Here is a 55,952-nt window from a genome sequence, read left to right on the forward strand (position 1 = left end):
TGAAGCCTCTCAGGCTCGCACACGGAGGAACGGAGTGACGACCCCGGCGCACTTTTGTGCCGCGCCGTCGCAGGCGCTACGATGGGCATAGCGACGAGCGTCATGCCCGCAGTGGTGCGCGCCGTGAGACAGAACAAGCTCGCGTGGTGACTTGGGAATTGCCCGTATTGGACGAACCGTAGGTGAGGACCTCGCGCGACGTTTCGCGCGCCCAGCCGGAGGGCCAGCGCAGCGCATAGGCGCGGTCCTAGCGCCGTCATGCGCGAAGCGGTGCGGCCCGTGAGGCAAAGAAAACCCGCGTGAGGCAGATAAACAAGCGAAGCGGTACGCCCCGTGAGACAAAAAAATCCCCGCGAACCAAAACTAATGCCGCAGGCCCGGCGCCTCCTGCCCGGTGCTTTGCACATAGTCCTTATACCCGCCGCCAAAAGCGCGGATACCATCGGGACCGATTTCGAGAACGCGGTTGGAAAGCTCGGAAAGGAAATGCCGGTCGTGGCTGACAAACAGCATCGTGCCTTCGTAATTGGCCAAGGCCTCGATCAGCATTTCCTTGGTCGCGATGTCGAGATGGTTGGTGGGCTCGTCCAGCACGAGGAAATTGGGGGGATCGAACAGCATCATGGCCATGACCAGCCGCGCCTTTTCCCCGCCCGAAAGCACCCGGCACTTCTTTTCGATCTCATCGCCGGGAAACCCGAAACACCCGGCAAGCGCTCGCAGCGAGGCTTGTCCTGCCTGCGGGAATTCAGATTGCAGCATGTCAAAGACCGACAAATCCCCGTCCAGCCGGTCCATGGCATGCTGGGCGAAATAGGCCATCTTGACGCTGGGGCCGCGCGCAACGCTGCCCGTATCGGGCTCGGCGGCCCCCGTCACCAGCTTGAGGAGCGTTGATTTGCCAGCCCCGTTCACCCCCATGATCGCCCAGCGCTCTTTGCGGCGCACATGGAAATCGAGCCCGTCATAAATGACCTTCTCGCCATACGCCTTTGAAATATCCTTGAGCACCGCCACATCCTCGCCCGAACGCGGCGCAGGCCGGAACTCGAACACGACCCGCTGGGCGCGCTTGGGCGGCTCAACCCGGTCGATCTTATCGAGCTTTTTCACCCGGCTCTGCACTTGCGCCGCATGAGACGCACGCGCCTTGAACCGCTCGATGAACTGGATTTCCTTGGCCAGCATGGCCTGCTGGCGCTCGAACTGGGCCTGCTGGTTCTTGTCGGCAATAGCGCGTTGTGCCTGATAGAACTCGTAATCGCCGCTATAGGAGGTGAGACTGCCCGCATCGATCTCGATGATCTTGTTGACCACGCGATTCATGAAGGCCCGGTCGTGCGAAGTCATCAGCAATGCGCCGGAGAAATTTTTCAGAAAATCTTCGAGCCAGATCAGGCTTTCAAGATCGAGGTGGTTCGAAGGCTCGTCAAGCAGCAGAACGTCCGGGCGGGCGAGCAGGATTTTTGCCAGCGCCACGCGCATCTTCCAGCCGCCCGACAACGCGCCCACATCGCCATCCATCATGGCTTGGCTAAATCCCAGCCCGTCCAGCACTTCGCGCGACCGGCCATCCAGCGCATAGCCATCGAGTTCCTCGAACTGCTCAGTCACCTCGCCATAACGCGCGATGATCGCGTCCATCTCGTCAGCCTTGTCGGGATCGCCCATATCGGCTTCGAGTTGCCGCATCTCGGCGATAAGCGCGGCAACCGGTCCGGCTCCGTCCATCACCTCGGCAACCACCGACCGCCCGGCCATTTCGCCCACATCCTGGGAGAAATAGCCGATCGTCGTGCCCCTATCGACACTGACCTGGCCCTCGTCGGGCGCTTCCTCACCGGTAATCATGCGGAAAAGCGTCGTCTTGCCTGCGCCATTGGGTCCGACAAGGCCGATCTTTTCGCCCTTCTGGAGCGCCGCCGAGGCCTCGATGAAGACGATCTGCCTGCCGTTCTGTTTGCCGATATTTTCCAGCCGGATCATGAAAGCGCTGCCCTGCACAATTTAAAAGCCGCCCCACTGCGGAGCGGCCGGAACGTAATGTCAGCCGTAAATCATTTCAGCGCGGCAAGTGCAACAGGGCAAACGCGCAAAAAAAGAGGCGCCCCATTTGGAGCGCCTCGATTGACCACCTTAAAGCGGTGCCGACATCATCGGATCTGCCGGCGGAACACCGCCATCTTCCGGGGGAGGCATGTCGCAAGCTGCAAGCGCCATGAGGACCGGAAAAGCAAAAAGCACAAGAATCTTCTTCATCGAAATGATCTCCTTTATTTCTTGTCACAAACAAACTGCCAGACCGTCAAAGCCGGGCGATCACTGGAGCTGTGCATCTATATAAGTCTGAACCTGCCCTCCGAGTTCCGGATCTGTCTGGGCGGCGGTGAAAATCATATTGTATTCTTCCACTGTCAGGCCGTCAGTGGCTTCCACAACTTCTGTCATTTCCATCTGGGCCTGCATTTGCAGTTCCATCAGCTCTTCATCGTTTTGAGCTGCCTGCATCTGCTGGTCATATTCCATGCCGATCTCATTGACCTGCACATAGGCAACGGCAAAAGCCTGCAATTGCGAATCGGAAAAATCCATCATAGGCGCGGTCATCATCGGATCTGCCGGCGCAGGCGGCGGTGCGGTATTTTCCTGAGCGAGAGCAACAAGGCTGCCGCTTGCCAAAAGCGCTGTACCAGCAAGGAGCGAAAGTGCTGTGCGTCGAAGTGTCATTTGGGTTCCTTTTCCAAGAACGGGTTGGGAACGCCTCGCGGAGACGAACATTTTCTGGAGCTTTTTAACTGTGCCCAGCGGCTCAGCTGACGCCGCCCTGCACAAATTTGTTAATCCAGAGCCTTGAATTTTGTTCCATCGCCCAGTGCGTTTCCGCAAAGAACTTTAAAAATTCAAAGTCGATCCAATCTCATTTCAGAATATGTCGAGATTTTGACATAAACAAAACATCCTGGATCACGCCAGAATGTGGTTTTTATTAGAACTTTTGACCTTAGATTATTGCGGAAGTGCGAAAACAATATTTTTCATCACAGGATTGTGAATAATTGTCTCACAAACAATACATATAGATGATTTTTCTAATCATATACTTACCAGGTGCAATGGGCTTTTTTTCGCCGCCAGCGTTCTGGGAACCCGGTTGACACTTACATTCGCCCCCGGTCACAACCTTTGTGACCGAATTTTCAAGCGATTGCGCCGAAATGCCCTTGCCCGATTCACCGAAAGCCACGCTCATTCAGCCGATTTTTGCAGGGATCCTTGCCGCAATTGTTGGCTTTGCCTCCTCATTTGCCATCGTGCTGCAAGGCTTTGCCGCAGTGGGGGCAACGCCGGAACAGGCAGCATCGGGACTTTTCGCCCTTACGTTTGCTATGGGAGCGCTTGGCATCGCCTTGAGCCTTTTGACACGAATGCCGATTGCCATAGCGTGGTCGACCCCCGGTGCTGCGCTCCTGATTTCAACTGGTGCGATCGAGGGCGGTTTTCCCGTTGCTGTTGGAGCCTTTATGATTGCCGGCATACTGGTCGTCGTCGCCGGATTGTGGCGGCCTTTCGGGCGAGCCGTTGCCGCTATTCCCATGCCACTTGCAGGCGCAATGCTGGCCGGTGTGCTGTTCAACCTTTGCCTGGCGCCTGTGCGTGCAATGGGAGAATTGCCGTTATTGGCCCTGCCAATCGTATTATCATGGGCGCTTGCCTTAAGGTTTGCCAGAGTTTGGGCCGTCCCGATCGCGGTCATGGTCACGGCAATTTGCGTTTTCATCGCGACACCCCTTCCTCAGGGCGCCTTGGGCAATATCTGGCCGCAACCGATATGGGTTATCCCCGCATTCAGTTTCGATGCAATGATCGGAATAGCTGTCCCGCTCTTTATCGTAACTATGGCATCGCAAAACATACCTGGCCTCGCCGTTCTGCGCACGAACGGCTACAATCCAGATCTGCGACCGATTTTCGTGTCGACTGGCGCACTGAGCGGCGCAATTGCCTTTCTCGGTGGCCAGATGATCAACCTTGCGGCGATCACCGCTGCACTCTGCGCCGGGCCCGAGGCACACCCAGATACGAAGAAGCGCTATATCGCAGCGGTAGCAGGCGGGCTCTTTTATATTGCCCTCGCCCTGTGCGCTGGTCTTGCCGCGGCATTTGTCGCTGCCGCGCCGCCAATTCTCATCGAAGCTGTTGCCGGACTGGCATTGATGAGCAGCCTCGCAGGCGCATTGATGGGCGCGATGGCAGATGAGGATAACCGAATACCGGCAATCGTGACCTTTGTGACCGCGGCATCCGGCGTCACGGTGCTTGGCATTGGCGCAGCCTTTTGGGGACTGATTGCAGGAGGGGTTCTGATGCTTATCATGCAAAAGCGGCGCCCCGATACCGGGACGCCGCTTGCCAAATCATAATACCGGCAATGTGCCTAATTGAAGCGATACCGCAACGTGGCTCGCACTTCATGGATCAGCGCATGATCGATGGAATAGTTATGCGGTGCGCTCGTGTTCTCAATTTTGTTAATATAAAGACCACGATAGCCGAGATCGGCAACAACCGAGCCGAAGTCATATCCGACACCGGCCATACCTGCTGCAGCGAAACTGGTGTTGGAGCCTCTAGGTCCCGTTACGCCGCCGGGCTCGCTAGTGTCCATATCGTTGAAGGCAACACCCGCGCCAACACCGAGATACCCGAACATGCCACCAGCAGCAGAAAGGCCAAGGTCACCGAGTCCGAAATCGTAATAGGCATTGGCCAACGCAATGGTAGAGCGCAGGTTAAGGGAGTAGTCGCCGGCAGCCCACGTTGCTCCGGCGTTAGGTACATTGATCGCCATGCCTCGGTTTTGCAGGTAGTCAACGGTTACGTCAAAACGAAAGCCATCACCGGTTTCATAACCCGCGCCAACACCGGCGCTGTAGCCATAGCCAAATTCATTGACGGGAAATGGGGCTGGATCAAAATCAGGATGGTTAACCTCTTTGGCCCAACCCAGATTGCCGCCGACCGAGCCGCGCAGATAGAACGACCCCTTCAGCCCATAATCGACGTCCGGCACGTAGGGCGGAACATAGTCCTTATAGACCGGATAATTATATTGGATTGGATCCGCGGCTAGAGCCGAACCGGCAAACACCGCCGCTAGGCCAAAGACGGAACATGCGACCAGTTTGCGCATAAAAAACACCCCTGCACAGATCGAAGTAATTCAACTGCGCAGAAACATAGTTCAATTTTCTTAAAGCGCGATTAACCGTAGTTTTTAAGCATGAGGAAGAGAAAGTTGTCAGAAAAATGGGGTGGATGCTTATGCAGCACCGCCCCATATCTTAATCAAATATGAAAAAAGACAACAATCGGCGTCAGGCTACCTTGCCGATGGCCGTTGCGATTTCCTGCACCACCTGGTTGACCAGAACGGCATCATCGCCTTCGCCCATCACCCGAATGACCGGCTCGGTGCCGGATTCGCGAATGACCAGACGCCCGGCTTTGCCCAGCCGCAATTCGGAATCGGCGATCAGTTGCTTGATCACCTTGTCCTCGAGCGGCTTGCCGCGTTGATAGCGAACATTGTGCAGCAGTTGCGGAACCGGCTCGAACTTGTGGCACACTTCGGAAACCGGACGTCCCTCCTGCTTGACCACGGAAAGCAATTGCAGGGCGGCAACCAGACCATCGCCGGTCGTTGTATAATCGGAAAGGATGATATGGCCGGATTGCTCGCCGCCGACATTGAACCCTTTGCTGCGCATGGCTTCGAGTACGTAGCGATCGCCAACACCGGTCCGTTCCAATTTCAGCCCGAGCGTTTCAATATAGCGCTGCAACCCAAGGTTGGACATGATGGTTGCAACAATGCCATTGCCGCGCAGCGTGCCCCGGCTGTGCCAGGCATTGGCGATAACCGCCATCAGTTGGTCCCCGTCGACCTTCTCGCCTTTCTCGTCGACGATAAGAACGCGATCGGCATCGCCATCGAGGGCAATGCCGATATCGGCGCGCGTTTCCTTGACCTTATCGATCAGTGCCTGCGGTGCTGTCGAGCCGCAATCGAGATTGATGTTGAAACCGTCGGGCGCAACAGCAATCGGGATGACCTCGGCGCCCAACTCCCACAGCACTTCCGGTGCTGTCTTGTAGGCTGCCCCATTTGCACAATCGACGACCACACGCAGCCCGGTAAAGTCTATATCGCGCGACAGGGTGCGTTTTACATATTCGACATAGCGTGTCCGCGCTTCGTCGATGCGCTTGGCACGACCGATTTTCTCGCCCTGCGAAAGCCGCGAGGTCAGATCGGAATCGATGAGCTTTTCAATTTCCTGCTCGAAACTGTCCGACAGCTTATAGCCATCGGGCCGGAACAGCTTGATGCCATTGTCGTCGAACGGATTATGCGAAGCCGAGATCATCACCCCGATATCGGCGCGCAAGGAGCGCGTCAGCATCGCGACAGCCGGTGTTGGCATCGGTCCAAGCAACAACACTTCCATGCCCACCGCCGTAAAGCCTGCAGTCAAGGCATTCTCGATCATGTACCCTGAGCGACGCGTATCCTTGCCGATCACCACACGATGGGTATAGTCCCCGCGCCGGAATGCAAGGCCCGTGGCCATGCCGACTTTGAGCGCAAGATCCGGCGTGAGTTTCTTACCATTGGCGAGCCCCCGGATACCGTCGGTCCCAAAATACTTTCGTGCCATGCTTGTGTCGTGCCCTAGGTTAATTCTCGTGCGCACCGTGCGCCCCATTATAGGCATAAGCACGGCACAAAAAAAGTTTGTTGCCTTGAAGCGGTAAACTTCGGCAGCAAATCTTTTAAGCTAAATCCGCTCAAGTGTCAGAAAACGGTAGGTATTCACTCTGGCAAAGGCCTCAGGCGAGCGGTAGTCGGCCTTCAATCGCGCCACGATATTTTCGCGTTCATCTTTTGGCACGAAAAGTTTGTAGGCCTGTTTGGCGAACCAATAGAGAACCGGCCGCTTTGTTTGCAACAGGCCACGCACCTGCTCAATGGCCGGCGCTGCAAAGCCACGATAAAACTTCTGATCTATCGCCATCGATTGCGCAGCCGCTTCTGTAACATCGTGGTCTTCAACGATCCGGAAGCCGTAATCCGCGATCATTTCAGAAAATACGGAGAACCGATGCCCACCACCGGGCTGACGATCTCCCTGATAGCCATCGGTCCGAAAGCAGTCGGCAATTACAATCCTGCCGCCCAAGCCCAGAATTGAATCGAGCTTTTTCAAAGCCACGTCGAGTTCCACATATTGAAAGCTCTCCGAAAACATGCAGACGTCATAGGGCCCGGTGCCCTCGAACGCTTCGAACTTGCATTCAAAGACTTGCCCGTTGTTGCCAAGTTTTTCCCGAGCGATTTCCGCCTGCAATACGCTGGGCGTCAACATATCGGCTTGATAGCCCTTGGACAAAAGAAGGCGCGCCATCTCGCCCGTACCCCCGCCAATATCGATTATCCGGCAAGGTGGTTGGGGCAGCAACGCCAGTAGCTTGTCGACATAGCGCTCCTGCGCCATGCGCAATTGCGGAATATTGGGATTCTCGCCCGGCTCCCATAATCCGTAGTGTAGCCAAGGACTATCGGCAAAAGTCTTGGCTACATAGACATAGACATCAAGACTTTCGGTTTTTGTATCGATCTTTTTCGCCAAGCGTAGACTCCCGTTTGCAGGACCTGCCTAAGCAAGCAAACGTGCCAAAGCAAGGCAAACCGGAAAAACCTTCGTCAATGCAGTTCCTGGGCGCGATCAGGCACTGACCGCCAGACGCTCAAAAACGTCCAGTTCATTTCGTGTCCCAGAACCGGTTTCCTCGAACCGGAACACATTTACAATTCGATCCAACTCGCTGGCCTGCTCCTCTGTTTGCTCGACAGCCGCGTTGGTCTCTTCAACCAGGGCAGCATTGTGCTGGGTCATTTCATCGAGTTGCCGGACCGCTGCGTTGATCTCTTCGATCGCTGCGGACTGTTCTTGGCTGGCCTTTGCAATTGCCTCGACCAGAACTGAACTTTGCTGAGCACCTTGTAAAAGTTCCATCAACTTTCCGGCTGCCTGCTCGACGAGCTTTGCGCCACCACTGACCTCGCTCGCGCTTGCTTCAATAAGCGCTTTGACCTCAGCGGAAGCTTCGGCTGCCGATTGCGCCAACCGCCGGACTTCGATCGCGACGACGGCAAATCCCTTACCCGCCTCGCCTGCCCGCGCGGCCTCCACAGAGGCATTGAGTGCCAAAAGATTGGTCTGAAATGCTATGTCGTCAATCATGCCGATGATTGATGAGATCTTGGCCGAGGATGTCGAGATCCGCTCCATGGCCACCGTCGCATCGTCCATTACCGCGCCACCTTCTTTAGCGCCTAGCGCAAGCCGATGCACATTGGTGGCCGCCTCGTTCGCGTCCTTGGCACTGGCAACGACCGCGCCAGCCAATTGCTCCATCGTGGCCGAGGTTTCTTCTATCGTTCCGGCCTGCCGGGTCGTGCGCCCGGACAGATCGTTAGCGCCAGAAAGCAGTTCCCCAGTTGCGGCCTTCACCGATCGCGACGTTGATCGCAGACGCATAACGATTGCGATGAGTTGGTCGAGCGATTTGTTATAGGCCAACCTAAGAGCCTCATACCGGCCGGCAAATTTTTGCTCGATGTGGCCGGTGAGATCTCCGCTGGCCATGCGCTCAAGACTTTCGACCATGAGATCGATGATCGCTTCAGCGCGTTTGCGTTCGGTAACATCTGTTGCAAACTTGATAACCTTGATCGGCACGCCCTGGGGATCGAATACCGGATTGTAGCTGGCCTGAATCCAGATATCCTTGCCATCTCGTCCAACGCGTTTGAACTCGCCTGCAACGAAGTCCCCGCGCTGCAAAGTTTCCCAGAACGTCTTATACTCGACGCTCTTGGCATATTCGGGCGCGCAGAACATCGCATGGTGCTGCCCTACGATCTCATCGTGGCGATAGCCAAGCGCAGAAAGAAAATTTTCGTTCGCTGTCAGAATCGTGCCGTCAAGATTGAATTCGATGACGGCCTGAGAGCGGCTGATGGCGTCGACCTGCGCCCCGTGACTGATCGCTCTCAACTTCTGTTGGGTTATATCGGCCGCAAACTTGATGACACTTATGGGCTTTCCACCGCCGTCCAACAATGGGTTGTAACTGGCCTGAATCCAGATCTCGCGTCCGCCCTTGGCAACGCGCTTGAATTCTCCAGCCACAAACTCGCCTTGTCCCAGCCTATGCCAGAAGTCGCGATAGGCCTCACTTCGGGCATGATCCGGCTCAACGAACATCGAATGATGCTGCCCCACGATCTCTTCGAGTTCATACCCGGTCGCGGCGAGGAAATTGGCATTCGCCGTGCGAATTGTACCATCGAGATTAAATTCAATAACCGCCTGCGAGCGGTTGATAGCGTCAATTTTGGACGCCGCAAGCGCCCCCGCTGAATTCGCAAAAAAAGTATCAAGCATTCTTCGGCCCCGCTCCGAATGTATGCAAATTACAAAATAGGAGTGAAGAATAATAACCCTTGGTTAAACTGTACTACACAACCAGATTAAGCGATTCTGCGTACCGGAACCCTCAACAAACCCCTGACAAGAACAATAAAAAAGGGCTGCAAACCGCAGCCCTTTTTAAGTGTGCAAAAGCAGTGCGCTCAGGTGCCCGGCTGTGGCTCCATGCCTGCATCGGGCTCTCCCGCATCATCGCTTTTTTTCTTCAACTTGCCGGCCTTGGGAACGCCGGTACTTTTTGGCGTGTTGTCAACGTCGGCATCCCGAACAGGCTGCTTACCGTCCATGAGCGCACGCAACTCATCACCTGTCAGCGTTTCATATTCGAGCAAAGCCTGAGCAATCGCCTCGAACTTGTCGACATTCTCCGTGATCAAGGTTCGGGCGGCCAATTCACCGTCCTCGATCAGTTTGCGTACTTCCTCGTCGATCAACTTGGCTGTCTCATCCGACATATGCTGGGACTGAGTGACCGAGTGTCCAAGGAACACTTCCTGATCGTTGGACTTGTAGCGTACACGACCGAGCTTTTCGCTCATGCCCCATTCCATGACCATAGAGCGGGCCAGATTGGTTGCCATCTGGATATCGCCCGAAGCGCCTGATGTTACTTTGTCCGGACCGAATTTATAGATTTCGGCCTCGCGTCCGCCGAACAGCATTGCCAATTGGGCAACCGCTTTTTCACGCGAGAAGCTGTAGCTGTCCTTTTCCGGCAGCGAGATCACCATGCCCAACGCACGGCCGCGCGGGATGATCGTAGCCTTATGGATGGGATCAAGGCCTTTGCTCAACAGCGAGATCAAAGCGTGGCCAGCTTCATGATAGGCCGTCAGCTTCTTTTCGTCATCGGTCATTGCCATGGTGCGCCGCTCCGCGCCCATGAGAATCTTGTCCTTGGCATCTTCAAATTCAGCATGGGTAACAAAGCGCTTGTTACGCCGCGCAGCCAGAAGCGCTGCTTCGTTGACAAGGTTCATCAGATCGGCACCCGAGAAACCGGGAGTACCTCGGGCAAGAACCTTCAAATCCACATCGGGAGCGAGAGGGACCTTGCGTACATGGACCTTGAGAATACGCTCGCGGCCCGAAACGTCGGGGTTGGGCACCACGACCTGACGGTCGAAACGGCCCGGACGCAAAAGCGCGGGATCGAGAACGTCGGGACGGTTGGTCGCTGCAATCAGGATGATGCCTTCATTGGCCTCAAAGCCGTCCATCTCGACAAGGAGCTGGTTGAGAGTCTGCTCACGCTCGTCATTGCCGCCACCAAGGCCGGCGCCACGCTGACGGCCTACAGCATCGATTTCGTCGATGAAAATGATGCAGGGAGCGTTCTTTTTCGCTTGCTCGAACATGTCGCGGACACGGGATGCACCGACACCGACAAACATTTCAACGAAGTCCGAACCCGAAATGGTGAAGAACGGCACATTGGCCTCGCCCGCAACCGAACGCGCAAGCAATGTCTTACCCGTACCCGGAGGTCCAACCAGAAGCACACCGCGCGGAATGCGGCCGCCAAGACGCTGAAATTTGCCTGGATCGCGCAGAAACTCGACGATTTCCTCGAGATCCTGCTTGGCTTCCTCAACACCGGCCACGTCTTCAAAAGTCACCTTGCCGGAGGTTTCCGTCAGCATCTTTGCCCGGCTCTTGCCAAAGCCCATGGCACCGCCACGGCCACCGCCCTGCATCTGGCGGATAAAGAAGAACCAGACGGCGATGATCACAATGAAGGGCAGCCAGCTTGAAAGCAGGATGGACCAGAAGGGGCTGGACTCAGGAGCGCGAGCGGCAATTTCGACACCGCGCGATTCCAGCCGTGGTACCACGTCGGTGCCACTCGGAATGATGGTTTCAAACCGTGTTCCGTCAGTGAGCGTGCCACTAACCACATTATCGGTAATGGTAACACTCGTAACTCTGCCATTGTCGACGTCCGACATGAGCTGGCTATAGGTCTTGGTGGTCGTGGCAACGGTCCGGGTCGATGTTTGAAAGACCTGGAACAGCCCCATCAACAAGAACAATATGACCAGCCAAATGGCGAAGTTGCGAAAGTTTCCGTTCATTAATCCTGTCCTGAATCGGCCCGGGAGCATCCCCCTCATGCCGTAATAAGTGCCCCGAATGTAAGGCGGTCATTCTGGCGATACAAGGGCACTGCCCCGCGCGAATGGCCGCATAGAGGACTTTTAATGCTTCAGGTTAACGCAAGATGGGCAAGTGCGATCCCACCACGGAGCGTTTTTGTGCCTAAAGCTTGAATTTCACCCGCGTCCGAAACCACTTGCGGCGCAGCGCGAAGCGCGGCGACCGGAACGTCTGGCTCGTAACCGAGTATAGTCCTAAAAGCGCGCCGTGTCATATCACACGCTGGTGCAACGCTCAGCCCAGGTCTATCGGCGCAAATTCGGAATCGCTGATCCCAGACAATGGCTTGACCGGGTCGAAGCTCAGTCGAAGCCGGCTCCATGCGCCCAACTTCCCGATAAACAAGAATCCGATTGCAATCCGCCTCAATAACCGCCCCCCCAAGCGTTACACGAGCAAACCTCGGCTGCGCGAGAAGGCCCGCCAGATCCTCTATCGCACCTAACGACCGCATCATACGTCCCGATCCATGTTGGATCGCCCGCGAAAGCACACGCATTGCAACTTCAGGGTGAGCGTCATCAAATACGCTTCGGGAAACCGAGAAAACGCCAAATGCATCGCAACGTATATGGGACGCCCATAAAGCGCTGGTCTCCCGTTCCGCGAGATCATCGATCCTTGCCATTCTGGCGGCAAGAGTGGCCAGCCGCTCCTGCGTCAATCCAAGCCCCGCCATGCCCGGCATGGCCTGGCGCCAGCGTACACGCTCGTATTCGCTGTCCGCATTGGAAGGATCGGTAGCCGCATCCCAGCCAGCGGCTTCAACTGCCTTGCGCAGATGAGCAGCCTCAAGGTCCAGCAGCGGCCTGAACACCCTAACGCCCTCCGGCTCGGCAAATCTGCGCATTCCGGCAAGGCCGCCCACCCCACTGCCATGCGCCATGCGCATCAGGATGGTTTCAGCCTGATCGTCGCGGTGATGAGCAGTCAGCAGAATGTTGACATCATCATGCGCCATCGCCGCCCCCATCAGCCGGTAGCGCACTTGCCGCGCCGCTGCCTGTATTCCGGCTTCAGGCTTGGGATCGTCCCAGCGCAGAATGCGCGCTTCCAGCCCAAGGCTGGCCGCATACCCTTCAACCATTTCCGCTTCGGCCGCAGATTCGGGGCGCAGACGATGATCGACTGTATAAACGATAAGCTGAGGGCCAGTCGGATCGCTCTTTGTCCATCGCGCCGCAAGCAGCATCAGCGCAAGTGAATCGGGCCCGCCAGATACTGCGAGCCCGAGCTTTTTTTCTCCAGCAACCGGCGTGAACAAGCCAGCAGGATTTACAATCATGTCTTGGGTCAGCACCCGGCCCGGACCTGCTCTGCAACCACCCGGTCACGGAAGGCCTCCGTGGAATCGGGATAGCGTCGCAGAACTTCACCATAGGTGCGGCAGGCCGTATCGAACTCGCCTGCACCATGGAGCGCAACGCCCAGTTTGAGCAGAATATCGGGCGCGCGCGTGGAGGTCGGGTAGCGCTCGAAACCCGTCAGCAAAACGTCCGCCGCTTCGTCGTAGGCACCGCGCTCGATCAGGGAATCGCCGAGCCAGTAGGTAGCATCGGGTGCTTGCCCATGATCGGGATAACTGGCAACGAACTGGCGGAACTGATCCTCGGCAAAAGCACGCTCCCCGCGCACGATCGCCTCGTATCCGGCCTGATATTGGGCGTTTGCATCGCCTTGACTTGGCATTTCACCATTAGGATCGAAGCTGAAGTCTAGCGGTGTCGATGGTGCAGTGGAACCGAGGGGGCCTTCCGGCGGCCCGAGGACCACGCCATCAGGGCCATAAACCTGACTTGCGTAAAGATCATCGTCTGTGCCGATATAGGTATCTTCACCCAGAATATCTTCATCGCCAACCAGCACAGGCTCACCGGAAGAAATCGGACCGGTCATAATCTGTTCGGAAGACTGTGTTTCAGGCGGTAACACTTCGGTCGGCATCGCGCCGCCGTTTGAGGTTACCGCCTCAGTTTCCCCCAGGCCTCCGCCCTCCAGCTGCTGAAAGCGGTACTCATTGTCTTCCTGAATGCGCTCCAGCAGCGTTTGCAACTGGGTAAGCTGAAATTGCATGCCTTCCATCTGGCCGGTATAGATCCGCACCTGCTCTTCAAGCTGGTCGATGCGCACCTGAAGCGCTGCGATATCGCTGCTTTGCCCTTGCCCGGGCAAGGCGAGCGCAACGGACAGAACACCCGCTGCCGCCAAGACAGCGGCTGGTCGCCGCCAATTGGCCAAAACCGAAACTGCACTATTTGACACTGTAGAAATCTCCTTTTTGCAGTCGCGATAGCCGCGCCGCAAGATCACATGCCTCTATAACGCGATTTTGGCAAAAAAGAAGCGCCGGGACCAGATACGCGGTCCCGGCGCTATGCCTCCAGTAACAGGAAAGGTCTGTGACCGGTTAGTTTGTCAGCACTGTGACGCCACGGCGGTTTTGTGACCAGCACGAGATATCGTTACAAACGGCCACCGGACGCTCCTTGCCATAGGATACCGAAGATATGCGATTTGCCGGAATGCCACGCGAAACGAGATAGTTTACAACCGCTGTTCCGCGGCGCGCACCGAGGGCGATATTGTATTCGCGGGTGCCGCGTTCGTCCGCATGACCTTCGATCACGATGCGATATTGCGGATAACGCTGCAGCCATTGTGCCTGCTTGTCGAGCGTCGCCTGTGCTTCCGATGTCAGAACCGAGGAATCGGTTTCAAAGAAAACACGGTCACCGACCGAAACGAGGAACTCTTGCTGGCTGCCGGGCGCTCCGCCGCCAATACCGCCCTGTCCGGGCTCAAGGTTGCCAACACCGGTGGATGGAGTGCGCGCGCACGCGGCCACCACGACCAGCAGCGCCACCAACAGAAAGCCTTTGCCAAGGCGAAGAAGGGGCATAGTCGAACCCATAGCGAAATCAGCTCCAAAAAAGGAAAATTGTAGTGAACCCTTTTACACCGCGTTATCTTAACCGCTGGTGTGTTATTAGGGTTAATCTGCGCTTAATCGGGCACAAATGGGGCACCAACCGGCCTGTTTGGCATGCCCCGATACGGGACATGTCAAGTGTTGCTCGTTTGCATCTAAGGTTGTTCGGCGATACGGCTCAGATCGAGCCTCTCACAGCCATTGAACGCGGCAAAGCTCTGCAGTTCGTCTCTCAGCGCCGGCAAAAACTTCTCAATGTCTTTCACGCCAGCCTCAAAATGCAGGCTCAAAACCTCGAATCGCCCCTCCGCCCGGTGCGCCTTGCAATCCGCCCGACCGACAAAATCGCCGCCATAAAGGATCGGCAGGCAAAAGTAGCCAAAAACCCGCTTGGGTGCAGGAACGTAACATTCGAGGCGATACTCGAAGTCGAACAATGCGCTCAACCGGTCTCGGTGGATCACGGCATTGTCAAAAGGCGACAGAATCTGCGCGCGGCGCGGAACGCGCGACACGCTTTCAAGCGCCTCGACATCGACATACGCAGTCACCCCATCAAGGCAGTCGAGCGGCTCGATTACCCCGGCTGCAACATGCGCATCGACAATCTGGCGCATTGCCTCCCGGATGGGCTTACCCGTTTTCAAGTGCAAAAGCTGCTTGAGAGTAAAAACCCCATGCGCCCTGCGCGTGGTATCGAACAGAAACTGTGCGTACTCATTCAATGTGGGTTCACTCAGATCGACCCCCTCGGGCAAGCAACGCTCGGCAAGATCATAAACCTTCTCCATGCCATTGCGTTCGGAGATCATCAAATCGCCTTGCATGAACAACTTGTCGAGCGCACGCCGCCCCGGTCCCCAGTTCCACCAGCTTCCGTTTTGGCTCTTGGTGCCCGTCTCGATATCGCGTATCCGCAAGGGCCCCTCCGCTCGGACACGCGCCATAATCTCATCCATCAAGCGCGTATCGGTATCGGCCAGATAACGATGTTCACCCCTGCGGATCGCGTTCATGCGGGGCAGCGCGAAGCGATAGTCGCGCATCGGCAGATAGGATGCCGCGTGAAACCAATATTCGAAAATCTGTCTTTTGCGCGTCAGCGCGTTCAGATGCGCCGTCTCATAGCCCGGCACGCGGTTCCACAGAACATGGTGATGGGCGCGCGCAACCACCGCAAGGGTGTCGATCTGCACATAGCCCAAATGTTCAATGGCATTACGCGTTCCGGTCAGCCCGGTTCCGAAGAGCTTTTTCGACGCCAGTCCCTGCCGTCCCAGTACCAGCCGCCGCAATTGTGCAATTGTCGCCTGCATAGTCCCCCAATATCGTTCGTGCTGCACCCACCAAATGTTCTATATATGTTCTCATCGCAGCGCAAGAAAATCGGGGCCACTTTTGAGCAGCCCCGACGCATATTTTTGCCAATCAAGCTATGCAGGTTACGACAGAAGCGGGGACCATGTCGGATCAGACGCAAAGCCTTCAGTTGGGATACGACGCTCGTTGCGGCCCCAGACGTCAATAGCGTAAAGACGTGGGCCGTCATTGCCGCCTGGATCGCGGAAGAACATCAGAACGCTTCCGTTTGGCGCCCATGTGGGACCTTCTGCGTGATAGCTGGTGGCAAGGATGCGCTCGCCACTGCCATCGGGCCGCATGACACCAATGGAGAACTGCCCACCAGACATGCGTGTAAATGCAATGAGATCGCCCTTGGGCGACCAGACCGGGGTTGAGTACGATCCATCACCATAGGAAATGCGTTCGGCGCCTCCACCATTGGCACCCATCACATAAATTTGGGGGCGACCGCCGCGATCCGATTCAAAAACCACCCGTGAACCATCCGGTGAATAGGACGGGGAGGTGTCAATCGCTGAACCATTGGTCAAGGCAACCGGCTGGGACCCGCCAATATCGAGCGCGTAAAGATTTGTCGCGGCCCCCTGCGTCACCGAGAAGGCGAGCCGGCGGCTGTCGGGAGAAAAGCGCGGTGCAAAGCTCATCTGCCCGAACCGGCCGATCGCTTGGGTCTGGCCCGTTGCCAGATTGAGCAGATAAATGCCCGACGAGTTGGGACCATCAAAGGTCATATACGCAACCAGTTGTCCGTTCGGCGAAATGCGCGGGGTAATCGCGGCAAGCCGGCCGTCGGTCAGGTAGCGATTGTTGTGCCCGTCCTGATCCATGATCGCCAGGCGCTTTACACGGTTGGCCTTTGGCCCGCTTTCGGCAACATAAACAACGCGGGTATCGAAATATCCCGTTTCCCCTGTCAGGCCGGTATAGATGGCGTCGGAGGCCATATGGGCAATCCGGCGCCAATTGCTGGCATCTGCGCCATAGGACTTGCCCGAAACCTGCTGGCCCGCAGTTGTATCCCACACACGCAGGCTGGATTGGATCTGGCCACCGCGATTGACCTCGCCCATAACGACCGCATCGGCGCCGGTGCCGCGCCAGCCCGCAAATTCAGGGGTAGCATTGGCATTGCCCACACGCTGGGGATAGCCAGCGGGATCGACAAGCCGGAAAAGCCCGGAGCTGACGAGGTTATTGCGCACCACTTGAGCGACCTCCGCCCCAAAGCTGGGATCCTGCGACGCGAAGTCGGGGACGGCAATGGGCAGCGGCGTGAAATTGCCGCCTGAAACGGTGATCTGTACAAGGGCCGATGCCGGACCGGTTGCGGCCAGCATGGCTGCGCCGGACAGGCCCAGTTGCAAAGCGGCTCTGCGGGTCAACATGGTCATCTCTTTGGTGTCTCCGTTAATCGCGTGGCTTTCTTACTCAGATTGGTCACGCCGATAATTGTTTGGGTCTCTTACCCGCCAATCGTGACCGAAAATCGATTGGAGGAATGATTTTTACAAGTCTCTTGGATCGAATGTTACATCGACTTGCTGCCAGGAGTCGTATTTGTCTGCCGGCAACATTGTATAAGGACCGCATTGCTGCACAGCACGCTGGGCGGCCATTGCGGTCGTTCTGACAAGATCGTCAGTAATCGCAGACCGGATCTCCGGCTGCCCGACTACCGAACCATTTGGGCTGAGTGAAACGAGCAACCTTACCGTAAGCCCATCGCTGCTCATCGCCGCAATCGGCGGATTCCAGCACCGGCGCATGGCGGCAGCCAAGGCATCCTGCTCCGATTGGGACAACCGGGCAGCTTGTCCCGTCGGACGGCCGAGAGCCTGCTGACCGCCCTGGCCGGTTGTTGCGCCGCGCGAGGTTTCATTGTTGATGATGTCCTCGATGCGGTCAGCCCGCTCCTGCGTCTCGTTGGTGCTGGCAACTTGCTGGCGTTGCTGCTCTTGCCGCTGTTGCTCCTGCCTCTGCTGTTCTTGCCGCTGCTGTTCCTGGCGTTGCTGTTCAGCCCGTCGCGCCGCTTCCTGCTGACGCTGATAGTCGGAGCGCAACTGGGCAAGATTGGTCGGCGTCTGCGGCGGCACAGGGGGCGGCGGAGCTGTTTCCTGCGGCTCGGCGGGGGCTTGTGGTTCTACAACCATTTCAGGTTCGCTCTCAATCGGCTCAGGTGCGGGTGCCGGCTCGGGCTCGGGCGCTGGCACAGGCTCAGGGCGGGAAACCGGCGGCGGTGGCGGGGTGGGTTCTGGCTGAGGCTCGGGTTCCGGCTGCGGCTCAGGTTCCGGCGCCGGTTCGGGCGCTGGCGCGGTCTGGACCGTTGGAGCTGGGGAAGGATCTGGCGTAACTTCCGGCGTCGGCTGATCCTGCTCTGTATTGCCCGTCCGCTGCGCCAGTTCTGCCGGCGCGTCCGATTCAACCGCAGACGGTGTTTCAGTGTCCAGGACATTGCTATCGAGAGTGCCGACCCGAATGGCCGAAAATTCTTCCATCGGGACGATATCGACCGCTATCGATTCCATCATGGTCGTATCGAGTTGACGCGCGCCGGTCAGATTGATCAAGCCCAACCCGATCAGGGTCACATGGGCAAGCACCGATACGGTGGTCCCGACGCGCATGATTTATTGCCCCACGCCCTGTGCAGGGGCTTGTTCGGTGATCAGACCGATGCGGGAATATCCTGCGCCCGAAAGCGCGCCCATGACCTGCATGACCATGCCATAATTTGCCGTTGCATCTCCGCGCACATAAACCCTGCTTTCCGTGTCGCCATTGGCCTCGCTGGCGACAGCGGCGACCAGACCATCGACGCCAACCTGATCATCGCCGACATAGATGATACCGTCCGGCGTGACCGAAACCGTGATCGGGGTACGTGGCGTTTCCATTTCGCGCGCTTGGGTCTGCGGCAGATCAATCGCAACGCCCACTGTCATCATGGGTGCGGCGACCATGAAAACGATAAGCAGCACCAACACCACGTCCACAAAGGGCGTGACGTTGATTTCGCTCATCAGCCCGCCGCGACTGCCGCGTCTGCGTCGTCCTCCGCCGCCGCGACCGCCACCTGCAACACCCATACCCATTATTTTTTGCTCCGCGCTTCGAGCTGACGGCCAAGGATGGCGGCAAATTCGTCGGCAAAGCCTTCCAGCCGTCCGATCAGCTTGTTGGCGTCGCCCGACAGCTTGTTATAGGCAATAACGGCGGGAATAGCGGCAACGAGGCCGATAGCGGTTGCAAAAAGCGCTTCGGCAATCGGCCCGGCGACAACGCCAAGGCTCGCGCTTTGCGATGCAGCGATGGAGGAAAATGCGTTCATGATCCCCCATACCGTACCGAAAAGGCCAATAAATGGCGCCGCGCTACCAACCGTTGCCAAAAACGACAACCGCTTTTCCAGCACTTCGCTCTCGCGCGCGATGGCGACATCAAGCACCTTGTCGAGCCGCGCCTGCACGCCGACATAGGAAGAGGCATTCTGCTCATGGCTGCGCTTCCACTCCTTCATCGCGGCAACGAACACCGACGACAGGCCACTTGTGGGGCGCTGCGAAAGGGTTTGATAAAGCTCCTCGAGCGACTGGCCGGACCAGAACGTCTTTTCAAACTGGTTCATGTCACGCCGTGTGCGCGTAAACATCATCGACTTGTCGATGATGATTGCCCAACACCAGATCGAGGCTGCAAGCAGCCCCAGCATGACGAGTTTGACAACGATGTCGGCCATAAGAAACAGGCCGAGCGGGGAGAAATCGGTATGGGCCGCCGCGTTCCCCACTGCATCCATAGCTTCCATTGAGTCAGGTTCCTGTCTTTAAGGAAATCCGCGCAGGCATCCGTGCACATTGCGCAAGATCGCTCCGATGAGAGTCAATTTTGTCAAAATTAGAGCGTAACCGGAATATTCCGCGCTCCAGCTCCATTCGGCGCATCGAAAGACACACTCGAATTGCTGCTCGCCTTGTTTATGGTCAAGAAACGGTTAAAAAACGCTCAATTTGCGAGCAGCTTTGCCCGCATTTCCTTGGGCAGCCGCGCCGGACGACCAGCTTGATTGAGCAGAACAGCAACGACCCGCGCCGCGCAAATCCGTTCGCTTTCCCGGTCTATGGACTGGCTGAGGATGAATCTGGCACCCGAGACTTCACTTAATTGTGTACGCACAACCAACAGATCATCGATATGCGCGGCCCGATCGTAAGAGATTTGCATCTCACGCACAGCAAAGGCCAGCCCATCCTTTGCCAGTTCATTGTGATGAATGTCGTAGGCGCGCAGGAACTCGGTCCGCGCCCGCTCGAAAAATTTCAGATAGGCAGCGTGATAGACATTGGTTGAAAAATCGGTGTCCTCAAAATAGACCCGAACCGGGAACTCATGGCTGCCATCGGCATTGAGTTGGCCACCAAAGGGGATCATGGCTCCCCCTCACCTTCTTCAAACAGGCTCGTCTGCATCCCTATAAAGCCCTGCGGCACGGCATAGCCCATGTGCTGAAACGAAAGTGCCGTCATCATGCGGCCGCGCGGCGTACGCTGTATAAAGCCCTGTTGGATGAGGTAAGGCTCGACGATTTCCTCTATCGCATCGCGCGGTTCGGAAAGCGCCGCGGCCAGCGTTTCGATCCCCACCGGGCCGCCGCCATAGAACTCGGCAATTGTTTTGAGATAGCGGCGGTCGAGTTGATCGAGCCCTGCCGCATCGACATCAAGACGCAGCAGCGCCTTGTCGGCAACTTTGCGGTCGATCCGCTCAGCGCCTTCCACCAAAGCGAAATCGGTCACTCTGCGCAATAGCCGACCAGCAATACGCGGCGTTCCGCGTGAGCGCCGCGCCACCTCCATCGCACCGTCCGGGGTCATTTCCATACCCACCAAGCGTGAGCCGCGCTCGACAATCTTCACAAGTTCTTCTGGCGTGTAAAAATTGAGCCGAACCGGAATACCGAACCTGTCGCGTAGCGGTGTGGTCAAAAGCCCTGCACGCGTTGTCGCCCCAACAAGGGTAAACTTTGCCAGATCGATGCGAACCGAACGGGCCGCCGGCCCTTCCCCGATGATAAGGTCAAGCTGAAAATCCTCCATGGCTGGATAAAGGATTTCCTCGACGGCGGGATTGAGCCGGTGAATTTCATCGATAAAGAGCACGTCGCGCTCTTCAAGATTGGTCAAGAGCGCCGCAAGATCGCCCGCCTTGGCGATAACCGGACCGCTGGTCGCACGAAAGCCAACACCCAGCTCGCGCGAAAGAATTTGTGCCAGCGTCGTCTTGCCCAGCCCCGGCGGGCCGACAAACAACACGTGATCGAGCGCAGCCTTGCGTTGCTTGGCGGCCTCGATAAAGACCTGAAGATTGGCGCGTGCCGCCTCCTGCCCGATAAACTCGTTAAATCCGAGGGGCCGCAAAGAAACATCAAGGCTGTCGTCGCGTCCAATGGCGGCGTCGGTAAGATCGGTCATGGTCTATCCGCTAGTCGGCATTGGGTTGCAATGCAATTCCATATCAACTGCTCAACTCCCGCAGACCCAGCCGGATCAGTTTTTCGGTGGGCGTATCTTCGCCTTCCTTGGCGACAACCCGCGCGACCGCGCCCGATGCGTTCGATTGGGCATATCCCAGATTGACCAGCGCGGAGACGGCATCGGCCACATTGCCCGAAGCCAAACCCTCGCCCAACGCCGTCTGCAGCCCCACAACGCCCGGATCGACCGCACCAAGCGCTGGTACCTTACCCTTGAGTTCGCTCACAATCCGCTGGGCCAGCTTCGGCCCCACCCCCGGCGCGCGGCCGATCATGGCCTTATCCTGCAGAGCAATCGCCGAGGAAACGTCCGATGCCGAAAGCGTGGACAATATTCCCAATGCCACCCGGGCACCGACGCCCTGAACGCTCATCAACAATTTGAACCAGCTTTTTTCCGCCTCGCTGGCAAAACCGTACAGCCGGATCATGTCCTCGCGCACGATCATCTCGATAAAGAGCGTCGTGACCTCGCCATTTTGCGGCAAAGACTGCAGCGTGCGGCTCGAACAATGCGCCTCGTAGCACACCCCGTTGACATCGATCAGTACGAAATCGTCGCCAATCGAGTCGACTACGCCCTTGAGCTTGCCGATCATGCGCTGGCCGCCAGCTTGTTATGTTGCCGATGATGCGCATGGCATATCGCAATCGCCAGTGCATCCGCGGCGTCTGTGGATTTGAAGTTGGCCGCTGGCAGAAGCGTCTTGACCATCAATTCAATCTGCCCCTTGTCCGCATGGCCCGTTCCCACAACCGATTTCTTGACGAGATTGGCCGAATATTCGCCCACCGGCAGCCCCATCGACGCCGGGGTCATCACCGCAATACCGCGCGCCTGGCCCAGCAAAAGCGTCGAGCGCGCACCGGCATTGACGAAGGTTTCCTCGACTGCCGCTTCATGGGGATGGTGCTCAGCAATCAACCGCATCAGACCTTCATGCAAATGCACCAACCGGATCGCCAGTTCCTGATCGACAGCCGGGGTCAGAACGCCACAGGCCACAAAGCGCAGGCGATTGCCTTCGCTTTCGATAATCCCCCAGCCGGTTCGGCGCAGCCCCGGATCGATCCCAATGATTCGCGTCATTTCCAACATGTCCGTAGTGTAGGCCAGCTACTCGACCCTACCAAGCGCAAAGTGAACAAACAGGAAACATATTGACAGTTTATCGGGCAGTGCCTGCGACAAATTTGCCTGTGTTGTTCACACCGCCTGTGGAGTTTGGCATTTTCAGTTTTCAGGCAAGGACTCGTTTATGAGATCGCGCATAGTGTCGCTGCAGGACGCGGAATACAGGAAACTAGCGACATGCGGCGACGGCCACAAATGCCCCGGCTGGCCTGGGAAAAAATCCTATGGCGCACAATCCTCGTTACTCTGTTCAGCGTGCTGGTTTCCCTCGTTATCAGTGAAATCCTGCTCTCCACCTTTTCCGGCGGAATGAATGGCACCGGCGCGGCAACCGCCATATTGATACCGATCGTTTTGGGGGCGCCGATGATCTTTTATCTTTCGCTCAAGAATTTCGAGCTCGAGCAGGCCTATAAGCGGCTGGAGGCTTCGGCCGCGCGGGACAGCCTCACCCAATGCCTCAATCATGGGGCATTCGTTGCCAGAACCAGCGAGATTCTTAAGCGGACATCACGGCAGAGGGGGGCCCTTCTGGTCATCGATGCCGATCATTTCAAATCCATAAACGACCGCTTCGGTCACGAGACCGGCGATATGGCTCTCAAGCAGATCGCGACCATTATCCGCGCCAGCGTTCGCAGGGGTGATCTTGTCGGTCGTATGGGCGGAGAAGAGTTCGGCGTGTTCCTGCCCGACGCCTCAGCCACGCTTGCTCATGCAATTGCCGAAGCGATCAGGGTCAATATCGAGCACTTTCATTTCACGCCCAACGGCACGCACTGCCCTCTCACCGTCAGCATCGGCGGGATCACTTTCGACATGCCGATGAGTTTTGGCGATCTGTTCCGACTTGCAGATGAACGGCTTTACAAAGTTAAAAATACCGGCCGGAACAGCATAGAGATGGCGCCGATCGATGACACCGTCTCCGACCAACGGAACCTTGCTCACGCGGTATAAGAAAGGCGCCTGCCGTTCCGGCTGACGCCTCCCAAAAGCACACCCAAGCAGCGATCAGGCCGAAAGCTTGGCCATATCCTCATCGCTCATTTCAAAATTGGCATAGACGTTCTGTACGTCGTCATCGTCTTCGAGATTTTCGATCAGTTTCATCACACTTGCGCCCTTATCGGCATCGACCGGCGCGGTCGTCTGCGGCTTGAAAACCGGCTTTACGCTTTCCGCTTCGCCAAGCGCAGCTTCAAGTGCCGAACTGACCTCGCCGATATCTTCAAAAGCGCAATAGATGGTGTGACCGTCTTCCGAGCTTTCCACATCGTCCGCGCCCGCTTCGATCGCCGCTTCCATAACCTTGTCGGCATCGCCGACTGACGCGGGATAAATGATCTCGCCTACGCGATCGAACATGAAGGCGACCGAATTGGTTTCCCCCAATGCGCCGCCAGCCTTTGAGAAGGTCGCGCGTACGCTTGAAGCGGTACGATTGCGATTGTCCGTTAGCGCCTCAACGATAACGGCAACGCCCCCCGGACCATAACCTTCGTAGCGAACTTCCTCGTAATTTTCAGAATCGCCGCCAGAGGCCTTCTTGATCGCGCGCTCGATATTGTCCTTGGGCATGGACTGTGCCTTGGCGTTATTGACCGCCAGGCGCAGGCGCGGGTTCATGGCAGGATCAGGCAGACCCGACTTCGCGGCCACCGTAATTTCGCGCGCCAGCTTGGAAAAGATTTTCGAGCGCACCGCGTCCTGACGGCCTTTGCGGTGCATGATGTTCTTGAACTGTGAATGGCCGGCCATTGTGCGGACAATTCCCCATAGGTCTGTGCGTTAGTGATTGTGGCCGCGTTATAATCGCGTGGGCCGCGAAAATAAAGACGTCATCGGAAATCTGGCAAGGACTGGCTCAGCGTGCCGCCGATTCTGATTGGCATTACTTTCTCGCAAAGCCCCGAACGCGGATTGGTCTCGATTGCCACGCCGCATAGTGTCGCCTCGCCCTCTGCTGGCGTGAAGCGCGCCGAAGCCAGCCCCGTCAGAAACCGGCTGAGGGGTTCCTCGGAATCCATGCCAATCACACTGTCATAATCCCCACACATGCCGGCATCGCTCATCAGCGCGGTGCCGCCTTTCAATATCCGGTGATCGGAAGTCGGGATGTGAGTATGCGTGCCCACGACCAGCGACACGCGCCCGTCGAGATACTGGCCCATGGCCTGCATTTCCGAGGTGGCTTCAGCGTGGAAATCGACAACAATCGCGTCGGCTTGCTGGCCCAATGGGCAATCGGCAATCGCCTTGTCGACCGCCCGGAACGGATCGTCCATAGGGGGCATGAAAACACGGCCAAGCGCATTGATCACCAGCACCTGATGACCGTTGCGGCCGGTCACAAGCGTTGCGCCACGCCCCGGCGCACCCGGTACAAGATTGATCGGCCGCACGAGCGTCTGATGCCGCTCGATAGCGGTCATGATCTCGCGTTGGTCGAAAGCATGATCGCCCAGCGTGACCACATCGGCGCCCGCCTCGCGCAAAAGCTCGAAATGCGCTTCGGTTATGCCGCGGCCATGGCTGGCGTTCTCGCCATTTATGACAACGAAATCGAAGCCATAGGTCTCGATCAAGGACGGCAAGCGGTCAACAACGGCCTCGCGCCCGGCCCTGCCCATGACATCGCCCAGAAACAGCAGCCTCATTGGCCGGGAAACCGGATGATGCCCGTTTCGGTGATCAAGAGATCAAGCGGCAGGTCGTGATCTTCGCGCGGGATATAATCCAGTTCCTGCGCGGAAAACGCGTAGCCGACAAGCAAGGGTTTCTTGTCGAGCGCCGCAAGGGTGCGGTCATAATAGCCCTTACCATAGCCAAGCCGGGTACCAAGCCGATCGAAAGCCAAAAGCGGAATAAGGACGATATCGGGCTCGACCAGCGGTGCATGCTCGGCCGGGGCCAGCGTACCGAAGCCGGAAGGATAAAGCGGCTGCCCATCCTCCCACAACCGCAGTTGCAATGGCGCTTCGTCTCCCATGACAACCGGCAGACAGACAGGCTGGCCCGTATCCATCAACCGCGTCAAAACCGGCTTGCAGTCGATCTCATCGCGGATCGGCCAATAGGCGGCAACAATCTGACCGGGGGCGAGATCGACACTGTTGAAGAAATTGTCCGCCGCTGCCTTTGCGGCATCTTCGCGATCGGCTTGCGGAACCTTGGACCGTGCCACAAATGCCTGCTCGCGCAACGCGGCCTTTTGTTCTTCAAATTGCGGCTCTGCTGCGCTCAATGGTACCTCAAATCGTATTCGCAAAACATAGGTGCCGCCCTGGCCGTGGGATGTGTCGATCCCGGGAACCTACGTAAGTAGGTGGGCGCCATATATCCAAGCCCACGGGCCTGGTCAGGGACAGCTCCCTTTAGGATCGATAAGGCCCCGGGGATGCAGTATCCTACACGCGCCGGGCAGCATCCGATCATATAGGCGTTTATCGGGTCCACGCAAAGAGGATTGTGCCAATCAATTTGCATTCGATTGGGCCAGCGCACCTTCGATCCTGACTATACCTTCACTATAGCGTGCATCCACCCGATAAACCTCCGCCATCCGTTCGGTCGTGAGCACTTCGGCCAAGGCACCTTGCGCGGCCAGCCTCCCATGATTGAGCAAAAACGCCTGATCGCAATATCGCGTGGCCAGGGTCAGATCGTGAAAGGATGCAAGGACGGTCTTTCCGCGCGCCTTGACCGCGTTGAGCAACACATATTGATAATGCAGATCGAGATGATTATGCGGCTCGTCGAGGAGGTAAATATCAGGATCAAGCGCCAGCAACTGGGCAAAGAACAGGCGTTGCTGCTCGCCTCCGGACAGATAGGCAGCGTCGTCGGCGATCCGGTCAGCCAGGCCGACCAGTTCCAATGCCTCCCCACAGCGGTCATTCATCTCCCCGGCGCTCAATCGAAGCGGCAACATCCCCAGCCGCACCACTTCGCCCAAACTCAAACCGGAAAGCGTAACCGCTTCCTGCACCAGCGCTCCAACTCTCGCCGCATAGGCCGTCCGCGGCCAGTTCGTGAGCGGTTTGCCATCCAGCATCACTTCTCCGGTCCCGGCTCTTTCGACACGGTAGAGAATCTTCATCAGGCTGGATTTGCCAGCACCGTTCGGCCCAAGCAGGGCATGGAACTTGCCCCGCTCCAGACCGAACGAAATATCCTCGAGCAAGCGCTTGCCGCTTTTTGCAAGCCCGATGCCATGCAATTGCAACACTGTGTCAGAGGCCACGGCGCACCCTCCGCAAAATAACAACAAAGGGCGGCGCAGCAAAAAGGGCCAAGAGCACGCCAAGCGGCAACTCTTCCGGCGCTAGGACGATGCGGCACAACAAATCGACAACCACCAGAACGATCATCCCGAGCACCACCGCAAGCGGCACCAGCCGGCGATGCGATGCGCCCACCAGAAGCCGTGCCATATGCGGCACGACAAGACCGACAAACCCGACGATCCCGGCAATCGCTACCGCCAACCCGGCAAGCAATGCAGCCACCGAGAACAAGCCAACCCGCATGGCGTTGAGCGGCACCCCGAGTGCGACCGCGCGCTCATCGCCAAGCAGCACGGCATCGAGATGTCGCGACAGCGCAAATACAGCCAGGCAAGCGACCGGCACGACCACGGCCAACGGCCAGAGTTGCGACCATTTCGTTCCAGAGGCTGACCCCATCAAAAACGACAGCGCATTGCGCGTCACATGCGGGTCCGCGATGTGGAGAAAGAAGGCCGAAACCGATGAAAAGAAAAGCGATACCGCAATCCCTGCAAGGATCAGCATTAGCTTGTCCATGCCTCGGCCGGGCCGGAAGGCAAGGCCAAGAGTCACAAGAAAAGCCACCATCGCACCGGCAAACGCAAGCAGCGGCAAGCCTACGGTGGTCATCACCACCGCCGGCAGCCAGACGATGCTCGCCGTTGCGGCAGCAGATGCCCCTGAGGAGAGGCCGAGCAGATAGGGATCGGCAAGCGGATTGCGCAACAGTGCCTGCATGATGACACCCGCAAGGCTCAAGGCAGCGCCAACCAGCGCCACCGCGATAACGCGCGGCAGCCGCCACTCCCAGATGATCAGTTCAAGATTGCGCTGGGCATCGGGCAGGCGCAAGAGCGCCTTGATGCGCTCATCCACCGGGAGATTCGCCGTGCCCCAGAATACGCCAGCGGCAATGGCCAGCGCGAGAGCAAGTCCCACACCAGCCAATACCAGCCCATAGTGATTGTCGGAGGACTGCTCCAACGCCTAGTTGCCTTCAGAAAGGGCTGCAGCCAGACGCTCGACGCCATCGACAAAACGCAGGCCAAGCAGCGTTTCCGAGAACGGCACGACAATGAAGCGCTCTTCTCTCACAGCTTCGAGTTCCGACAGCACAGGATCGTTTAGAAGGTGGTTGCGCTTGTCTTCTGCTGTCGACCACTCCGCCTCGATAAGAATAATGACATCGGGTTCTGCAGTCACCACTGCTTCCCAAGCCAGATCTGCCCAGCGCCCCTCGACATCCGCGCCGATATTCTCAAAACCTGCGGTTTCGAGCAGCAGGCCCGGAGCACCGCAGCAACCGGCAGAAAACGCCGTATCGGTGCCTGAATCATAAAGGAAGGCCTTGAGCCCTTCACCCGGACGTCCCGCTGCCGCAAGGCGCGTTTCGATATCGGCAGCAATGGCCTCGCCCTCAGCCTCGACACCAAAGAGCGCGGCGATGCGCTCGATGTCGATAAAGATCGAATCGGTTGTCATTCGCACATCGGCAGGGTGCAGATTGCGGCATTCTGCATGAACGAGATAGGTCGCAACACCGATATCGTGCCACTCGCTTTCAGCACCGAGATTCCTGTCGTTGAAAGCAGAGGCAAACCCTGCGAACAGGAAATCGGGGTCCTCGGCCAGCACCACTTCACGCGCAGGGAAGCGCTCGGCCAGAACTGGCACCGAGTTATACGCCTCGAGCCACTGCTCCGGTATTGCGTCATCTATATAGGCAGTGCCGATCATGTGGTCTTCAAGCCCCAGCGCTAGCATCACTTCGGTTGCCTGCTGGTTGAGCGTGATCGCGCGCGAAGGCACAGCATCGAGCGTCGAAACGCTGTCGCAGCTTTCGATTGTGAGATTCTGCGCCATCGCGCCGGTTGCGAAAAGAGACAACGAGAAGGCGAGTGCGAGTTTACGCATAGTCATGTGTATTGGCCTCGTGAATGACAAATTGGGAAAGTGGACGGCGCTTGACGAGCACCGTTTCGACAAATGTTGCGACATCGCGCTCTGTATTGAGCGCGTACCAGCGTCCGGCGGGATAATGGGCGACCATCGGCCCCTTGTTGCAGGGGAACAGGCACCCTGTGGTTGCGACCAGTGTCTGGCGCATCACCCCTTGCCTTGAAAGCTCTGCGTTGAGCACATCGCGCAAAAGCCCCGCCCGGCGATAGGTGCAGCGCGGGCCAGTGCAAACCAGCAGATGATCGCGATACGGCGGAACATCGTCCCACCCCTTGCCGTCGATGCTGCCATTTTCAACATCGACCGGTCTGGCATCATCGGCCCCGGCCAATGCCGAAGCGACAAGTGCCGAAAGCACCGTATCGTCACCGATCTGATCGTTGGCCAGCGACAGTTTGAGATCATCAATGCCTGCATCGCGTTGCCAGGCGCCAAGCGCGCCGGGCAACCATGCCATTAGGCTGTCGGAAAACGGCAGGCCCACCGGCTGTATGAGAATGTCGCGCGCTTGATTGGCCACAAGCCGATCGAGCGCATCCATTGCACTCTGGCCCGCGCCCTCCATCCGCACGACTGCACTCGGCAACGCGCTTGCCCCGGAAAGTCCGGCTTGCAACTGCTTGAAACGTTTACCGCTGAGATACGGCTGGGAAACAAGAAAAAGGATTGCGTCAGGCAAATACGATTCCCCTTCGCACAAGCGAAGGCGAATCCGGCTCCCACCGCAACAGCAATGAGTAAATCGTCATTTCGACCCCCTGCCGGCACACCTCGTCCGGCTTCATGGCTTTGCTTGCGGCAGGTCTCCTGGCTCGCGGCTCAATCATCGTACTGCCCCCTTCCCGGCCCTCTCGACCAGTGGGATATGACAGAACGACTTGCCGCTTACAGTTGCGAGGGCAGCCCCGGTTTTGGCCCCTTATGGGTAATCCGCACCGTGTTCCCTTTTCATCCGCGCTTTACTTGGCGGAACCGTCAGCCCGCATTCCTTAGCCCAAGCAATTTATCCCCGCAAGGCATCTTCACCATTTGTTACGTTATTACATTACAGATTGCAATAGAGTTGCCCGATTGCTTGCGTGCGGCATTTGTTCCTGTTACGTTCTGAGCAAGATTTGCTGCATTGGAGAACACGATGGAACTCAAGGGCAGGTGTCTAATCGACCATCTGCATTTGCAAACCCATAGCTTGGCATCCGGCAAAGCCTTTTATTGCGCCACCTTTGACGATCTCGGCATCGAATGGGCAGATGGCAGCAATTATGTCCTTGCATAACTGCCACTTACCGATGAGCGATCACCTGCGATTCAGCGGCAAGAATTATATCGAGCAGCGCCAGGCGCTGGAAACGATCATACGCAAGCACAGCCTATTGATAAATGTGCTCACAATTTTGCGCGAAGTCGCACTTCCCGATCACCTGATCGGTTCAGGAGCCATCTATAATGCCGTCTGGAGTTATCTGACCGGAAAACCGTTGCTGACCGGCACCAAGGACATCGATGTCATCTATTTCGATGCATCCGATATTTCCTATGATGCGGAGGACAAGATCATCCGGCTGCTGGCTGATCGCTTTGCCGGCCTGCCTGTGCCTGTGGAAATTCGCAACCAGGCGCGTGTGCATCTATGGTTCCCGGAACGGTTCGGCTTTGCCGTACCCCCGCTCAAATCGAGTGCTGAAGCGCTATTGCGCTACGCTTCCAAGACCCATGCCGTAGCCATGCGCCTCAATCCCGACGACAGTCTGCATATCGAGGCGCCCTTCGGACTTGATGATATGTTTTCGTTCCGAATCACGCCCAACCTGGCCTGCGACAACAAAAAGACCCATTACGAAAAAGCCCAGCGTGCCAAACTCATCTGGCCTGAGATTGAGATCGTTGAATGGCCCTAAACCCGCTCCAGTCGCATATGCGGTTTTGCGGGCAAGTGAACCACCACAGCATCATCTGCGTGAATTTCGCCGCTCTTGAGGACAACGCCCATGATCCCGGTGCGCAAAAGCGGCGTGTCGTCCGCGCGCTTGCCGACCATCAGTTTCAAAAGCCCGGCCCTGTAATTTTCGATCTGGCTGCAAGGGTTGCGCAAGCCGGTAACTTCAATCACCGCATCGGGCCCCACTTGCAGCAGCGTTCCCTTGGGAAGCCCAATCAGATCAAGCCCTCTGGTTGTGATGTTTTCCCCCAGCGCGCCGGGCGCCACATCAAAACCCTCGGCATTAACTTCATCAAGCAATTCGGCGGCAATCAGGTGAACCTGCCGCAAATTGGGTTGGGTCGGATCGGCCTTGACCCGGCTACGGTGCTTAACCGTCACCCCCATATGAGCGTCGCCCGTAACGCCAAGCCCCTCGACAACCTCGATACGATCGACGCTGCCTTTGGAAAAACCGTGAACCGGGTTGCGATGCACGGCGAGAACCCGGCCCTCTTTCATCCCCGGCTTTCCTGACCGGCGGCGTCGATCGCGGTGGAGATGGTTTCGATCCGCCGGGCAACATCGCCGAGTTTGGCAGCAAATTTGGCTTCCATCGATTCCGCTTCCGCGGCCACCTCGTTACCGGCCTTTGTAACCGCAGCAAGTTCGTCCTTCAGCTCGATCAGCTTGCGTTCAGCCTCGACAAGTTCATCGACAACGGCAATTCCGGCCATCACCGTCAACCGGTTGTCCCCGATCTCGCCAAACGTATCCTTATACTCATCGATATAGCGATTGAACCGCGCCGCCAGCCCGGAAAGATGGGTCTCCTGCCCATCCTCGCAGGCCATGCGAAATTTTCGCCCATTGATTTCGACGCTGACTTCCGCCACATCCGCCTCCTTTAATTTGGCGCTTCGATCACGGAGCGAACACTGTCCATGGCCTCTACGATTTGTTGGGAAACCTCGGCACTCGCCTTATCGAGTGCATCTGCGCGCATGCGCGTCTTGTCCAGTTCAGTGGCCAGTTGCGCGCGATCGCCCGCCAACCGTTGATTCTCAATTTCAAGCTGGGCAACCGTGCGCATTCGCGCCGAAAGGCCACGTACACTGCCATCGAGCCTTTCCATGGCCTTGTCCAGCCGGGCAACGGCAGCGGCGAAACTGGCTTCCTGAGAATCGGACGTCACTTTGCAATCACCCTTCGAATCCCGATTGAAAATCTTATAGCAACATAACCTTATTCATGGCGAAAATGGCAAGTAGGCGGCACAAACAACAATATCCCCACGTCCCGCCGTCATTGACTCACCAAAAGGGTCTGTTATGTGTCTGGCCAGCGCAGCCGAGCCACGGCAGGCAGCAAGCGCTATCGGACGTCTACTCTCAAAGTCGAACCCTGGGAATGCTATGACAGACAGAGCAAAACACGATGCCATGGCTAACGCCATTCGCGCCCTCTCCATGGATGCTGTTCAGGCCGCCAATTCGGGGCACCCCGGCTTGCCTATGGGCGGCGCCGACATCGCCACGGTTCTGTTTTCCAAGTTCCTGAAATTCGATCCCAAGGCCCCCAACTGGCCGGATCGGGATCGGTTCGTCCTCTCGGCCGGGCACGGCTCAATGCTGCTTTATTCCTTGCTCTATCTCCTCGGCTACGAAGATATGACGCTCGAGGACATCAAGAATTTCCGCCAGCTTGGCTACAAAACCGCAGGCCATCCAGAATTTGGCCACGCCGATGGCATCGAAACGACCACCGGCCCACTTGGTCAGGGCATTGCCAACGCGGTCGGCATGGCCATCGCCGAAGCCAAGCTGGAAGCTGAATTCGGCGCCGATCTGGTCGATCACTTCACCTATGCCTATGCTGGTGACGGATGCCTTATGGAAGGCATATCCCAGGAAGCAATTTCGCTGGCGGGCCACCTCAAACTCAAGAAACTCATCGTTTTCTGGGACAATAACGACATCACCATCGACGGCAAGGTCGGCCTCGCCGATTCCACCGATCAGCTTGCCCGCTTTGCAGCTTCGGGCTGGGCAACGCTGGAAATCGACGGGCACAATCCCGAAGAGATCGAAAAAGCCATCGTAACGGCACAGAAGTCCGACCGCCCGACCTTTATTTCCGCCAAGACCACTATCGGCTTCGGTTCGCCGAACAAGGCCGGCACCAACAAGGCGCACGGCTCCCCTCTTGGCGACGATGAAATCGCCCTGGCCCGCAAGGAACTGGGTTGGCCCCACGAGGCCTTCGTCGTACCCGACGACGTTATGGACGCATGGCGCCTTGCGGGAAATCGCGGCACCAACGCGCGCAGCCAGTGGAACGAGCGTCTTGCTGCAAAAGACAGCGAAATCCGTTCCGAGTTTGAACGCCGGATGCGTGGCAATCTTCCACTCGGCCTAAAGCCGGCCATGGAAGACTATAAAAAGAAGCTCGCCGAGGAAAAACCGAAGCTTGCAACCCGCGCGTCCTCCCAGAACGCTCTGGAAGTCATCAACGGCGTTGTTCCCGAGACGCTGGGCGGTTCGGCCGATCTGACCGGCTCGAACAACACCAAGACGTCCCAGACCAAACCCATGTCGGCGGACGACTATACTGGCCGCTATGTGCATTATGGTATCCGCGAGCACGGCATGGTCGCAGCCATGAACGGCATTGCGCTTCACGGCGGTCTGTATCCTTACGGCGGCACGTTCATGTGCTTTACCGACTATTGCCGCCCCTCGATCCGGCTTGCGGCCCTGATGGGCATCCGGGTTGGTCTCGTGATGACCCACGATTCCATCGGTCTTGGCGAAGATGGTCCGACGCACCAGCCGGTCGAGCATCTCGCTGCCATGCGCGCCATCCCCAACCTTCTGGTCATGCGCCCGGCCGACGCCATGGAAGCGGCCGAATGTTGGGAGATCGCTCTGCAGACTGAAAAAAGCCCGTCTTTGCTGGCGCTTTCGCGCCAGAACCTGCCTGCGGTCCGCACCGAATATTCCAAGGAAAACCTCTGTGCCCGCGGCGCCTATACCGTTTGGGGCGATAAGGATGCAGAAGTTGTCTTCTTTGCCACCGGCTCGGAAGTCCAGATAGCGCTCGATGCTGCAAAGCAGATGACCAACGAAGGCACTTTGGCCCGCGTTGTTTCGGTACCCTCGTTCGAGCTTTTCGCTGCCCAGTCCGATGACTACAAGCGTTCGATTTTCGGTTCTGCCAAAGCCCGTGTAGCGATCGAGGCCGGCATCGAAATGGGCTGGCACCGGTTCCTGGGTGACAAGGGCCGGTTTATCGGCATGTCGAGCTTCGGTGCCTCTGGCCCGATCGAGGCGCTTTATGATCATTTTGGCATTACCGCCAAGGCTGCCATCGAAGCTGCTAAGGCACAGCTTTAGAAACCTGTCAGGGGCGCAAAAGTTGCGCCGTTTCTTTGTTCAAGGCTTTCATACTCAAGGAGTGACCACCCGATGACCGTCCGCGTTGCGATCAATGGTTTTGGCCGTATTGGCCGTAATGTTTTGCGTGCCATAGTTGAGTCGGGCCGCACCGATATTGAGGTTGTTGCCATCAACGATCTCGGCCCGGTCGAAACCAATGCGCATCTGATCCGTTATGACAGCGTGCATGGCAAATTCCCCGGCACGGTAACCGTTTCCGGCGACACGATCGACGTTGGCCGCGGTCCCATAAAGGTTACAGCAGTCCGCAACCCTGCCGAGTTGCCTCATGGCGAAATGGGTGTCGACATCGTTCTCGAATGCACCGGCATTTTCACCGCCAAGGACAAGGCTTCGGCCCATATCGAAGCTGGCGCCAAAAAGGTCATCGTTTCGGCTCCTGCCGATGGCGCGGACATGACAGTTGTTTATGGCGTCAATCACGACAAGCTTTCCTCTGAACATACCGTGATTTCCAACGCGTCCTGCACCACCAACTGCCTTGCGCCAGTCGCCTATGTGCTCAACAAGGCCGTTGGCATCGAAAAGGGCTTCATGACCACCATCCACTCCTATACCGGTGATCAGCCCACGCTCGATACCATGCACAAGGACCTCTACCGCGGCCGCGCCGCCGCGCTGTCGATGATTCCGACCTCGACCGGTGCCGCCAAGGCCGTTGGCCTCGTGCTGCCCGAACTCAATGGCAAGCTGGATGGCACCGCCATCCGCGTACCGACGCCGAACGTGTCGGTTGTCGATTTCAAGTTCATCGCCAAGAAGACCACTTCGGTTGCCGAGATCAACGAAGCCATCAAGGAAGCTGCCCAAGGCAATGCTCTGCGCGGGATCCTGGGCTATACCGACGAGAAACTCGTCTCGACCGACTTCAATCACGATCCCCATTCCTCGGTCTTCCACATGGACCAGACCAAGGTCATGGAAGGAACGTTCGTACGCATTCTTTCCTGGTACGACAACGAATGGGGCTTCTCCAACCGCATGAGCGATACCGCCGTCGCATTTGCCAAGACGCTTTGAGCTAGGGCGGCCAAAAAGTTGTAAGGCGCTCTTCGGAGCGCCTTTTTCATGCCGATTGCGGCATCATCTTGCCAAGTAGCGCGCCTTCCGCCACTGTTGGGCACGAAGGATCATGCCAAAACCAATTCGCGAGTAAAAACAATGACCGCTGCCTTCAAGACCCTCGATGATTTTGAACTGGATGGTAAGCGCGTATTGCTGCGCGTCGATCTCAATGTGCCGGTTGCAAACGGCAAAGTCACCGATGCGACGCGGATCGAGCGTGTTGCTCACACCATCAAGGAAATCGCCAACAAAGGCGGCTTGCCGATCCTTCTTGCCCATTTCGGGCGCCCCAAAGGCAAGGTCAACAAGGACATGTCCCTGCAGGTCGTTGTCCCCGCACTCGAAACGATCGCGGGAAAGCCGGTCAGCTTCGCAGATACCGACTGGAACGATCTCACGGCCGCAAAGGCAGTTATCGAAGCGGCGGAACAAGGCAGCGTCGTCCTTCTGGAAAACACCCGGTTTCATCCCGGCGAAGAAACCAATGACGCCGATCTGGTGGCGCGCATGGCGTCTCTGGGCGATATCTACATAAACGATGCTTTTTCTGCTGCGCACCGTGCCCATGCCTCAACAACCGGCATAGCACAAGTCCTGCCCTCCGGCGCCGGTCGCGCCATGGCGGCCGAACTCAAGGCGCTTGAAGCGGGTCTGGGCAACCCCAAGAAACCCGTCATTGCCATTGTGGGTGGCGCCAAGGTGTCCACAAAGATCGATCTGCTCGAGAATCTTATAGAAAAGGTTGAAGCGCTGGTGATCGGAGGCGGCATGGCCAATACCTTCATCTATGCACTTGGCTACGACGTCGGCAAATCATTATGCGAACGCGACCTGAAAGAAACCGCCCTCCGGATCATGGATAAGGCCGAAGACGCACGCTGCGCGATCATACTGCCGATCGATGGCGTCGTTGCCTGGCACTTTGAGGCCAATACACCTTTCCGCACCTATGGTCTCGATGCCATCGACAAGGACGGCATGGTGCTCGATGCCGGACCGCAATCGGTGGAAAAGATCAAGACTGCTATCAACGAAGCGAAAACCATCATCTGGAACGGACCGCTTGGCGCTTTTGAAATCGCTCCCTTCGACAAGGCCACCGTCGAAGTGGCCAAATATGCTGCCGAACGCACCCATAAGGGATTGCTGACCTCTGTTGCCGGAGGCGGCGATACGGTGGCAGCGCTGGCCCATGCCGGGGTCAAGGATGAATTCACCTATGTCTCAACCGCTGGCGGCGCGTTTCTGGAATGGATGGAAGGCAAGCCCTTGCCCGGTGTCGAAGCGCTGACCCGATAGGGTCGTCATATGGGGTTTGAAATGCGCCGATCGGCCCGCCAGCTCTTGGCAGTTTCGATTGTCCTGGTTCACATGCAGGCGAGCCAGGCACAGGAACCGGCCGAAAGCGCTTACGTGTGCCCGGCCGGTGACATAACCTACGCGTTCCCAGCACCATCCGATGGAACCGTCGAACTCGAAATCGCCATAGCCGAAACGGTCGACCCGGCTCTGGCGGGCCGCTTTTCTCTTGAGCAAGCCGAACGGCGGGGCATCCTCACCCTTTATACCAATGGTGACTATTCCGTCATTGCCCGCGGTTCGTCCTATTCGGTGCAGGAAGGCGATTACGATCCCTTCCCCTGTCAGCTCCAATTGGCGCAATCGGTCGCCGGCCCGCTGCCATCGGAACCCGATACCAATGCATTGGCGGCCTTGCCGGCCCAGTCTTGGGGAGGCAATGTCCGCTCGGGACCGGGCACGAATTTTTCGATTTTGACCAGCCTGGCCCAGGGCACTCCGATCACCCTGATCGAAAACACCGGCATCGATTACAACGGTTATCCCTGGTTCGAGATCGCCCATCCCAATGGCACCGGCTTTCACTGGGGCGGCATCATCTGTGGTACCGGCGAGTCAATCCCCGGCACATTTGAAACCTGCAATTGAAATGCCGGGTAACAGGCCGATTGAACCATAAACCTTTCGTCTGATACCCGAACGTCTAATCGCCTTTGCGCCGGAAATTTGCTTGTGTGAGCCTAGCCAATTCCAGTTCACGGGGTCGATTTTCCTATGTCTCGCTTGAGTGATGTTGCACACCAGCTCGTAGCGCCCGGTAAGGGCATTCTCGCCGCCGATGAATCCACCGGCACCATCAAGAAACGCTTTGACACAATCGGGCTGGAAAGCACTGAAACCAGCCGTCGCGATTATCGCGAAATGCTCTTCGGCGCGACCGAAGCGATGCAGAACTACATTTCCGGCGTTATTCTCTTTGACGAGACTATTCGTCAGGCTGGTGCCGACGGCACGCCCTTTGTCGAGATGCTCAAGGCCAACAATTGCCTTGCCGGCATCAAGGTCGATACCGGCGCAAAGCCGCTGCCGTTCCACAATGGAGAAACCGTTACCGAAGGCCTTGATGGCCTGCGCGAACGCCTTGCCGAATACGGAAAGATTGGCGCTGCCTTCGCCAAATGGCGTGGTGTTATCGCCATTGGTGAAAACAAGCCGTCACGTGCCTCCATTGTCGCCAACGCTCAGGCCTTGGCTCGCTACGCGGCGCTTTGCCAGGAAGCCGGCATTGTGCCCATCGTCGAGCCGGAAGTTCTGGCCGATGGGGCCCCAGGCGATCACACGATTGAAACCTGCGAGCGCGTGACCACCGAAACCCTTGCCGAAGTGTTCGAGCAACTGCGTATTGCCGGCGTTGAACTCGACGGCATGATCTTGAAACCCAATATGGTTATACCTGGCCTCAATGGCCCTAAAGTATCGGTCGCCGAAGTGGCGGAACGCACTCTGCGCACCCTCAAGGCGACCGTTCCTGCCATCGTTCCCGGCATTGCCTTTCTTTCGGGCGGGCAGACCTGCGAGCAGGCAAGCGCCAATTTGTCCGCCATGCACAATCTGGGCGATCTGCCCTGGGGGCTGACCTTCTCGTATGGCCGCGCTTTGCAGGCCGAAGCTCTGGCCGCCTGGGGCGGAAAAGAAGAAAATGTCGAGGCAGCACGCCGCGCATTCGTTCACCGCGCCAAGATGAATTCACTGGCCTCTCTCGGTCGGTGGGCCGCGGATCTCGACCGCGCTGCCTGAACGGCAAGCCATTATTTCGCGGCAACGCACTTCTCATCGGGCAAGGGACGCTGTATCTGTGCAGCGTCCCTTTTTCCGTCACGATTGACGGGCATCTGGGATCGATTCACGAATTTTGGGGCCAGATGAAGCACGAGCTATTTTTGATCGCACCCGGTCAAGGCACGGCGGATGATTTCCGCCCTGCACTAAACTCTGCATTGGAGATTGTTTCGATTTCCGCACTGCTGCTCAAACAAGGCGAGCGCAGCGAGGAAGCCTATGCCCAATTCGTCGAGGCGATTGCACCGCTGGCCCAGCAAAAAGGCGTGGCCGTACTGCTCGACAATCGCCCAGAACTCGTTCGCGCTCTTGGCGTCGATGGCGTCCATATGACCGGCGGCATCAAAGCCGTCCGCGAGGCGCTCGACGCCCTGAAGCCCGACTTCATTGTTGGCACGGGCGATATCGGTGCGCGCCATGAAGCCATGCTACGCGGCGAGTTGGAAATCGACTACCTGATGTTTGGCGATCGGCAGGTTCCCGAATGGACCGGCGCGGATTTGGCGAACTGGTGGGCGGAGACATTTGAAGTCGCGTCCGTCTATCTCGCCGAAAATGTCGATGACCCGGCAATTGCAAATCTGCAATCCGAATTTTTGGGCCTCCCCGAAACCATGTGGTCCGACACAGAAGCGCTTGCCCGTTTGGCAGAGGCCGGCAAATGAGCCCCCGCGCCCTCCCGCTCATCTTTGCTGCACTGCTTGGCGCGGCGGCCACAACTGCCAGCGCCCAGATTCACGAGCAGTTGGAGGAAGCACTCGACATTTCACGCATGCTTCTGGCGCCGCCTCCGGGTGTCGATCAGGCCTTCGGCGCCTATCAGCGCGGCTTCTATCTGACGGCTTTGCGGCTGGCCCTGCCCCGCGCCCTTGATGATGACGCTGCCGCGCAGACGCTGATTGCAGAAATCTATGCCAACGGACTGGGTGTTGCGCAGAACCTTCCTGCGGCCGTTGAGTGGTACGAGCGCGCCGATGCCAATGGCGACATACAGGCCAGCTTCCAGCTTGCGCTGATCTATCAGACTGGTCAGGGCGTTCCGCAGGATCGCGAACGTGCGGCGGAACTTTTTGCCAAAGCCGCCGAGGCCGGACACGTGGAGGCACGCTACAATCTTGGGCTGCTCCATGTAGAGGGCACCTATGCCGAACCCAGCTTGACGCGTGCTGCCGAGTTGATCGGTGCTGCCGCCGAAGCTGGCTACCCCGAGGCCCAATACGATCTGGCCGTCATGCTGCTCGAAGGCGCCGGCATTGCGCCCGATACCAACCGCGCGCTCAACCTCATGGAAGAAGCCGCCAGCCAGGGTCTTGTGGAAGCTCAGGTCGAATATGCAACCCTGCTCTATATGGGAGCGCGCGGCGCCCGCGACGCCCAAGGCGCAGCCCTCTGGTACGGAACCGCGGCCCAGGCAGGCAATCCGGTTGCCCAGGTCCGCTACGCCCTGATGCTGGCGGCAGGCGAAGGGGTGGATGTCGATATCGCCACCGCGGCCATGTATCGCTCGCTCGCGCGGCGGCAGGGTCTTACCGATCCTCAACTCGACCAGATGTTGCGCGGCATTGACCCTGATGCCCTTGCGCAGGGAGAGGAACGTGCCCGCTTTTGGCCCGGTCAACCGCCTCGCCCCGGCACGGGCTCCAATCTTGATGCGACGTCATAGGGCTTGAAACGCACGCCTTTCTAGGGCAAAAGCCAGCCCAATTGGAATTTTCCCACATAATCTCAATTGGCGCCTGTTTGCGCGCCGCCAGCAAGAAGCCAATCACGATATGAAAATCAATGGCAACGAAATTCGCCCCGGCAATGTGATCATGCACAAGGATGGTCTTTATGTTGCGGTCAAGGTCGACCACGTAAAGCCTGGCAAGGGCGGCGCCTATGCTCAGGTTGAGCTCAAGTCGATCATCGGCAACACCAAGCTCAACGAACGGTTTCGTTCGGCTGAAACCGTCGAGCGTGTCTCGCTCGAACAGCGTGATTTCCAGTTCCTCTATGCACAGGGCGATGCGCTGGTGTTCATGAACACCGAAAGCTATGAGCAGATCGAACTCGATACCGATTTCGTGGGCGACCGCGCGGCCTTCCTGCAGGATGGCATGATGGTGACGGTCGAAATGCACGAGGAAAAGCCCCTCGGCATTCAGTTGCCTGCCCAGGTAACGCTGGAAGTCTCCGATACCGAGCCCGTGGTGAAGGGCCAGACGGCGGCAAATTCCTTCAAACCGGCCATTCTGGAAAATGGCGTCAAGGTTATGGTGCCCCCCTTCATCGCAATCGGTCAAAAAATCATCGTTGACACCGAAGAAGTCACTTACGTCCGCCGCGCGGACTAAGCGGCACCCTGGGCAGCCGCTTCAATCGCCGCCGGCCCGACAATTCAGGATAAAACAATGGCTCGTTCGGCGCTCTTAAACATCATGGTCAATGCCGCCCTCAAGGCAGGCAAGGGCCTTATTCGCGACTTCGGCGAAGTGGAAAATCTGCAGGTCTCGCGCAAGGGACCGGCCGATTTCGTTTCGGTTGCCGACAAGCGCGCTGAAAAGGTCATTCGCGATGAGTTGATGAAGGCCCGCCCCACCTATTCCTTCCTCATGGAAGAAGGTGGAGAGATCACGGGCACCGACGGTATGCACCGCTGGATCATTGACCCGATAGACGGCACAACCAATTTCCTGCATGCCATACCCATATTTGCCGTTGCCATCGCGCTTGAACGCAATGACGAGATCGTTGCATCGGTCATCTATAACCCGGTGATGGACGAACTTTACACGGCTGAGAAAGGCAATGGCGCCTGGCAGAACAACCGCCGCCTGCGCGTAGCCAGCCGCAAGCATCTGGCCGACGCTCTTGTGGTTACGGGTATAAATTCTCAAGGCCGGGCGCTCGACGCATTGCAGCTCCGCCAGCTTGCCCACATAACCCCGGCTGTGGCGGGCATCCGTCGCTCCGGCTCTATCTCGATCGACCTGGCCTGGTTGGCTTCCGGTCGGTTCGACGGCGTATGGGAAGCAGGCCTTAAGCCTTGGGATGTCGCACCCGGTTTGCTGCTTGTGCGCGAGGCGGGTGGCTTTGTGTCCGATTATGCCGGCGGCAACGATGCTGTGGCCAAGGGTGAAGTCGTTGCTGGCAACGAGCATATCCACGCAGCCTTGCTCAAAAGCATTAAATCCGTTGCATAATTTGACCCAAGGACCCCAAAAGCACGGTTGATGGTCATTGTCATGCCATAGCGGTCTGACTAAGCTTGGCGCAAATCAAGCAAAGAGTCAGGCGCGGCAAATATTTGTGCGTGCCTGCTCTGGCGGAGCCGGACGCAATGACGCAAAGTTACGACCCATATCACCTTGCCAGCCCACTGGTTTATCTCATCAAGATGACCATATTTCTGGTCCTTGTTGGGATGGTGGCAATCATTCTCGGCCCCCAACTGCTGGACGCCTTCTGGTCGAGCCCTTTCATTAACGGATTGATTCTGTTCGTCCTTTTGATCGGGATCATTCTCTCTTTCCGTCAGGTCATTCGCCTTTTCCCGGAAATCAACTGGGTTAATTCACTCCAGAATGGCGGGGGCGATCTGCGGCGCGGCCCGGTGCTGCTGGCCCCGGTTGCTGCCATCATGCGCGACCGCCTCGGCGAGACAGTGATTACCCCGGCATCGATGCGATCCATCCTTGATTCGGTTGGCATTCGACTCGATGAGGCAAAGGATACCGCCCGCTATCTGACTGGCCTGTTGGTTTTCCTCGGACTTTTGGGCACCTTTTACGGGCTGTTGCAGACCGTCGCCGCCGTCTCCGGCGTCATTCAGAGCCTTGATGTGACGACGGGCGACACAGGCAATATCTTCGGCAATCTCAAGGAAGGGTTGGAGGCGCCGCTGGGCGGCATGTCCATCGCCTTTGCTTCCTCGCTCTTTGGCCTTTCCGGCTCGCTGGTACTGGGCTTTCTCGATCTGCAGGCAGGCCAGGCACAGAACGCCTTTTATACCGACCTGGAAGACTGGATGAGCTCGATGACCGAGCTCGATCACCCTATCGCCACGATGCAGGCCAACAACTTCGGTGTCTCTGGCGCGGAAATGCAGCAGATGTTCGAGCGGCTCGGCGCAACCATGCAAACGCAGAACTCGTCCCAGAACGCTATCCGGGCCATGGCTGAGCTTGCCAAGGGCATCGATGGCCTGGTCAAGCATATACGGGCCGAGCAGGAGGATTTGCGCACCCATATCACCGAGCAGGCCGAGGTCAACAAGCGCCTGCACAAACTGATCGATACACTTTTGCAGGACACCGATCGCCCCCAAGGCGGACAAGGATAATCCATTATGGCATTGGTTCGCGGTCGCAGTTCCGAGCGTCCCAGTTTCTGGCCAGGCTATGTGGATGCCCTGTCCTCACTGCTGCTGGTCATCATCTTTCTGCTGTCGCTCTTTATGATCGCCCAGTTCTTTCTCAATCAAGAGATATTGGGGCGTGACAGTGCGCTGCAACGCCTCAATGCCCAGATTGCAGAACTGACCGAATTGCTTCAACTCGAACGCGCCTCTTCCGAAGATCTGGAGCTCCAGATCTCGTCACTCACCGCAACGCTGGCAGGCACGGAATCCGAACGCGATGCGTTGGAAAGCCAACTTGCCGGCATCGGCGCCGGGCTCGATGCCTCGGACGGCCAGATCGCAAGCCTGAGCGCCGAACTGGCTGAAGAGCGAGAAATCTCCAGTGAAGCCATGGCGCAGGTCGCCCTGCTCAATCAGCAATTGGCGGCGCTGCGCCAGCAGATCGGTGCCCTCGAAGCTGCCCTTGATGCCGCCGAATTGCGCGATCAGGAAAGCCGTACGCGCATTGCCGACCTTGGCCGCAGGCTCAATGTCGCTCTTGCCCAGCGCGTTCAGGATCTCGCTCGCTATCGTTCTGATTTTTTCGGTCGTATGCGGGAAATTCTCGAAGGACGTTCGGACGTGCAGGTTGTTGGCGACCGCTTTGTTTTCCAGTCCGAAGTGCTGTTTGATGCCGGCCTTGCCGAAATCTCGGTGGAAGGCCGCGACCAGATCCAGGCATTGGCCGACGCCATACTCGAACTTGAAGAACAGATCCCCTCGGAAATTCCCTGGGTTCTGCGCATCGACGGACATACCGACCGCCGCCCCATTTCAACCCCACAATTCCCATCCAATTGGGAGCTTTCCGCAGCTCGCGCCATTTCGGTGGCCAAACTTCTGGTAGAACAGGGCGTTTCCCCCAACCGGCTTCTGGCCGCCGGTTTCGGAGAATTTGCTCCGCTTGACCCCGCAGACACCGACGAAGCTTATCGCCGCAACCGCCGCATCGAATTCAAATTGACCGAGGCCTGATGGCGGGCGTCAGCCCGCCAGCGCGTCTTCCGTCGCCATGCGAAACTGCAGCTTGGCAAGTTCGGCATAACGGCCGCCTTTTCTGACGAGTTCATCGTGCGTGCCCTCATCGATCAGTTGGCCCTTGTCGAGCACCAGAATACGGTCCGCATTGCGGATGGTTGCCAGCCTGTGCGCAATGACCAATGTGGTACGCCCCTCCATCAACCGCTCGAGCGCCTGCTGGACGAGATGTTCACTCTGCGCATCGAGCGCGCTTGTCGCCTCATCGAGCAACAGGACCGGCGCATCCTTCAAAAGCGCGCGGGCGATTGCCACGCGTTGCTTTTGCCCGCCCGAAAGCATGACACCGCGCTCGCCAACGAGTGTATCGAAACCGTCCTCAAGCTGTTCGACAAATTCACTTACCAGCGCCGCATCGGCCGCAGCCTTGATCTGCGCCGCCGTCGCCTCAGGCTTGCCGAAGCGAATATTGTCGGCAATCGTTCCAGCAAAGATCACCGGCTCCTGATCGACCGAAGCAAAACGCTGCCGGAGCAGCGCAGGATCGACATCGCGCACATCCAGTCCATCGACCTTAACAGAGCCTGCCGCCGCATCATAAAACCGCTGCAGCAGCGCAAAGACCGTCGACTTGCCCGCTCCCGAAGCACCGACCAGAGCGACTGTCTGACCCTGCGGCACCGAAAAACTCAGGTGCGACAGGATCGGCGCGCCCTCGCGGGTGATATAGGCGAAACTGACATTTTCAAAGGCGACAGTACCCAGCGGCGGCTCGGGCAATTGTAAAGGATCGGACCGCACAGGCAGGCCCGGCTTGGTATCGAGCAATTCAATAAGACGCTCGGTTGCTCCGGCGACCTGCTGCAATACGCCGAAAAGATCGCTCATATTGGTGAGCGCACTCGTTGCAATCACCGTATAGATCGCAAACTGGGTCAATTGCCCCACCGTCACCGCGCCCGAAAAAACGGCCTGACTTCCCAGCCATACCAGCGCGACCATGGCCGCTGTCGAAACGAACATGACGACGCCAATCATCATCGAGCGCGCCATCAAGCGGCTGAGTTCGGCCCGGTAGCTTGCCTCCGCGTAAGACTTGAAAACCCGTCGCTGCTCGCCTTCCTGCACGAATGATTTGATGGTTTTGACTGACGACAATGATTCCGTTGCCATTGCCGAAAGATCGGCAAGCGAATCCTGGGTGACGCGCGAAACGCGCCGCATACGTTTGCCCAGAAAAACCAGAGGCAGAACGATGATCGGGATAATGACAACCACGCCCAGCGCAAGCTGGAAATTGGTCCAGAACATCATGAAGACGGCGCCAATCATCAGGATCAGCGAACGTATGGCCAGCGAGGCCGATGAGCCTATTGCGTTGCGGATCATGGCAACGTCGGCATTGAGCCGGCTCATCAATTCCCCGACGCGATTGACGTCGTAAAAGGTCGCGTCGAGTTTTAGCAGGTGATTGAAGACCGATTGGCGCAGATCGGTGATAACCCGCTCGCCAATAAGCGAAATGAAGTAGAACCGGGCCGCTGCTGAAATTGCCATAATGCCGCCAATGGCAATAATGGCCCAGGCATAGCCCGAGATCACCTCGAAATTTTCGGCCACAAAACCTTCATCGATAAACCCACCTGCCAAATAAGGGATCGACAGTGACGCAATCGCTGCCGTGAAAAGAAACAGCAGTGTCAGGCTCAGCCGCATTGGATAGCGCAGCAAGAACGGCATCAACCGCTGCAGCGGTTTGAGCGAACTGGGTTTGCCCGAGGCCTTGAGGCGTGGCGCTTCTGTCGGTGCAGAGGCGATTTCGCTGTTCGATTCCGTTACATCGGACATATGCGGTCTTTCATTCATTCCGGGCCTAAATAAGCCGTGCATGAGCACCAAGCAACAGCATAAGGCCAAATGAGTGCAAATGCCGCCTCTTGCGCTTTACTCCCGCTTTCTGTAAAAGGCCCGCAACGATCCAGATACACGTGACGTCCGGGCGCTCAAGCGCCCGTTTGATTTAGGGCCTTACGACCATGAAAAAAGACATCCATCCCGATTACCACTTCATCACGGTCGTGATGAATGACGGCACTCAATACAAGACTCGCTCCACCTATGGCAGCGAAGGTGATACCCTGACCCTCGACATCGATCCAACCACCCATCCGGCTTGGACCGGCGGTTCGGGACGCCTTGTTGACCGTGGCGGTCGCGTTTCGCGCTTCAAGGAAAAATTCAAGGGCATTCTTGGCTCTTAATAAGCCATTGTATCGCCAGATACTTTGCATCAAGCCCGGCTTTCCCGCCGGGCTTTTTGCTGTTTTTCAGGCTCCAAACGCGGATTTGAGCCGGTCGATCTGGGCCGAAACGGCGTTTTCCGCATTGGCCTCCGGCGCAATTTCACCCCGTTCGATCTTGTCGAATTTGACCACGCGCTCGAAAAGCCGATCACCTTTTTCCACATAATCGACAATGGCTTGCGGCAACTCGTCCCAACCCGGACCGCCCCGGTCAGATGGCAGCGCCGAGAATTTAACCTTCGCTTTTTCCGACATCGCTTGCTCGGGGCTGATTTCCCCTTCGTTTACAGCGCGTTGCAGCAACAGCCACGACGCCAACTGCATCAGCCTTGTCGTGAGCCGCATGCTTTCAGTCGCATAGACAAACGAGGCTTCACGACTCAGATGCTGGCTATCGGCACGACCCGGCCCATCGAGATAGGCTGCGACCTCTTCGATCAATCCCATCCCTTCACGATACAGCGCATCAAAGCCGCCTGAACTCATCAGGCGCCGTGTCAGCGAGACCGCCTGCTGTGCCCCCGGATTGTCCTTGTCCACGCGCTCTATCCTTTATTCGCACAAAAACCGAAGCCCAATCATAGGTCGAAAAGCGCAAAAGGTCATTAACGAGCGAACGCGCAAAGCCGATTAGGCTTAACGCTGTGGAGAAAATCGGTGCCAGAAAAGAAAAAAGAGCCGTCAAGCAAACGGCTCTCGAAAGTTAACAGGGAGGCGTCAAACAGAGGGAAGGAACCGCTCTGAAGAACCAGTAAAGACTGGATAACCAAAACCTAACGCGATCAGGTTAATTTTAACTTAACAAGACTCGCTTTTTTAACCCTGACAAACAATGAACGCCCTTTTCCCTTCAGAATTTAAACACGGCATCGGCCGCCGACTTGCTTTGGGTCTTGTTTTCTATAGCGTTTTCCAGCCTCGCGATCTCGCCTTTGAGCATCGCGATTTTTTCCTGCAATTCGTCGACCGATAGCGCGTCAAGAACCATGCCGATTTCATAATCGGCCTTTTTGGTTATATCATCGTCCATTTCATCACCTCTTGCCCACATCGCATCTGGACATACTCTGCCCCAGTGCCATTATCAGGTCCATGCAGATTCCAGATCAAATGCAAGCGGTTACGCTTTCGGGTCACGGTGGCCCGGATGTCCTCACCGCCACCACCATTGCAACACCCCGCCCCGCGCCGGGAGAAGTTCTGATCAGGATCTTTGCGAGCGGCGTTAACGGCCCCGATATATCCCAACGTCAGGGCAATTATGCCCCACCCGCTGACGCATCTCCGCTACCCGGTCTTGAAGTTGCCGGAACGATTGCTGCCCTTGGTGAGAATGTCGACCAGTTCGCCCTTGGTGATTCCGTCGTCGCCCTGTGCAATGGCGGCGGATATGCCGAATATGTTGCAGTGCCCAAAGGGCAGGTTCTCCCCAAGCCGGAAAACTGGGATTGGGCCCAGGCCGCAACGATTCCGGAAACCTTTTTCACGCTGCAACAGACGCTGATCGGTCGCGCCAAACTGGCTCGCGGTAGTCATGTGCTTGTTCATGGTGGTGCAGGCGGCATCGGCGCCACCGCTATCCAGATGTGCGCCCGCATCGGGGCCATCCCCATCGCCACAGTTTCGTCCGATCAAAAGGCCGAATACGCAAAAGCCATGGGCGCCGCCCATGTCATCAATTACCGGACCGAAGATTTTGTCGCGCGCACGCTGGAGATCACTGGCAACATGGGTGCCGATATCATCATCGATATTGTTGGCGGCGATTATGCCAATCGCAATCTCAAGGCAGCCGCGCGCGGAGGGCACATTCTGCAACTGGCTGTCCGGCAAGGTGCTCGCGCGGAGATCAATCTCGGGCTTGTGCTCATGAAAGCGCTTACCATTTCCGGCTCAACCCTTAGACCGCTGAACGCGCTGGAAAAGGCCGAACTGGCGCACGAACTCTATCGGACCATCTGGCCTGCCATTGCCGATGGCACGATTCTGCCCCCGCGCATCCGCACCTTTGCCCTTGCAGACGCGCGCAAGGCGCACGAGGCCATGGAAGCGCCTGACCATTTCGGCAAGATCGTGCTTCTGACCGATGCTGGTCGCGCGGCGCATACGCAAGCTTATGATTAACATTGCATGAGCGCTTCGCTGCAACTATAGTGGCGCCAAATTCCCCCTCATTTCCATTTGGCGAGGCGGGCGGCCCCAAGAAAACCGGGCCGCGGCACAGGAGAGATTTATCATGGCCACGCAATTGCTCATGCCCAAGGCAACAGCCGTCTGGCTTGTTGAAAATACCGGTCTGACCTTCAAGCAGATCGCCGATTTCTGCACGCTACATCCCCTCGAAGTTCAGGGGATTGCCGATGGTGACGTGGCCGGCGGCATCAAGGGCGTCAGCCCGATCCAGAACGGTCAGCTCTCCCGCGAGGAAATCGCACGAGGCGAAGCGGACGAAAACTACAAGCTCAGGATTTCCGAGCCCAAGGTAAAGGTGGCTGCCCCCAAGCGCCGAGGTCCACGCTATACGCCGACCTCGCGCCGTCACGAGCGACCCAATGCCATCAAATGGCTGGTGCGCAGCCATCCCGAACTCAAGGACGCTCAGATCATGCGCCTTGTCGGCACCACCAAATCGACCATCGAAGCAGTGCGTGAGGGCACGCATTGGAACAGCGCCAATCTGCAGGCGATGGACCCGGTCACTCTCGGCCTCTGCACCCAGATCGAGCTTGATATGGAAGTGCGCAAGGCTGCGCGCAGCGCTGGCATAACGGAAGATGCACCTGAAGGCACCCGCCTGATGACAGCCGAAGAAGCGCTTAGCCGCGCACGCCATGAAACCGATGAGGATGGCGTAACTTTCGACCAGGACCCGGTCGAGACCGAGCGCGAAGCTGAATACGAAGCCGATTCGGTCTTTGCCAAGCTCAAGTCTCTCAAGGGTGACACCGATACCGACGAAGACGATCGCAACTGATCCCGATCGAATAATCCCAAAGGGCAGCCCGATACCGGCGCTGCCCTTTTTCTTGCTGTCCCTCCAGTTCCTTCTTGATCCGGCACATGGACAATGTTTGACCTGAGCTTTTTTCTTGTTGCCGGATTGGCTGTGATTCTTGTCGGACTCTCCAAGTCCGGGCTGGTCGTAAGCCTTGGTGCCGTCGGCGTACCGCTTCTCACCCTTGTCATGCCCGCACGCGATGCCGCAGGCATGATGCTGCCCATTCTTCTGGTTCTCGATGCCATTGCGCTCTTTGTCTATCGGCGCGAATTCGACTGGAAGATCCTCTGGATATTGCTGCCTGGCGCCATTGCCGGAACCGGCATCGCCTGGGCGCTTTCGGCCGTTGTCGATGAAGCGGCAGTGCGCCTCGCCATTGGCCTCATTACCGTGCTCTTTGTGCTCGACGCATGGTTTCCGCTGCGCAAGAAGCTTGAAAATCTGCCCCCATCAAAACCCTGGGGCAGTTTTTGGGGGGCCATTGCCGGCTTCACCAGCTTTGTCAGCCATACCGGAGGGCCGCCAATCCAGATCTATCTTTTGCCGCTGAAATTGCGGCCAGCTCTGTTTGCCGGCACCAATGCGGTGTTCTTTGCCGTCGTTAATACGCTGAAACTGATCCCCTATTTCACCTTGGGGCAGCTTTCCGTCTCCAATATGCAGGCAGCACTTTATCTGCTACCGCTGGCCGTCGCTGGTATGATTGCGGGTGTTTTCATGGTTCGGCGTATCGACACCGGCCTGTTTTACACCATCGCCTATTGGCTGTTGCTCGCGCTGGGCGCCAAGCTTGTCTATGACGGTATCGTCGGAATATTTTTCTAGAACGTGTCCAGCAAAAGCATGTCCTTGGATCTGATGCGAGGGCGGAAACGGTTTTGCGGTTCCGACACGCGACAAAACAAAGACTTAGAGCCGGGCTCTGAGTCCATCAAAGCCTGAACGGCTCTAGAGCAGAAAATTACGAAAAAAGGCCGCAGCATATTGCCGTGGCCTTACGTGCATGCCGCACATTTTTAGATGCTAGTCTCACCGCCAGAACTGGGTCGTCTGCTTGGCGGCCTTATCTGATAAAGCTGTGTCAGACCTCTTGCAGGGTCAGTGCGTCGTCACTTCACCTTGCGCTCGTGTCATCTCATCTTTGAGTTCAAGCTTTTTCCGCTTGAGAGCGGCGATAAGCAGGGCATCGCGCGCCGGGTGGCGCATTTCCTGCTCGATCTTGCGTTCAAGATCCTGGTGTCGCCGCTCCAGAGAGCTGATGTAAGTTTGTGAGGTCATAGTCACTCCTTTCATCACGTGAACGACAATATCGTCACAAACTTTGAAGCTTTTGTCCAATGGCAAATCTGTGGCAATAAGAGATTGTGAACCCGCATCGGTGAAAAGGTATGGTTCCACCTTGCCACCCGGCGTCCAAAAGGAATTGAAATGCTGCCAATGGACAAGCAACACGAGGCCAAACTCGGTCTGGAATTGGCAACAAAAAGGCAGGAGCACGCCGATCTCGATGCCGCGATTGCCACGCTTTCCGCTTCCGGGCTGGCCGATGCGACGCTGCTTCAACGGCTGAAAAAACGCAAGCTCGCCCTGAAGGACCGCATAACCGAACTCGAACGGCACCTTCTGCCTGATATCATCGCGTAACGGTTGCGCGTCGCCAATTAAATTGACCTAGCCACTCATCTTTTGTAACTGGGTAGCTGTTATTTTCAATATCTATGAATCGGCTCTCCCATGGAAAACCAGTCGCGCTCTGTTGAGCGCATTCGTCACGAGTTGAAATTTCGCATCGCCACGGTGGAAAGCGCTGAAAGCATTTCTCCCAAAATGGTGCGCATAACGCTCAAAAGCGATGAGTTTGCCGATTTTGTAAGCCTTGCCTATGATGATCACTGCAAGGTCTTTTTCCCTGAACCGGGAAAATCTCTCGATGTAAAGCCGACGGCCGGCGCCAACGGGCTGTCTTTTCCCGATGGCCGGCGTCCCGAAGCGCGTGACTACACCCCACGCTTTTACGACAACGACGCAAAAACCCTGACGCTCGATTTCGTTCTGCACGGAGATGGTCCGGCCTCGACCTGGGCACAAGCGGCAAAGACAGGCGACAGCATCGGTATCGGCGGGCCGCGTGGCTCATTCGTCTTGCGCGGAACATTTGACTGGTATTTGCTGATCGGGGACGAAACCGCGCTGCCTGCCATCGGGCGCCGGATCGAAGAACTGCCGGCCGATGCCAAGGTCATAGCGCTGATTGAAGTCGCCGACCTTTCGGAAAAGCAGAGTTTTGACGCCCCCGCCGATTGCGAAATCATCTGGCTGCCGCGCGATGGGGCCGAGCCGGGCACCACCGATTTGCTGCTCAACGCCGCAAAGGCTCTCACCCTGCCTTCTGGCGACGGCTACATCTTCGCTGCCGGTGAAGCCAGAATAAGCAAATCGATTCGCGCTCATTTCGTCGACGGCCTGGGCCATAACCCGGACTGGATAAAGGCCGCAGGCTATTGGCAGCTAGGCAGCGAAGATTTCGACGACGGTCACGCGCACTGATTGCCTTTCAGGCAGGCTGAAGCGCCTTTTCATCTTGTCTCACGGCGCGCACCACTACGGGCATGATGCTCGTCGCAACGCTGGCAACAGCGTGGCTCAAATGTTGGCCGACCTATGCGGCTTCGCCCGCGGGCTTGATCCGCGGGTCTGTGCCCCAAGCAACGCCGTTACCCGAAATCCGGGCCTTGCGGGCCTTTCGCGCGGCGGGTTCGTGGCTTGTTTCCGGCCGGTTTGAACTTTGTCTTTCCCGCGGCTGATTTGGGCTTGCCGTTGCGTTTGCCATAACCTGCCTTGCCCTTTTTCGGATGCGGAGCGAAATCGGGTGATTCACCGGTCTGGGTAATGGTGACGCCCTTTTCGCCGCTGCCGCCTATCGCCAGCGTTTGCGCATAGCGCGCTGCCATATCGCCGGAAATCTGGAAACGCGTTTCGGTGTCCTCGATCTTGATCGAACCGACATCCTTTTTGGTCACGCCGCCAGCCTTGCAGATCATTGGCAGAAGCCACTTGGGATCGGCACGATGCTTGCGGCCAAGAGAAAGCGAGAACCAGACACCATCTTCCATATCCGGCTTGCGCGGTCCGCGTTCGGATGGTGCACCATCATGCTGGCCGCTGCGCGCACCCTTTTCGCGCCCCGTCGGCACCGGTGTATCGGAAATCTCCTCCGGGGCCGGTCGTGCCGCCCGCTGCTGACGCAGATAGGCGATGGCCAGTTGCTCTGCCGAAAGGCTCTCAACCAGCCTTCCAACCATTTCCGCTTCGTCCTCCTGAATCGGCGAAATGGCCTGCGCTTCATCAAGAATACGCTGATTGTAATGAGCATCGATATCCGCGCTTGTTGGCGCCGCGCGATAGCCCGCATCGATATTTGCGAATTTGAGCACGCGCGAGGCACCATTGCGCCGGTGCTGCGGCACGATCAGAACACAGACGCCCTTGCGCCCGGCGCGCCCGGTCCTTCCCGAGCGATGCAGCAGCGTTTCGGGATTGGTCGGCAAATCCGCATGGACCACAAGATCGAGATTGGGCAGATCGATACCGCGCGCAGCAACATCGGTTGCAACGCAAACCCTGGCCCGGCCATCCCGCATGGCCTGCAATGCGTTGGTGCGCTCGCTCTGGGTCAGTTCGCCCGAAAGCGCCACAACCGAAAATCCGCGATTGGAAAGCCGCGCCGTCAAATGCTTGACCGCGTCGCGCGTCTGGCAAAAGACGATGGCATTGGACTGGTCGAAATACAAAAGCGTGTTGATGATCGCGTGTTCGCGCTCGTCCTTGGCGACCACCATCACCTGATAATCGATATCGGCATGGCGCTCGGTTGCGCTGGTTGCCGTGAGCCGCACGGCGTCGCGCTGAAAGGTCTTTGCCAGTTTGGCAATCGCGGGTGGCACAGTTGCCGAAAACAGAAGCGTGCGGCGTTCGACAGGTGCAGCATCGAGAATGAATTCAAGATCCTCGCGAAAGCCCAAATCGAGCATTTCATCGGCTTCATCGAGCACAACTGCCTTGATCCCGGAAAGATCCAGCGCCCGCCTGGTGATATGGTCACGCAACCGACCCGGTGTACCCACAACAATATGGGCACCGCGCTCAAGATTGCGGCGCTCGGTCCTGATGTCCATGCCGCCGACGCAAGATGCCGTGCGTACGCCCGTATCGCCATAAAGCCAGTTGAGTTCGCGCTGCACCTGCAGGGCCAACTCCCGCGTCGGCGCAATGACCAGCGCCAAAGGCGTGTCTGCCGGCAAGAACTGATCCTGTCCGGAAAGCAGCGTTGGCGCGATCGCAATCCCGAATGCAACGGTCTTGCCCGAGCCGGTCTGGGCCGAAACAAGAAGATCGGCATTTTCGCAGCGCTCTTCAAGAACGCCGAGCTGAACCGGTGTCAGCGTTTCGTAGCCTTTTTTCTCCAGCGCGCGCGCAAGAGCGGGATGAATCGCGGCGGGCAAGCCGGACGCGGCATGTGTATCTGAGTGCATGAAATGCAAAGCCTTTGAAAATGAGCCGGAGCGTCTTTTGACATCCCCTGGCTCGGAACCGTTAGCAGGCCATCGGCAAAGCCGGCCTGCCCCAAAAAGCAATGGCGCTTTTTTATCCCAACTCCCCGATGCCCAAATACGGCCCCGGATTTCCAAGCGCAGCCTATGCTTGCCTTTCTCTAACGCCAGTTTGGCCTGCTTCGTCCAGTAAAACCTTCAAAATGAGCAAATTTTCTTGGTCGCCCCTGCCCTTTGCTTGATGGCGTTCCCCAATTCGGCTACAGGCTATTTTTGCCTTGAGGGGGATAATCGCGTGCAGACCTCACCACCAATTGCCATCGTCATGGGTAGCCAATCCGATTGGCCCACGATGCGCTTTGCCGCCGAAACGCTCGATGCGCTTAAGATCGACTATGAAGCGCGTATCGTTTCCGCCCACCGCACGCCCCACCGCATGGTCAGTTTTGCCACCAATGCCCGCGAGGAAGGCTTTCAGGTCATCATTGCCGGTGCAGGCGGGGCGGCACACCTGCCCGGCATGATTGCATCGATGACCACATTGCCCGTTTTCGGCGTGCCGGTGGAAAGCAAGGCCCTGCGCGGCGAGGACAGTTTGCTCTCGATCGTGCAGATGCCCGGCGGTGTTCCGGTCGGCACGCTGGCCATCGGCAAACCCGGCGCCATCAATGCCGCCCTGCTGGCTGCCTCGGTCCTGAGCCTTATGGACGAGGACCTTGCCGAACGCCTGGCCGACTGGCGCGCGCGCCAGACCGATTCCGTTCCCGAGTTCCCCCGCGACAATGACTGACCGTAAGATTATGGCGCCTAGCGCCCGCATCGGCATACTTGGCGGCGGCCAGCTTGGCCGCATGCTCTCGCTTGCCGCAAGCCAGCTCGGTATGCGCACCCATATCTTTTGCCCGGACGAAAACAGCCCCGCCTTTGAGGTAACCCCCCACAAGACCGTTGCGGGCTATGATGATGAAGCAGCGCTGGAGCGCTTCGCGCGATCGGTCGATCTTGTAACCTATGAATTTGAGAATGTGCCGGTCACTTCGGCCAAGTTTCTGGAAAAATTCTGCCCGGTTTTTCCAGGCCCAATGGCGCTTGAGGTTTCTCAAGATCGATTGACAGAAAAAGCCTTCCTGACCGGGGCCGGTGTCGCCGTCGCGCCATACCGGCCTGTTTCAAGCCCTGTCGAACTGAATAAGGCCATTGCCGAAATCGGTCTGCCCGCGGTGCTCAAGACCACGCGGCTGGGCTATGACGGCAAGGGTCAGCGCACAATCGGCAGCAACAAGGACGCTCAGGCAGTCTTTGACCAGATCGGCGGCGTCCAGCTGGTTCTGGAAGGGTTTATTGCATTCGAGCGCGAGATTTCGGTGATCGTGGCCCGGCGCGCCGATGGGGAAGTCGTAACTTACGAGCCTGCTGAAAACGTCCATGAGAACCACATTCTCAAGACCTCGACGCTGCCCGCCACGATCAGTACCGAAACCGCACAAGCTGCGCGCGACGCGGCGGCGAAAATCGCCAATGCGCTGGATTATGTCGGAGTCATGGGCGTCGAATTCTTCGTGCTGCCCGATGGCGGCCTGCTGGTCAATGAAATCGCGCCGCGGGTTCATAATTCAGGCCACTGGACGCAGGCCGTCTGCCTCACCGATCAGTTTGAAAATCATATAAGGGCGATCTGCGGCTGGCCGCTTGGCGAAACCACACGGCTGGCCGATGTGACTATGGAAAACCTGATCGGCGACGAGATTTTCGAGATCGCGCAACTTTCAGCATCCGGTCAGCCCCATGTCTATGGAAAGACCCAGGCGCGACCGCGCCGCAAAATGGGACACATCAACCGGCTGGGCGGCAAATAAAGCGTAAAGCCAGTGGACAAAGCCCGACTCTTCTGTTAGTTACCGCGACCACGGTGACTGGCGAAAGCTGGTCGGCGCCACTCTCTTTTTGAGCTTGGCGTTTTCAATCAACTGAATTTTAGCTTTGAAAGGGCGGTGTGCCGCGTGCAAGTAGTCGTTCGCGATAACAATGTCGATCAGGCGCTTCGGGCGCTGAAGAAGAAGTTGCAGCGCGAAGGCGTATTTCGCGAAATGAAGCTGCGTAACTATTACGAGAAGCCTTCTGAAAAGAAGGCGCGCCAGAAGGCTGAGGCCATTCGCCGGGCGCGCAAGCTGGCTCGCAAGCGTGCGCAGCGTGAGGCAGGTGTTACTGCCGGTCGTCGCTAATCGACATTTGTTGAACGCTTCATTGCAAACGCCGTCCC

At 57.5% G+C, this 55,952-nt stretch carries 59 protein-coding genes, 1 other RNA gene and 1 riboswitch; of the genes, 24 read left to right on the forward strand and 36 right to left on the reverse strand.

Annotation, left to right across the window (positions count from 1 at the left end):
• Window positions 1–363: 363 nt before the first annotated feature.
• From EO133_RS16270 to EO133_RS16275, 3 genes are all read right to left on the reverse strand, one after another.
• A complete protein-coding gene (locus EO133_RS16270) occupies window positions 364–1,986 on the reverse strand; it encodes an ABC-F family ATP-binding cassette domain-containing protein (RefSeq protein WP_127073714.1) in 1,623 nt (540 codons plus the stop codon).
• Window positions 1,987–2,136: 150 nt separating this feature from the next.
• On the reverse strand, window positions 2,137–2,259 hold the full coding sequence (locus EO133_RS20710) for a hypothetical protein (protein WP_280516135.1): 123 nt from the start codon (window positions 2,257–2,259) through the stop codon (window positions 2,137–2,139).
• 60 nt (window positions 2,260–2,319) lie between these two features.
• The gene (locus EO133_RS16275; RefSeq protein ID WP_164735054.1) at window positions 2,320–2,727 is read right to left on the reverse strand and encodes a DUF4168 domain-containing protein; all 408 of its coding nucleotides are present in this window, start codon (window positions 2,725–2,727) and stop codon (window positions 2,320–2,322) included.
• A 488-nt stretch (window positions 2,728–3,215) separates the two neighbouring features.
• Here EO133_RS16275 and EO133_RS16280 point away from each other — a divergent pair, with 488 nt between their 5' ends.
• Window positions 3,216–4,421 carry a benzoate/H(+) symporter BenE family transporter gene (locus EO133_RS16280; protein ID WP_127073828.1) on the forward strand — a complete coding sequence of 402 codons (1,206 nt, stop codon included), beginning with the start codon at window positions 3,216–3,218 and terminating at the stop codon, window positions 4,419–4,421.
• A 14-nt stretch (window positions 4,422–4,435) separates the two neighbouring features.
• Here the strand turns inward: EO133_RS16280 and EO133_RS16285 are convergent, their stop codons facing one another.
• The 17 genes from EO133_RS16285 to ruvC form a co-directional block, all read right to left on the reverse strand.
• Window positions 4,436–5,191, reverse strand: coding sequence for an outer membrane protein (locus EO133_RS16285; RefSeq protein ID WP_127073716.1), 756 nt, complete (start codon window positions 5,189–5,191; stop codon window positions 4,436–4,438).
• Window positions 5,192–5,375: 184 nt separating this feature from the next.
• Window positions 5,376–6,719, reverse strand: a complete 1,344-nt coding sequence (glmM, locus tag EO133_RS16290) for a phosphoglucosamine mutase (RefSeq protein WP_127073717.1) — start codon at window positions 6,717–6,719, stop codon at window positions 5,376–5,378.
• A gap of 120 nt (window positions 6,720–6,839) precedes the next feature.
• Window positions 6,840–7,691: a class I SAM-dependent methyltransferase gene (locus tag EO133_RS16295; RefSeq protein ID WP_127073718.1), complete on the reverse strand. Its 852-nt coding sequence runs from the start codon at window positions 7,689–7,691 to the stop codon at window positions 6,840–6,842.
• Window positions 7,692–7,787: 96 nt separating this feature from the next.
• Entirely contained in the window at window positions 7,788–9,512 is a 1,725-nt protein-coding gene (locus EO133_RS16300; protein ID WP_127073719.1) for a methyl-accepting chemotaxis protein, read from the reverse strand.
• 188 nt (window positions 9,513–9,700) lie between these two features.
• Window positions 9,701–11,632: an ATP-dependent zinc metalloprotease FtsH gene (gene ftsH / locus EO133_RS16305; RefSeq protein WP_127073720.1), complete on the reverse strand. Its 1,932-nt coding sequence runs from the start codon at window positions 11,630–11,632 to the stop codon at window positions 9,701–9,703.
• Window positions 11,633–11,763: 131 nt separating this feature from the next.
• Complete coding sequence (gene tilS, locus EO133_RS16310; RefSeq protein ID WP_127073721.1) at window positions 11,764–12,999, reverse strand: tRNA lysidine(34) synthetase TilS; 1,236 nt, start codon at window positions 12,997–12,999, stop codon at window positions 11,764–11,766.
• A gap of 8 nt (window positions 13,000–13,007) precedes the next feature.
• Window positions 13,008–13,976 carry a tol-pal system protein YbgF gene (gene ybgF, locus EO133_RS16315; protein WP_127073722.1) on the reverse strand — a complete coding sequence of 323 codons (969 nt, stop codon included), beginning with the start codon at window positions 13,974–13,976 and terminating at the stop codon, window positions 13,008–13,010.
• A 145-nt stretch (window positions 13,977–14,121) separates the two neighbouring features.
• Window positions 14,122–14,613 (reverse strand): peptidoglycan-associated lipoprotein Pal, encoded by a 492-nt coding sequence (pal, locus tag EO133_RS16320; RefSeq protein ID WP_244640841.1) that lies wholly within the window; start codon window positions 14,611–14,613, stop codon window positions 14,122–14,124.
• Window positions 14,614–14,798: 185 nt separating this feature from the next.
• On the reverse strand, window positions 14,799–15,959 hold the full coding sequence (locus EO133_RS16325) for a winged helix-turn-helix domain-containing protein (RefSeq protein ID WP_127073724.1): 1,161 nt from the start codon (window positions 15,957–15,959) through the stop codon (window positions 14,799–14,801).
• A gap of 126 nt (window positions 15,960–16,085) precedes the next feature.
• Window positions 16,086–17,399: a Tol-Pal system beta propeller repeat protein TolB gene (tolB, locus tag EO133_RS16330; RefSeq protein WP_127073725.1), complete on the reverse strand. Its 1,314-nt coding sequence runs from the start codon at window positions 17,397–17,399 to the stop codon at window positions 16,086–16,088.
• A gap of 114 nt (window positions 17,400–17,513) precedes the next feature.
• The gene (locus EO133_RS20315) at window positions 17,514–18,632 is read right to left on the reverse strand and encodes a hypothetical protein (protein ID WP_164735055.1); all 1,119 of its coding nucleotides are present in this window, start codon (window positions 18,630–18,632) and stop codon (window positions 17,514–17,516) included.
• A 3-nt stretch (window positions 18,633–18,635) separates the two neighbouring features.
• The gene (gene tolR, locus EO133_RS16345) at window positions 18,636–19,100 is read right to left on the reverse strand and encodes a protein TolR (RefSeq protein ID WP_127073727.1); all 465 of its coding nucleotides are present in this window, start codon (window positions 19,098–19,100) and stop codon (window positions 18,636–18,638) included.
• Window positions 19,100–19,804: a protein TolQ gene (gene tolQ, locus EO133_RS16350; RefSeq protein ID WP_127073829.1), complete on the reverse strand. Its 705-nt coding sequence runs from the start codon at window positions 19,802–19,804 to the stop codon at window positions 19,100–19,102. The genes tolR and tolQ overlap by 1 nt, the downstream gene beginning before the upstream one ends.
• Window positions 19,805–20,010: 206 nt before the next feature.
• On the reverse strand, window positions 20,011–20,436 hold the full coding sequence (gene ybgC / locus EO133_RS16355; protein ID WP_127073728.1) for a tol-pal system-associated acyl-CoA thioesterase: 426 nt from the start codon (window positions 20,434–20,436) through the stop codon (window positions 20,011–20,013).
• Window positions 20,433–21,476 carry a Holliday junction branch migration DNA helicase RuvB gene (ruvB, locus tag EO133_RS16360; RefSeq protein WP_127073729.1) on the reverse strand — a complete coding sequence of 348 codons (1,044 nt, stop codon included), beginning with the start codon at window positions 21,474–21,476 and terminating at the stop codon, window positions 20,433–20,435. Before ruvB ends, ybgC begins: the two co-directional genes overlap by 4 nt.
• Before the next feature lie 43 nt (window positions 21,477–21,519).
• Complete coding sequence (gene ruvA, locus EO133_RS16365) at window positions 21,520–22,137, reverse strand: Holliday junction branch migration protein RuvA (RefSeq protein ID WP_127073730.1); 618 nt, start codon at window positions 22,135–22,137, stop codon at window positions 21,520–21,522.
• Entirely contained in the window at window positions 22,134–22,637 is a 504-nt protein-coding gene (gene ruvC / locus EO133_RS16370) for a crossover junction endodeoxyribonuclease RuvC (RefSeq protein WP_127073731.1), read from the reverse strand. The genes ruvA and ruvC overlap by 4 nt, the downstream gene beginning before the upstream one ends.
• A 213-nt stretch (window positions 22,638–22,850) precedes the next feature.
• Here ruvC and EO133_RS16375 point away from each other — a divergent pair, with 213 nt between their 5' ends.
• Window positions 22,851–23,633: a GGDEF domain-containing protein gene (locus EO133_RS16375; protein ID WP_127073732.1), complete on the forward strand. Its 783-nt coding sequence runs from the start codon at window positions 22,851–22,853 to the stop codon at window positions 23,631–23,633.
• A gap of 54 nt (window positions 23,634–23,687) precedes the next feature.
• Here the strand turns inward: EO133_RS16375 and EO133_RS16380 are convergent, their stop codons facing one another.
• The 8 genes from EO133_RS16380 to EO133_RS16415 all read right to left on the reverse strand — a co-directional run bounded on the left by EO133_RS16380 (window position 23,688) and on the right by EO133_RS16415 (window position 29,582).
• Window positions 23,688–24,434 (reverse strand): YebC/PmpR family DNA-binding transcriptional regulator, encoded by a 747-nt coding sequence (locus tag EO133_RS16380; RefSeq protein ID WP_127073733.1) that lies wholly within the window; start codon window positions 24,432–24,434, stop codon window positions 23,688–23,690.
• Window positions 24,435–24,514: 80 nt separating this feature from the next.
• On the reverse strand, window positions 24,515–25,333 hold the full coding sequence (locus EO133_RS16385; protein WP_127073734.1) for a TIGR00282 family metallophosphoesterase: 819 nt from the start codon (window positions 25,331–25,333) through the stop codon (window positions 24,515–24,517).
• Window positions 25,330–25,920: a 5-formyltetrahydrofolate cyclo-ligase gene (locus tag EO133_RS16390; protein ID WP_164735056.1), complete on the reverse strand. Its 591-nt coding sequence runs from the start codon at window positions 25,918–25,920 to the stop codon at window positions 25,330–25,332. The genes EO133_RS16385 and EO133_RS16390 overlap by 4 nt, the downstream gene beginning before the upstream one ends.
• 27 nt (window positions 25,921–25,947) lie before the next feature.
• Window positions 25,948–26,106: non-coding RNA, 6S RNA (ssrS, locus tag EO133_RS16395), on the reverse strand.
• Window positions 26,107–26,151: 45 nt separating this feature from the next.
• A complete protein-coding gene (locus EO133_RS16400; RefSeq protein ID WP_164735057.1) occupies window positions 26,152–26,919 on the reverse strand; it encodes an ABC transporter ATP-binding protein in 768 nt (255 codons plus the stop codon).
• On the reverse strand, window positions 26,909–27,928 hold the full coding sequence (locus tag EO133_RS16405) for a FecCD family ABC transporter permease (protein WP_206513537.1): 1,020 nt from the start codon (window positions 27,926–27,928) through the stop codon (window positions 26,909–26,911). Before EO133_RS16405 ends, EO133_RS16400 begins: the two co-directional genes overlap by 11 nt.
• Before the next feature lie 3 nt (window positions 27,929–27,931).
• A complete protein-coding gene (locus EO133_RS16410) occupies window positions 27,932–28,864 on the reverse strand; it encodes an ABC transporter substrate-binding protein (protein ID WP_127073737.1) in 933 nt (310 codons plus the stop codon).
• Window positions 28,851–29,582 (reverse strand): (2Fe-2S) ferredoxin domain-containing protein, encoded by a 732-nt coding sequence (locus tag EO133_RS16415; RefSeq protein WP_127073738.1) that lies wholly within the window; start codon window positions 29,580–29,582, stop codon window positions 28,851–28,853. Before EO133_RS16415 ends, EO133_RS16410 begins: the two co-directional genes overlap by 14 nt.
• Window positions 29,583–29,683: 101 nt before the next feature.
• Window positions 29,684–29,895: riboswitch (cobalamin riboswitch) on the reverse strand.
• 143 nt (window positions 29,896–30,038) lie between these two features.
• On the opposite strand from EO133_RS16415, the gene EO133_RS20320 reads away from it, so the two are divergent.
• Together EO133_RS20320 and EO133_RS16420 are read left to right on the forward strand one after the other, a co-directional pair.
• Window positions 30,039–30,179 (forward strand): hypothetical protein, encoded by a 141-nt coding sequence (locus EO133_RS20320; protein WP_164735058.1) that lies wholly within the window; start codon window positions 30,039–30,041, stop codon window positions 30,177–30,179.
• A 13-nt stretch (window positions 30,180–30,192) separates the two neighbouring features.
• Entirely contained in the window at window positions 30,193–30,801 is a 609-nt protein-coding gene (locus EO133_RS16420) for a nucleotidyltransferase family protein (RefSeq protein ID WP_127073739.1), read from the forward strand.
• On the opposite strand, the gene EO133_RS16425 is transcribed toward EO133_RS16420, so the two are convergent.
• The 3 genes from EO133_RS16425 to EO133_RS16435 are packed head-to-tail and all read right to left on the reverse strand — an operon-like array spanning window position 30,798 to window position 32,016.
• Entirely contained in the window at window positions 30,798–31,343 is a 546-nt protein-coding gene (locus EO133_RS16425; RefSeq protein WP_127073740.1) for an MOSC domain-containing protein, read from the reverse strand. The two genes, EO133_RS16420 and EO133_RS16425, sit on opposite strands and share 4 nt — an antisense overlap.
• The gene (locus EO133_RS16430; protein WP_127073741.1) at window positions 31,340–31,717 is read right to left on the reverse strand and encodes a cell division protein ZapA; all 378 of its coding nucleotides are present in this window, start codon (window positions 31,715–31,717) and stop codon (window positions 31,340–31,342) included. The genes EO133_RS16425 and EO133_RS16430 overlap by 4 nt, the downstream gene beginning before the upstream one ends.
• Window positions 31,718–31,728: 11 nt before the next feature.
• Window positions 31,729–32,016: a DUF4164 family protein gene (locus EO133_RS16435; protein WP_127073742.1), complete on the reverse strand. Its 288-nt coding sequence runs from the start codon at window positions 32,014–32,016 to the stop codon at window positions 31,729–31,731.
• A 220-nt stretch (window positions 32,017–32,236) separates the two neighbouring features.
• Here EO133_RS16435 and tkt point away from each other — a divergent pair, with 220 nt between their 5' ends.
• The 11 genes from tkt to EO133_RS16490 all read left to right on the forward strand — a co-directional run bounded on the left by tkt (window position 32,237) and on the right by EO133_RS16490 (window position 43,838).
• The gene (tkt, locus tag EO133_RS16440) at window positions 32,237–34,216 is read left to right on the forward strand and encodes a transketolase (protein WP_127073743.1); all 1,980 of its coding nucleotides are present in this window, start codon (window positions 32,237–32,239) and stop codon (window positions 34,214–34,216) included.
• Window positions 34,217–34,288: 72 nt separating this feature from the next.
• Complete coding sequence (gene gap, locus EO133_RS16445; protein ID WP_127073744.1) at window positions 34,289–35,299, forward strand: type I glyceraldehyde-3-phosphate dehydrogenase; 1,011 nt, start codon at window positions 34,289–34,291, stop codon at window positions 35,297–35,299.
• Window positions 35,300–35,440: 141 nt separating this feature from the next.
• Window positions 35,441–36,643, forward strand: coding sequence for a phosphoglycerate kinase (locus EO133_RS16450; RefSeq protein ID WP_127073745.1), 1,203 nt, complete (start codon window positions 35,441–35,443; stop codon window positions 36,641–36,643).
• 21 nt (window positions 36,644–36,664) lie between these two features.
• Window positions 36,665–37,291 carry an SH3 domain-containing protein gene (locus EO133_RS16455; protein WP_164735059.1) on the forward strand — a complete coding sequence of 209 codons (627 nt, stop codon included), beginning with the start codon at window positions 36,665–36,667 and terminating at the stop codon, window positions 37,289–37,291.
• A gap of 126 nt (window positions 37,292–37,417) precedes the next feature.
• Window positions 37,418–38,440: a class I fructose-bisphosphate aldolase gene (locus EO133_RS16460; protein ID WP_127073747.1), complete on the forward strand. Its 1,023-nt coding sequence runs from the start codon at window positions 37,418–37,420 to the stop codon at window positions 38,438–38,440.
• Between the two features lie 125 nt (window positions 38,441–38,565).
• On the forward strand, window positions 38,566–39,147 hold the full coding sequence (locus EO133_RS16465) for a thiamine phosphate synthase (protein WP_127073748.1): 582 nt from the start codon (window positions 38,566–38,568) through the stop codon (window positions 39,145–39,147).
• Window positions 39,144–40,145: a tetratricopeptide repeat protein gene (locus EO133_RS16470; RefSeq protein WP_127073749.1), complete on the forward strand. Its 1,002-nt coding sequence runs from the start codon at window positions 39,144–39,146 to the stop codon at window positions 40,143–40,145. Before EO133_RS16465 ends, EO133_RS16470 begins: the two co-directional genes overlap by 4 nt.
• A 109-nt stretch (window positions 40,146–40,254) precedes the next feature.
• On the forward strand, window positions 40,255–40,818 hold the full coding sequence (gene efp / locus EO133_RS16475; protein ID WP_127073750.1) for an elongation factor P: 564 nt from the start codon (window positions 40,255–40,257) through the stop codon (window positions 40,816–40,818).
• A gap of 57 nt (window positions 40,819–40,875) precedes the next feature.
• Window positions 40,876–41,667 carry an inositol monophosphatase family protein gene (locus EO133_RS16480; RefSeq protein ID WP_127073751.1) on the forward strand — a complete coding sequence of 264 codons (792 nt, stop codon included), beginning with the start codon at window positions 40,876–40,878 and terminating at the stop codon, window positions 41,665–41,667.
• Between the two features lie 137 nt (window positions 41,668–41,804).
• Entirely contained in the window at window positions 41,805–42,806 is a 1,002-nt protein-coding gene (locus EO133_RS16485; RefSeq protein WP_127073752.1) for a flagellar motor protein MotA, read from the forward strand.
• Window positions 42,807–42,812: 6 nt separating this feature from the next.
• The gene (locus EO133_RS16490; protein ID WP_127073753.1) at window positions 42,813–43,838 is read left to right on the forward strand and encodes a peptidoglycan -binding protein; all 1,026 of its coding nucleotides are present in this window, start codon (window positions 42,813–42,815) and stop codon (window positions 43,836–43,838) included.
• Window positions 43,839–43,847: 9 nt separating this feature from the next.
• Here EO133_RS16490 and EO133_RS16495 read toward each other — a convergent pair whose 3' ends face one another.
• Window positions 43,848–45,689 carry an ABC transporter transmembrane domain-containing protein gene (locus tag EO133_RS16495; protein WP_127073754.1) on the reverse strand — a complete coding sequence of 614 codons (1,842 nt, stop codon included), beginning with the start codon at window positions 45,687–45,689 and terminating at the stop codon, window positions 43,848–43,850.
• 188 nt (window positions 45,690–45,877) lie between these two features.
• Between EO133_RS16495 and rpmE the strand changes: the two genes are divergently transcribed.
• Window positions 45,878–46,102, forward strand: coding sequence for a 50S ribosomal protein L31 (gene rpmE, locus EO133_RS16500; protein WP_127073755.1), 225 nt, complete (start codon window positions 45,878–45,880; stop codon window positions 46,100–46,102).
• A 66-nt stretch (window positions 46,103–46,168) separates the two neighbouring features.
• Here the strand turns inward: rpmE and rcdA are convergent, their stop codons facing one another.
• Complete coding sequence (rcdA, locus tag EO133_RS16505; RefSeq protein ID WP_127073831.1) at window positions 46,169–46,630, reverse strand: protease adaptor protein RcdA; 462 nt, start codon at window positions 46,628–46,630, stop codon at window positions 46,169–46,171.
• Between the two features lie 364 nt (window positions 46,631–46,994).
• The gene (locus tag EO133_RS16510; RefSeq protein ID WP_127073756.1) at window positions 46,995–47,174 is read right to left on the reverse strand and encodes a DUF1192 domain-containing protein; all 180 of its coding nucleotides are present in this window, start codon (window positions 47,172–47,174) and stop codon (window positions 46,995–46,997) included.
• A gap of 80 nt (window positions 47,175–47,254) precedes the next feature.
• On the opposite strand from EO133_RS16510, the gene EO133_RS16515 reads away from it, so the two are divergent.
• From EO133_RS16515 to EO133_RS16525, 3 genes are all read left to right on the forward strand, one after another.
• Entirely contained in the window at window positions 47,255–48,268 is a 1,014-nt protein-coding gene (locus tag EO133_RS16515; RefSeq protein WP_244640842.1) for an NAD(P)H-quinone oxidoreductase, read from the forward strand.
• A 112-nt stretch (window positions 48,269–48,380) separates the two neighbouring features.
• Window positions 48,381–49,118 (forward strand): DUF1013 domain-containing protein, encoded by a 738-nt coding sequence (locus tag EO133_RS16520; protein WP_127073757.1) that lies wholly within the window; start codon window positions 48,381–48,383, stop codon window positions 49,116–49,118.
• A 93-nt stretch (window positions 49,119–49,211) separates the two neighbouring features.
• The gene (locus EO133_RS16525; RefSeq protein WP_127073758.1) at window positions 49,212–49,967 is read left to right on the forward strand and encodes a sulfite exporter TauE/SafE family protein; all 756 of its coding nucleotides are present in this window, start codon (window positions 49,212–49,214) and stop codon (window positions 49,965–49,967) included.
• 273 nt (window positions 49,968–50,240) lie between these two features.
• Here EO133_RS16525 and EO133_RS16530 read toward each other — a convergent pair whose 3' ends face one another.
• Window positions 50,241–50,420, reverse strand: a complete 180-nt coding sequence (locus EO133_RS16530) for a YdcH family protein (RefSeq protein WP_127073759.1) — start codon at window positions 50,418–50,420, stop codon at window positions 50,241–50,243.
• A 159-nt stretch (window positions 50,421–50,579) separates the two neighbouring features.
• On the opposite strand from EO133_RS16530, the gene EO133_RS16535 reads away from it, so the two are divergent.
• Entirely contained in the window at window positions 50,580–50,786 is a 207-nt protein-coding gene (locus EO133_RS16535; RefSeq protein ID WP_127073760.1) for a YdcH family protein, read from the forward strand.
• Window positions 50,787–50,876: 90 nt separating this feature from the next.
• Entirely contained in the window at window positions 50,877–51,689 is an 813-nt protein-coding gene (locus EO133_RS16540; protein ID WP_127073761.1) for a siderophore-interacting protein, read from the forward strand.
• 167 nt (window positions 51,690–51,856) lie between these two features.
• On the opposite strand, the gene EO133_RS16545 is transcribed toward EO133_RS16540, so the two are convergent.
• Window positions 51,857–53,674 carry a DEAD/DEAH box helicase gene (locus EO133_RS16545; RefSeq protein ID WP_127073762.1) on the reverse strand — a complete coding sequence of 606 codons (1,818 nt, stop codon included), beginning with the start codon at window positions 53,672–53,674 and terminating at the stop codon, window positions 51,857–51,859.
• A gap of 259 nt (window positions 53,675–53,933) precedes the next feature.
• On the opposite strand from EO133_RS16545, the gene purE reads away from it, so the two are divergent.
• From purE to rpsU, 3 genes are all read left to right on the forward strand, one after another.
• Window positions 53,934–54,482, forward strand: a complete 549-nt coding sequence (gene purE, locus EO133_RS16550; RefSeq protein WP_127073833.1) for a 5-(carboxyamino)imidazole ribonucleotide mutase — start codon at window positions 53,934–53,936, stop codon at window positions 54,480–54,482.
• Entirely contained in the window at window positions 54,475–55,548 is a 1,074-nt protein-coding gene (locus EO133_RS16555; RefSeq protein WP_127073763.1) for a 5-(carboxyamino)imidazole ribonucleotide synthase, read from the forward strand. The genes purE and EO133_RS16555 overlap by 8 nt, the downstream gene beginning before the upstream one ends.
• Before the next feature lie 144 nt (window positions 55,549–55,692).
• Window positions 55,693–55,914 (forward strand): 30S ribosomal protein S21, encoded by a 222-nt coding sequence (gene rpsU, locus EO133_RS16560; RefSeq protein WP_127073764.1) that lies wholly within the window; start codon window positions 55,693–55,695, stop codon window positions 55,912–55,914.
• The last annotated feature ends 38 nt before the right edge of the window (window positions 55,915–55,952 follow it).

It is taken from the genome of Pelagibacterium lentulum, from assembly GCF_003992625.1.
Classification (GTDB): Bacteria; Pseudomonadota; Alphaproteobacteria; order Rhizobiales; family Devosiaceae; genus Pelagibacterium; species Pelagibacterium lentulum.

Bases quoted from the DNA above. Each gene is read 5' to 3' on its own strand.
- glmM (WP_127073717.1), bottom strand. From the start codon at position 6,719: ATGGCACGAAAGTATTTTGGGACCGACGGTATCCGGGGGCTCGCCAAT.
- EO133_RS16455 (WP_164735059.1), top strand. From the start codon at position 36,665: ATGCGCCGATCGGCCCGCCAGCTCTTGGCAGTTTCGATTGTCCTGGTT.
- EO133_RS16385 (WP_127073734.1), bottom strand. From the start codon at position 25,333: ATGAGGCTGCTGTTTCTGGGCGATGTCATGGGCAGGGCCGGGCGCGAG.
- EO133_RS16545 (WP_127073762.1), bottom strand. From the start codon at position 53,674: ATGCACTCAGATACACATGCCGCGTCCGGCTTGCCCGCCGCGATTCAT.
- rpmE (WP_127073755.1), top strand. From the start codon at position 45,878: ATGAAAAAAGACATCCATCCCGATTACCACTTCATCACGGTCGTGATG.
- EO133_RS16510 (WP_127073756.1), bottom strand. From the start codon at position 47,174: ATGGACGATGATATAACCAAAAAGGCCGATTATGAAATCGGCATGGTT.
- efp (WP_127073750.1), top strand. From the start codon at position 40,255: ATGAAAATCAATGGCAACGAAATTCGCCCCGGCAATGTGATCATGCAC.
- purE (WP_127073833.1), top strand. From the start codon at position 53,934: ATGGCGTTCCCCAATTCGGCTACAGGCTATTTTTGCCTTGAGGGGGAT.
- ftsH (WP_127073720.1), bottom strand. From the start codon at position 11,632: ATGAACGGAAACTTTCGCAACTTCGCCATTTGGCTGGTCATATTGTTC.
- EO133_RS16285 (WP_127073716.1), bottom strand. From the start codon at position 5,191: ATGCGCAAACTGGTCGCATGTTCCGTCTTTGGCCTAGCGGCGGTGTTT.
- EO133_RS16275 (WP_164735054.1), bottom strand. From the start codon at position 2,727: ATGACACTTCGACGCACAGCACTTTCGCTCCTTGCTGGTACAGCGCTT.
- EO133_RS16530 (WP_127073759.1), bottom strand. From the start codon at position 50,420: ATGACCTCACAAACTTACATCAGCTCTCTGGAGCGGCGACACCAGGAT.
- EO133_RS16410 (WP_127073737.1), bottom strand. From the start codon at position 28,864: ATGACTATGCGTAAACTCGCACTCGCCTTCTCGTTGTCTCTTTTCGCA.
- tolQ (WP_127073829.1), bottom strand. From the start codon at position 19,804: ATGGATGCAGTGGGGAACGCGGCGGCCCATACCGATTTCTCCCCGCTC.
- tolB (WP_127073725.1), bottom strand. From the start codon at position 17,399: ATGACCATGTTGACCCGCAGAGCCGCTTTGCAACTGGGCCTGTCCGGC.
- ruvC (WP_127073731.1), bottom strand. From the start codon at position 22,637: ATGTTGGAAATGACGCGAATCATTGGGATCGATCCGGGGCTGCGCCGA.
- EO133_RS20315 (WP_164735055.1), bottom strand. From the start codon at position 18,632: ATGCGCGTCGGGACCACCGTATCGGTGCTTGCCCATGTGACCCTGATC.
- EO133_RS16465 (WP_127073748.1), top strand. From the start codon at position 38,566: ATGAAGCACGAGCTATTTTTGATCGCACCCGGTCAAGGCACGGCGGAT.
- EO133_RS16470 (WP_127073749.1), top strand. From the start codon at position 39,144: ATGAGCCCCCGCGCCCTCCCGCTCATCTTTGCTGCACTGCTTGGCGCG.
- ruvA (WP_127073730.1), bottom strand. From the start codon at position 22,137: ATGATCGGCAAGCTCAAGGGCGTAGTCGACTCGATTGGCGACGATTTC.
- EO133_RS16280 (WP_127073828.1), top strand. From the start codon at position 3,216: ATGCCCTTGCCCGATTCACCGAAAGCCACGCTCATTCAGCCGATTTTT.
- EO133_RS16480 (WP_127073751.1), top strand. From the start codon at position 40,876: ATGGCTCGTTCGGCGCTCTTAAACATCATGGTCAATGCCGCCCTCAAG.
- ruvB (WP_127073729.1), bottom strand. From the start codon at position 21,476: ATGACCGATCTTACCGACGCCGCCATTGGACGCGACGACAGCCTTGAT.
- rcdA (WP_127073831.1), bottom strand. From the start codon at position 46,630: ATGAGTTCAGGCGGCTTTGATGCGCTGTATCGTGAAGGGATGGGATTG.
- ybgC (WP_127073728.1), bottom strand. From the start codon at position 20,436: ATGATCCCCTTTGGTGGCCAACTCAATGCCGATGGCAGCCATGAGTTC.
- EO133_RS16450 (WP_127073745.1), top strand. From the start codon at position 35,441: ATGACCGCTGCCTTCAAGACCCTCGATGATTTTGAACTGGATGGTAAG.
- gap (WP_127073744.1), top strand. From the start codon at position 34,289: ATGACCGTCCGCGTTGCGATCAATGGTTTTGGCCGTATTGGCCGTAAT.
- tkt (WP_127073743.1), top strand. From the start codon at position 32,237: ATGACAGACAGAGCAAAACACGATGCCATGGCTAACGCCATTCGCGCC.
- EO133_RS16490 (WP_127073753.1), top strand. From the start codon at position 42,813: ATGGCATTGGTTCGCGGTCGCAGTTCCGAGCGTCCCAGTTTCTGGCCA.
- EO133_RS20320 (WP_164735058.1), top strand. From the start codon at position 30,039: ATGGAACTCAAGGGCAGGTGTCTAATCGACCATCTGCATTTGCAAACC.
- EO133_RS16555 (WP_127073763.1), top strand. From the start codon at position 54,475: ATGACTGACCGTAAGATTATGGCGCCTAGCGCCCGCATCGGCATACTT.
- EO133_RS16300 (WP_127073719.1), bottom strand. From the start codon at position 9,512: ATGCTTGATACTTTTTTTGCGAATTCAGCGGGGGCGCTTGCGGCGTCC.
- EO133_RS16515 (WP_244640842.1), top strand. From the start codon at position 47,255: ATGCAAGCGGTTACGCTTTCGGGTCACGGTGGCCCGGATGTCCTCACC.
- EO133_RS20710 (WP_280516135.1), bottom strand. From the start codon at position 2,259: ATGAAGAAGATTCTTGTGCTTTTTGCTTTTCCGGTCCTCATGGCGCTT.
- pal (WP_244640841.1), bottom strand. From the start codon at position 14,613: ATGCCCCTTCTTCGCCTTGGCAAAGGCTTTCTGTTGGTGGCGCTGCTG.
- EO133_RS16425 (WP_127073740.1), bottom strand. From the start codon at position 31,343: ATGAAAGAGGGCCGGGTTCTCGCCGTGCATCGCAACCCGGTTCACGGT.
- EO133_RS16520 (WP_127073757.1), top strand. From the start codon at position 48,381: ATGGCCACGCAATTGCTCATGCCCAAGGCAACAGCCGTCTGGCTTGTT.
- EO133_RS16495 (WP_127073754.1), bottom strand. From the start codon at position 45,689: ATGTCCGATGTAACGGAATCGAACAGCGAAATCGCCTCTGCACCGACA.
- EO133_RS16270 (WP_127073714.1), bottom strand. From the start codon at position 1,986: ATGATCCGGCTGGAAAATATCGGCAAACAGAACGGCAGGCAGATCGTC.
- tolR (WP_127073727.1), bottom strand. From the start codon at position 19,100: ATGGGTATGGGTGTTGCAGGTGGCGGTCGCGGCGGCGGAGGACGACGC.
- EO133_RS16420 (WP_127073739.1), top strand. From the start codon at position 30,193: ATGAGCGATCACCTGCGATTCAGCGGCAAGAATTATATCGAGCAGCGC.
- tilS (WP_127073721.1), bottom strand. From the start codon at position 12,999: ATGATTGTAAATCCTGCTGGCTTGTTCACGCCGGTTGCTGGAGAAAAA.
- EO133_RS16380 (WP_127073733.1), bottom strand. From the start codon at position 24,434: ATGGCCGGCCATTCACAGTTCAAGAACATCATGCACCGCAAAGGCCGT.
- EO133_RS16325 (WP_127073724.1), bottom strand. From the start codon at position 15,959: ATGCAGGCGACAATTGCACAATTGCGGCGGCTGGTACTGGGACGGCAG.
- EO133_RS16535 (WP_127073760.1), top strand. From the start codon at position 50,580: ATGGACAAGCAACACGAGGCCAAACTCGGTCTGGAATTGGCAACAAAA.
- EO133_RS16540 (WP_127073761.1), top strand. From the start codon at position 50,877: ATGGAAAACCAGTCGCGCTCTGTTGAGCGCATTCGTCACGAGTTGAAA.
- EO133_RS16460 (WP_127073747.1), top strand. From the start codon at position 37,418: ATGTCTCGCTTGAGTGATGTTGCACACCAGCTCGTAGCGCCCGGTAAG.
- EO133_RS16485 (WP_127073752.1), top strand. From the start codon at position 41,805: ATGACGCAAAGTTACGACCCATATCACCTTGCCAGCCCACTGGTTTAT.
- EO133_RS16375 (WP_127073732.1), top strand. From the start codon at position 22,851: ATGCGGCGACGGCCACAAATGCCCCGGCTGGCCTGGGAAAAAATCCTA.
- EO133_RS16525 (WP_127073758.1), top strand. From the start codon at position 49,212: ATGTTTGACCTGAGCTTTTTTCTTGTTGCCGGATTGGCTGTGATTCTT.